The organism is Pseudomonas sp. GW823-FHT02E01, from assembly GCF_058797535.1.
On sequence record NZ_JBXAJS010000015.1, the window covers coordinates 1 to 57,671 of the forward strand.

The 57,671-nt window shown below is 60.8% G+C and carries 47 protein-coding genes, 1 other RNA gene and 1 pseudogene (1 of these 49 running past the window's edge); 29 read left to right on the plus strand and 20 right to left on the minus strand.

Going from position 1 to position 57,671, the window contains the following annotated elements; translation table 11 throughout:
• Positions 1–245: 245 nt before the first annotated feature.
• The 3 genes from recC to recD are packed head-to-tail and all read left to right on the plus strand — an operon-like array spanning position 246 to position 9,474.
• Positions 246–3,695 carry an exodeoxyribonuclease V subunit gamma gene (gene recC / locus AC1RDQ_RS26600; protein ID WP_492588574.1) on the plus strand — a complete coding sequence of 1,150 codons (3,450 nt, stop codon included), beginning with the start codon at positions 246–248 and terminating at the stop codon, positions 3,693–3,695.
• Entirely contained in the window at positions 3,695–7,384 is a 3,690-nt protein-coding gene (recB, locus tag AC1RDQ_RS26605; RefSeq protein WP_492588575.1) for an exodeoxyribonuclease V subunit beta, read from the plus strand. The genes recC and recB overlap by 1 nt, the downstream gene beginning before the upstream one ends.
• Entirely contained in the window at positions 7,381–9,474 is a 2,094-nt protein-coding gene (gene recD / locus AC1RDQ_RS26610; RefSeq protein ID WP_492588576.1) for an exodeoxyribonuclease V subunit alpha, read from the plus strand. Before recB ends, recD begins: the two co-directional genes overlap by 4 nt.
• On the opposite strand, the gene AC1RDQ_RS26615 is transcribed toward recD, so the two are convergent.
• Positions 9,471–10,418, minus strand: coding sequence for a LysR family transcriptional regulator (locus tag AC1RDQ_RS26615; protein ID WP_057716520.1), 948 nt, complete (start codon positions 10,416–10,418; stop codon positions 9,471–9,473). The two genes, recD and AC1RDQ_RS26615, sit on opposite strands and share 4 nt — an antisense overlap.
• A gap of 150 nt (positions 10,419–10,568) precedes the next feature.
• Between AC1RDQ_RS26615 and AC1RDQ_RS26620 the strand changes: the two genes are divergently transcribed.
• Positions 10,569–12,095 carry a CoA-acylating methylmalonate-semialdehyde dehydrogenase gene (locus tag AC1RDQ_RS26620; RefSeq protein WP_057716519.1) on the plus strand — a complete coding sequence of 509 codons (1,527 nt, stop codon included), beginning with the start codon at positions 10,569–10,571 and terminating at the stop codon, positions 12,093–12,095.
• Positions 12,096–12,105: 10 nt separating this feature from the next.
• Complete coding sequence (gene mmsB / locus AC1RDQ_RS26625; RefSeq protein WP_008047570.1) at positions 12,106–12,993, plus strand: 3-hydroxyisobutyrate dehydrogenase; 888 nt, start codon at positions 12,106–12,108, stop codon at positions 12,991–12,993.
• A 172-nt stretch (positions 12,994–13,165) separates the two neighbouring features.
• Here mmsB and AC1RDQ_RS26630 read toward each other — a convergent pair whose 3' ends face one another.
• The 4 genes from AC1RDQ_RS26630 to AC1RDQ_RS26645 form a co-directional block, all read right to left on the minus strand.
• The gene (locus AC1RDQ_RS26630; protein WP_007988984.1) at positions 13,166–13,510 is read right to left on the minus strand and encodes a cupin domain-containing protein; all 345 of its coding nucleotides are present in this window, start codon (positions 13,508–13,510) and stop codon (positions 13,166–13,168) included.
• Between the two features lie 106 nt (positions 13,511–13,616).
• Entirely contained in the window at positions 13,617–13,988 is a 372-nt protein-coding gene (locus tag AC1RDQ_RS26635) for a MerR family transcriptional regulator (protein ID WP_057716517.1), read from the minus strand.
• A gap of 49 nt (positions 13,989–14,037) precedes the next feature.
• On the minus strand, positions 14,038–14,616 hold the full coding sequence (locus tag AC1RDQ_RS26640) for an NAD(P)H-dependent oxidoreductase (RefSeq protein WP_102672788.1): 579 nt from the start codon (positions 14,614–14,616) through the stop codon (positions 14,038–14,040).
• A gap of 42 nt (positions 14,617–14,658) precedes the next feature.
• Positions 14,659–15,543, minus strand: coding sequence for a LysR family transcriptional regulator (locus AC1RDQ_RS26645; protein ID WP_150812861.1), 885 nt, complete (start codon positions 15,541–15,543; stop codon positions 14,659–14,661).
• A gap of 217 nt (positions 15,544–15,760) precedes the next feature.
• Here AC1RDQ_RS26645 and AC1RDQ_RS26650 point away from each other — a divergent pair, with 217 nt between their 5' ends.
• Positions 15,761–16,525, plus strand: a complete 765-nt coding sequence (locus AC1RDQ_RS26650; protein ID WP_057716514.1) for a sulfite exporter TauE/SafE family protein — start codon at positions 15,761–15,763, stop codon at positions 16,523–16,525.
• Here the strand turns inward: AC1RDQ_RS26650 and AC1RDQ_RS26655 are convergent.
• Positions 16,515–16,829: a putative quinol monooxygenase gene (locus AC1RDQ_RS26655; RefSeq protein WP_057716513.1), complete on the minus strand. Its 315-nt coding sequence runs from the start codon at positions 16,827–16,829 to the stop codon at positions 16,515–16,517. The two genes, AC1RDQ_RS26650 and AC1RDQ_RS26655, sit on opposite strands and share 11 nt — an antisense overlap.
• A gap of 162 nt (positions 16,830–16,991) precedes the next feature.
• Here AC1RDQ_RS26655 and mdaB point away from each other — a divergent pair, with 162 nt between their 5' ends.
• From mdaB to AC1RDQ_RS26690, 7 genes are all read left to right on the plus strand, one after another.
• Positions 16,992–17,582, plus strand: coding sequence for an NADPH:quinone oxidoreductase MdaB (mdaB, locus tag AC1RDQ_RS26660; RefSeq protein WP_492588577.1), 591 nt, complete (start codon positions 16,992–16,994; stop codon positions 17,580–17,582).
• Between the two features lie 229 nt (positions 17,583–17,811).
• Entirely contained in the window at positions 17,812–18,723 is a 912-nt protein-coding gene (locus AC1RDQ_RS26665; protein WP_150812857.1) for a LysR family transcriptional regulator, read from the plus strand.
• A gap of 242 nt (positions 18,724–18,965) precedes the next feature.
• Complete coding sequence (locus AC1RDQ_RS26670; RefSeq protein ID WP_492588578.1) at positions 18,966–20,411, plus strand: SulP family inorganic anion transporter; 1,446 nt, start codon at positions 18,966–18,968, stop codon at positions 20,409–20,411.
• Positions 20,412–20,596: 185 nt separating this feature from the next.
• Positions 20,597–21,946 (plus strand): GntT/GntP/DsdX family permease, encoded by a 1,350-nt coding sequence (locus tag AC1RDQ_RS26675; protein ID WP_008047545.1) that lies wholly within the window; start codon positions 20,597–20,599, stop codon positions 21,944–21,946.
• Positions 21,947–21,960: 14 nt separating this feature from the next.
• Entirely contained in the window at positions 21,961–22,821 is an 861-nt protein-coding gene (locus tag AC1RDQ_RS26680) for a MurR/RpiR family transcriptional regulator (protein WP_218494849.1), read from the plus strand.
• 1 nt (position 22,822) lies between these two features.
• Positions 22,823–24,280 carry a D-aminoacylase gene (locus tag AC1RDQ_RS26685; protein WP_492588580.1) on the plus strand — a complete coding sequence of 486 codons (1,458 nt, stop codon included), beginning with the start codon at positions 22,823–22,825 and terminating at the stop codon, positions 24,278–24,280.
• 236 nt (positions 24,281–24,516) lie between these two features.
• Positions 24,517–24,885 (plus strand): glyoxalase superfamily protein, encoded by a 369-nt coding sequence (locus AC1RDQ_RS26690; protein WP_154910464.1) that lies wholly within the window; start codon positions 24,517–24,519, stop codon positions 24,883–24,885.
• 26 nt (positions 24,886–24,911) lie between these two features.
• Here the strand turns inward: AC1RDQ_RS26690 and gliR are convergent, their stop codons facing one another.
• Positions 24,912–25,940, minus strand: a complete 1,029-nt coding sequence (gene gliR, locus AC1RDQ_RS26695; protein ID WP_492588582.1) for an AraC family transcriptional regulator GliR — start codon at positions 25,938–25,940, stop codon at positions 24,912–24,914.
• Between the two features lie 210 nt (positions 25,941–26,150).
• On the opposite strand from gliR, the gene AC1RDQ_RS26700 reads away from it, so the two are divergent.
• From AC1RDQ_RS26700 to AC1RDQ_RS26725, 6 genes are all read left to right on the plus strand, one after another.
• Positions 26,151–27,746, plus strand: a complete 1,596-nt coding sequence (locus tag AC1RDQ_RS26700; RefSeq protein ID WP_492588583.1) for an FAD-binding oxidoreductase — start codon at positions 26,151–26,153, stop codon at positions 27,744–27,746.
• A 5-nt stretch (positions 27,747–27,751) separates the two neighbouring features.
• Positions 27,752–29,347, plus strand: a complete 1,596-nt coding sequence (locus AC1RDQ_RS26705) for a glycerol-3-phosphate dehydrogenase/oxidase (protein ID WP_492588584.1) — start codon at positions 27,752–27,754, stop codon at positions 29,345–29,347.
• Positions 29,348–29,367: 20 nt separating this feature from the next.
• Positions 29,368–30,936: an FGGY-family carbohydrate kinase gene (locus tag AC1RDQ_RS26710; RefSeq protein ID WP_492588585.1), complete on the plus strand. Its 1,569-nt coding sequence runs from the start codon at positions 29,368–29,370 to the stop codon at positions 30,934–30,936.
• A gap of 239 nt (positions 30,937–31,175) precedes the next feature.
• The gene (locus tag AC1RDQ_RS26715) at positions 31,176–32,465 is read left to right on the plus strand and encodes a phospholipase (protein WP_492588587.1); all 1,290 of its coding nucleotides are present in this window, start codon (positions 31,176–31,178) and stop codon (positions 32,463–32,465) included.
• Between the two features lie 60 nt (positions 32,466–32,525).
• Positions 32,526–34,481 (plus strand): DUF1302 domain-containing protein, encoded by a 1,956-nt coding sequence (locus AC1RDQ_RS26720; RefSeq protein WP_492588589.1) that lies wholly within the window; start codon positions 32,526–32,528, stop codon positions 34,479–34,481.
• A gap of 134 nt (positions 34,482–34,615) precedes the next feature.
• The gene (locus AC1RDQ_RS26725; protein WP_090453004.1) at positions 34,616–35,989 is read left to right on the plus strand and encodes a DUF1329 domain-containing protein; all 1,374 of its coding nucleotides are present in this window, start codon (positions 34,616–34,618) and stop codon (positions 35,987–35,989) included.
• A 161-nt stretch (positions 35,990–36,150) separates the two neighbouring features.
• Here the strand turns inward: AC1RDQ_RS26725 and AC1RDQ_RS26730 are convergent, their stop codons facing one another.
• Together AC1RDQ_RS26730 and AC1RDQ_RS26735 are read right to left on the minus strand one after the other, a co-directional pair.
• Positions 36,151–37,014: a methyl-accepting chemotaxis protein gene (locus tag AC1RDQ_RS26730; protein WP_408003798.1), complete on the minus strand. Its 864-nt coding sequence runs from the start codon at positions 37,012–37,014 to the stop codon at positions 36,151–36,153.
• A gap of 42 nt (positions 37,015–37,056) precedes the next feature.
• Positions 37,057–38,070, minus strand: a pseudogene (locus AC1RDQ_RS26735) (methyl-accepting chemotaxis protein); the annotation flags it as partial.
• Between the two features lie 259 nt (positions 38,071–38,329).
• Between AC1RDQ_RS26735 and pmrG the strand changes: the two are divergent.
• The 3 genes from pmrG (at position 38,330) to AC1RDQ_RS26750 (ending at position 40,635) form a co-directional block, all read left to right on the plus strand.
• The gene (gene pmrG / locus AC1RDQ_RS26740) at positions 38,330–39,001 is read left to right on the plus strand and encodes a lipopolysaccharide core heptose(II)-phosphate phosphatase PmrG (protein WP_492588590.1); all 672 of its coding nucleotides are present in this window, start codon (positions 38,330–38,332) and stop codon (positions 38,999–39,001) included.
• A 31-nt stretch (positions 39,002–39,032) separates the two neighbouring features.
• On the plus strand, positions 39,033–39,860 hold the full coding sequence (locus AC1RDQ_RS26745; protein WP_492588592.1) for a phosphatase PAP2 family protein: 828 nt from the start codon (positions 39,033–39,035) through the stop codon (positions 39,858–39,860).
• A gap of 511 nt (positions 39,861–40,371) precedes the next feature.
• Positions 40,372–40,635 carry a hypothetical protein gene (locus AC1RDQ_RS26750; RefSeq protein WP_492588593.1) on the plus strand — a complete coding sequence of 88 codons (264 nt, stop codon included), beginning with the start codon at positions 40,372–40,374 and terminating at the stop codon, positions 40,633–40,635.
• A 96-nt stretch (positions 40,636–40,731) separates the two neighbouring features.
• Here AC1RDQ_RS26750 and ssrA read toward each other — a convergent pair.
• The 8 genes from ssrA to AC1RDQ_RS26790 all read right to left on the minus strand — a co-directional run bounded on the left by ssrA (position 40,732) and on the right by AC1RDQ_RS26790 (position 49,899).
• Positions 40,732–41,128: a transfer-messenger RNA gene (gene ssrA / locus AC1RDQ_RS26755) on the minus strand.
• A gap of 94 nt (positions 41,129–41,222) precedes the next feature.
• Positions 41,223–41,501 carry a PA2433 domain-containing protein gene (locus AC1RDQ_RS26760; RefSeq protein WP_057716496.1) on the minus strand — a complete coding sequence of 93 codons (279 nt, stop codon included), beginning with the start codon at positions 41,499–41,501 and terminating at the stop codon, positions 41,223–41,225.
• A gap of 334 nt (positions 41,502–41,835) precedes the next feature.
• Positions 41,836–42,108 carry a PA2433 domain-containing protein gene (locus AC1RDQ_RS26765; RefSeq protein ID WP_090453013.1) on the minus strand — a complete coding sequence of 91 codons (273 nt, stop codon included), beginning with the start codon at positions 42,106–42,108 and terminating at the stop codon, positions 41,836–41,838.
• A 192-nt stretch (positions 42,109–42,300) separates the two neighbouring features.
• The gene (locus tag AC1RDQ_RS26770; protein ID WP_492588595.1) at positions 42,301–45,111 is read right to left on the minus strand and encodes an FAD-binding and (Fe-S)-binding domain-containing protein; all 2,811 of its coding nucleotides are present in this window, start codon (positions 45,109–45,111) and stop codon (positions 42,301–42,303) included.
• Positions 45,108–45,779 (minus strand): LutC/YkgG family protein, encoded by a 672-nt coding sequence (locus tag AC1RDQ_RS26775; protein ID WP_102669031.1) that lies wholly within the window; start codon positions 45,777–45,779, stop codon positions 45,108–45,110. Before AC1RDQ_RS26775 ends, AC1RDQ_RS26770 begins: the two co-directional genes overlap by 4 nt.
• The gene (locus AC1RDQ_RS26780; protein WP_090453019.1) at positions 45,776–47,233 is read right to left on the minus strand and encodes a LutB/LldF family L-lactate oxidation iron-sulfur protein; all 1,458 of its coding nucleotides are present in this window, start codon (positions 47,231–47,233) and stop codon (positions 45,776–45,778) included. Before AC1RDQ_RS26780 ends, AC1RDQ_RS26775 begins: the two co-directional genes overlap by 4 nt.
• On the minus strand, positions 47,230–48,054 hold the full coding sequence (locus AC1RDQ_RS26785; protein ID WP_492588596.1) for a (Fe-S)-binding protein: 825 nt from the start codon (positions 48,052–48,054) through the stop codon (positions 47,230–47,232). The genes AC1RDQ_RS26780 and AC1RDQ_RS26785 overlap by 4 nt, the downstream gene beginning before the upstream one ends.
• A 150-nt stretch (positions 48,055–48,204) precedes the next feature.
• On the minus strand, positions 48,205–49,899 hold the full coding sequence (locus tag AC1RDQ_RS26790; protein WP_057716490.1) for a lactate permease LctP family transporter: 1,695 nt from the start codon (positions 49,897–49,899) through the stop codon (positions 48,205–48,207).
• Between the two features lie 261 nt (positions 49,900–50,160).
• Here AC1RDQ_RS26790 and AC1RDQ_RS26795 point away from each other — a divergent pair, with 261 nt between their 5' ends.
• Positions 50,161–50,928, plus strand: a complete 768-nt coding sequence (locus tag AC1RDQ_RS26795) for a GntR family transcriptional regulator (protein ID WP_102669034.1) — start codon at positions 50,161–50,163, stop codon at positions 50,926–50,928.
• Between the two features lie 115 nt (positions 50,929–51,043).
• Here AC1RDQ_RS26795 and smpB read toward each other — a convergent pair whose 3' ends face one another.
• Positions 51,044–51,526 (minus strand): SsrA-binding protein SmpB, encoded by a 483-nt coding sequence (gene smpB / locus AC1RDQ_RS26800; RefSeq protein ID WP_008057382.1) that lies wholly within the window; start codon positions 51,524–51,526, stop codon positions 51,044–51,046.
• 118 nt (positions 51,527–51,644) lie between these two features.
• Between smpB and AC1RDQ_RS26805 the strand changes: the two genes are divergently transcribed.
• The 3 genes from AC1RDQ_RS26805 to AC1RDQ_RS26815 are packed head-to-tail and all read left to right on the plus strand — an operon-like array spanning position 51,645 to position 53,797.
• Entirely contained in the window at positions 51,645–53,048 is a 1,404-nt protein-coding gene (locus AC1RDQ_RS26805) for a sodium-dependent transporter (protein WP_492588597.1), read from the plus strand.
• A 7-nt stretch (positions 53,049–53,055) separates the two neighbouring features.
• Positions 53,056–53,490 (plus strand): type II toxin-antitoxin system RatA family toxin, encoded by a 435-nt coding sequence (locus tag AC1RDQ_RS26810; protein ID WP_057716487.1) that lies wholly within the window; start codon positions 53,056–53,058, stop codon positions 53,488–53,490.
• On the plus strand, positions 53,483–53,797 hold the full coding sequence (locus AC1RDQ_RS26815; RefSeq protein WP_492588599.1) for an RnfH family protein: 315 nt from the start codon (positions 53,483–53,485) through the stop codon (positions 53,795–53,797). Before AC1RDQ_RS26810 ends, AC1RDQ_RS26815 begins: the two co-directional genes overlap by 8 nt.
• 61 nt (positions 53,798–53,858) lie before the next feature.
• On the opposite strand, the gene AC1RDQ_RS26820 is transcribed toward AC1RDQ_RS26815, so the two are convergent.
• A complete protein-coding gene (locus AC1RDQ_RS26820) occupies positions 53,859–54,386 on the minus strand; it encodes an outer membrane protein assembly factor BamE (protein ID WP_057716485.1) in 528 nt (175 codons plus the stop codon).
• A gap of 97 nt (positions 54,387–54,483) precedes the next feature.
• Here AC1RDQ_RS26820 and fur point away from each other — a divergent pair, with 97 nt between their 5' ends.
• The gene (gene fur, locus AC1RDQ_RS26825) at positions 54,484–54,888 is read left to right on the plus strand and encodes a ferric iron uptake transcriptional regulator (protein ID WP_003197684.1); all 405 of its coding nucleotides are present in this window, start codon (positions 54,484–54,486) and stop codon (positions 54,886–54,888) included.
• A gap of 76 nt (positions 54,889–54,964) precedes the next feature.
• Here fur and recN read toward each other — a convergent pair whose 3' ends face one another.
• Entirely contained in the window at positions 54,965–56,638 is a 1,674-nt protein-coding gene (gene recN, locus AC1RDQ_RS26830) for a DNA repair protein RecN (protein WP_492588600.1), read from the minus strand.
• Positions 56,639–56,878: 240 nt separating this feature from the next.
• On the opposite strand from recN, the gene grpE reads away from it, so the two are divergent.
• Together grpE and dnaK are read left to right on the plus strand one after the other, a co-directional pair.
• The gene (gene grpE / locus AC1RDQ_RS26835) at positions 56,879–57,445 is read left to right on the plus strand and encodes a nucleotide exchange factor GrpE (RefSeq protein WP_007988694.1); all 567 of its coding nucleotides are present in this window, start codon (positions 56,879–56,881) and stop codon (positions 57,443–57,445) included.
• A gap of 102 nt (positions 57,446–57,547) precedes the next feature.
• Positions 57,548–57,671: the start of a molecular chaperone DnaK gene (dnaK, locus tag AC1RDQ_RS26840; RefSeq protein WP_057716483.1), read on the plus strand. It continues 1,793 nt past the right edge of the window; 124 of the gene's 1,917 nt are visible here — the first part of the coding sequence; its start codon is at positions 57,548–57,550; its stop codon lies off the right edge, out of view.

The following is a 57,671-nucleotide window of genomic DNA, read 5'->3' on the forward strand; positions in this document are numbered from 1 at the left end:
TGTGAGAGTAGGTCATCGTCAAGATTAAATTCCGAAACCCCTATCTGCGTATGCAGGTAGGGGTTTTGTTTTTGGCGTCCCTGTAGGAGCGAGCCCGCTCGCGAAAAACCCGAGAGAGCTGCGGGGTGTCAGGTTTCCCGCGTCATCATTGGCGTTCTTCGCGAGCGAGCTCGCTCCTACAATGAAGCCAATCGCCTTCAATGCTAAAGTCGTCCCTCGAATTTGTATTATCCAAGGAAGCCTTTATGCCGGACGCGACGTCCCTCAGTGCTGGTTTTATGGTGGTTCACGGCAACCGCCTGGACGAGTTGCGCAGCCTGGTGGTCAGCTGGATGCGACGCTACCCGCTGGCTCCCCTGGAGAACGAAATCGCGTTGGTGCAAAGCAATGGCATTGCCCAATGGCTGAAGCTGGCACTGGCGGAAGACTCTGAAGAAGACGACATGGGAGGCTGCGGCATCGCTGCCGCCATCGACGTGCAGTTGCCCGGCAGCTTCATGTGGCAGCTCTATCGCATGGTCCTTGGCCGTGACGAAATTCCGGTCAAGTCCCTGCTCGATAAAGCCCCACTGACCTGGCGTCTGATGCGCCTGCTGCCGCAGTTGATCAATCAGCCGCACTTCGAGCCGCTGCAGCGTTTCCTGACCCATGACACCGATCTGCGCAAGCGCTATCAATTGGCTGAGCGTCTGGCGGATCTGTTCGACCAATACCAGGTGTACCGAGCCGACTGGCTCGAAGACTGGGCGGAAGGTCGCCATCAAACAAGAAACGCCAGGGGTGAAGCCAAACCCCTGACCCCGGCCAATTGCTGGCAGGCAGAGCTATGGCGCGCACTCTTGCTGGATGTGGGAGAAGAAGGCATGGCGCAAAGCCGTGCCGGTGTCCATCAGCGATTTGTCGAGCGTATCAACCATCTCGAAGCAGCCCCCAAGGGGTTACCCTCGCGAGTGATCGTTTTCGGGATTTCTTCGCTGCCTGCACAAGCCCTGGAAGCACTGGCGGGACTGGCACGATTCAGTCAGGTTTTGCTGTGCGTGCATAACCCGTGTCGTCACCATTGGGCGGACATCGTCGCCGATAAAGACCTGTTGCGGCATCAATACAAGCGTCAGGCCCGCAAAAGCGGCATGCCGGTAGTGATCGATCCGCAAACCCTGCATCAGCATGCTCACCCGTTGCTGGCCGCATGGGGCAAGCAGGGGCGGGACTATATCAACCTGCTCGACAGTTATGACGATCCCAACAGCTATCGTTCGGCATTCCGCGACGGGCGCATCGACCTGTTCAGTGACGGTCAGCCGCTGAATGTGCTCAACCAGTTGCAGGATGACATCCTCGAGTTGCGCCCCCTCAACGAGACTCGGGAGCGTTGGCCGGCTATCGATCTGCAGCAGGACGAATCGATCCGTTTTCACATCGCCCATAGCGCCCAGCGAGAAGTCGAGATCCTCCACGATCAACTGCTCGCGCGCTTCAGCGCCGACCCGACATTGCGGCCCCGAGACATCATCGTGATGGTCCCGGACATCGACAGCTACGCACCGCATATTCGTGCCGTGTTTGGTCAGCTTGACCGCCAGGATCCTCGCTTCATTCCGTTTACCCTGGCTGACCAGGGCCAGCGTGGTCGCGATCCATTGCTGATTGCTGTCGAGCACCTGCTCAAGCTGCCTGACAGCAGATTCCCCGTCAGTGAGATTCTCGATCTGCTGGACGTCCCGGCACTGCGTGCTCGCTTTGGTGTCGAGGAGCGTGACCTGCCGACGCTGCACCGTTGGATCGAAGGTGCCGGTATTCGCTGGGGCATGAATGCCGAGCAACGTGCCGGGCTCGGGCTGCCCAACGAACTGGAGCAAAACAGCTGGCGCTTCGGCTTGCGACGGATGTTGCTCGGTTATGCCGTTGGCAGCGCCGATGCTTATGAGGGTATCGAGCCCTACGACGAGATCGGTGGTCTGGACGCTGCGCTCATTGGTCCGCTGGTTGCGTTGCTGGACGCGCTGGAAGTGGCTCACCACGAGCTCTCTCAACCGGCATCGCCAGGGCAATGGGGCTTGCGCTTGCAGGCGTTGGTGCAGTTGTTCTTCCTTGCCGGTAACGAACACGATGACTACTTGCTGGCCCAGCTCGAAGAGCTGCGTGAGACCTGGCTCGAAACCTGCGAATCCGTCGGGTTGCAGGATGAATTGCCGCTGACCGTCGTCCGTGAAGCCTGGCTTGCAGGTCTGGATCAGGGCCGTTTGTCCCAACGTTTTCTGGCCGGTGCGGTCAACTTCTGCACCTTGATGCCCATGCGCGCTATCCCGTTCAAACTGGTGTGCCTGCTGGGCATGAATGACGGCGATTATCCGCGCGCGCAACCGCCGCTGGATTTCGATCTGATGGGCAGTGATTACCGTCCGGGTGACCGCTCCCGGCGCGAAGATGACCGCTACCTGCTACTGGAAGCCTTGTTGTCGGCACGGGACCAGCTCTACATCAGTTGGGTGGGTCGCAGCATCCGCGATAACAGCGAGCGGCCTGCCTCGGTGCTGATCGGCCAGTTGCGTGACCACTTGGCCAGCGGTTGGCGAATGCTGCAAAGCGACGAGGATCTGCTGGAAGCCATGACCCGGGAACACCCGTTGCAACCCTTCAGTGCTCGCTACTTTCACGAAGGCGATGACTCGTTCAGCTACGCCACCGAATGGCAGGTCCTTCATCAAGCGGCAGAGCAGCAGCCAAGCGCCGAAGTGCTCGGGCCCCACGTTCAGGACGAACCACTGAGTCTCGGTCAACTGCAGGATTTCCTGCGCAATCCGGTACGGCACTTTTTCAGCCAGCGACTGAAGGTCTTCTTCGAGGCAGCAGAAGTGCCGTTGGCCGATGAAGAGCCCTTTGTCCTGGATGCGTTGCAGCGTTACAGCCTCAGCGACCGTTTGCTCGAAGCGGCGCTGGCAGATCCTGGAAATACCGGGCAGGCACTGGAGGATCAGGCGAAACGTTTGCAGAACAGCGGGCTGCTGCCGATGGCCGGATTCGGTGAGTGCCTGCAACGTGAGTTGATCGAGCCATTGCCTGACTTGCTGCAACGCCACCAACAGCTCCTGGCGTTGTGGCCAACACCGCTGAGCAGCGCGTTGCCTGTCAGTCTTGAGCTGCAAGGACTGCACATCGAGGGCTGGCTCGGCGGCCTGCATCAGCGTGCTGATGGTGGTTTGTTGTCTGTTACAACGATCCCCAACAGCATCGGCTCGATCAAGTCGCGCAAATGGCATCGACTGACACGCCCTTGGGTCAATCATCTGATGGCTTGTGCCAGTGGCATGGCGTTGACCACCGCATTGGTGGCCAGTGACGACAGCCTGTTGCTCGGTCCGCTGGACGAGTCCACGGCGCGGAAAATTCTCGGTGACCTGTTGATGGCCTGGCAGTCGGGGATGCGCCAGCCTCTGCCGATCGCTGTCAAGACCGCATTCGCGTGGCTGGGGCAAACCGACCCGGTCAAAGCCGAAGCCGCTGCGCGCAAGGCCTATGAAGGTGATGGGCAGACGACGGACGGAGAGCGCCGCGAAAGCCCGGCGCTCGCTCGCCAGTTCGCCGATTACGATGCCTTGGTCGCCGACGAGACGTTCCCCCAGTGGTGTGACGCGCTCTATCGTCCGCTTCTTGAAGCGCCCTGGTGTTCCCTGTCCAGCGAGGAGTCGCGTTGATGAGCACGAAGACACCTTTGGCCCTGGCATTCCCGCTCCGTGGCAGCCAGTTGATCGAAGCCAGCGCCGGGACCGGCAAGACGTTCACCATTTCCGCGTTGTACCTGCGTCTGGTGCTTGGCAACGGCGGGGAGGACAGTGGTTTCGGGCGTGAGCTGTTGCCGCCGCAGATCCTCGTCGTGACGTTCACCGACGCCGCTACCAAAGAGCTGCGCGAACGCATTCGCACGCGGCTCGCCGAGGCTGCACGCTTTTTTCGCGATGAAACACCAGCCCCCGACAGCCTGATTGCCGAGTTGCGTGATCAGTACTTGCCCGAGCAATGGCCCGGATGCGCAAACCGCCTGGATATCGCCGCCCAGTGGATGGACGAGGCGGCGGTGTCGACCATCCACAGTTGGTGCCAGCGCATGTTGCGCGAGCACGCATTCGACAGCGGCAGCCTGTTTACCCAGACCCTGGAAACCGACCACAGCGACTTGCTGGGGGAAGTCCTGCGCGATTACTGGCGGCTGTTCTGCTACCCGATGCAAGGTGACGCCTTGAATTGGGTGCGCAGCAATTGGAGCGGACCGGCGGCGCTGCTGCCGCGGATTCGTGCACTGTTCGCCAGCGAGCGGGATACCCTTGAAGGGAAAGAACCCGCCGAAGTGATTTCGCAATGCTTGCAAGAGCGAAGGGCGGCCCTGATCGAACTCAAGAAGCCCTGGCTGCAGTGGGCGGACGAGTTGCTTGCGATCTGTCAGCAAGGCGTTGCCAGCAAGGCTGTCGACGGTCGCAAGATGCAGGCACGCTATTTCGAGCCCTGGTTTGAAAAGATCAAAGCCTGGGCCGAAGATGAATCCCTCGAGCAACTGGATATCGGCACCGGTTTCACGCGCCTGACCCCTGATGGCATGGCGGAAGCCTGGAAGGGCGAAGCGCCTCGACATCCGGGGCTCGATGCGATGGCCGGCCTCAAGACCTGTCTCGATGGGTTGCCGACACCTGATGCCGCCGTACTGCAACATGCGGCTCGCTGGGTCGGGGCACGATTCGAGGAAGAGAAGCGCCGCCGTGCGGAAATGGGCTTCGACGACATGTTGCTGCGCCTCGATGCGGCCTTGCAGTCCGATGGCGGCGAGCGACTGGCAACCCTGATTCGCGAGCAGTTTCCGGTGGCACTGATCGATGAGTTCCAGGACACCGACCCGGTGCAATACCGGATCTTCGAGAGCATCTACCGCATTGAAGAGAACAGCCCCGAGTGCGGTCTGTTCCTGATCGGTGACCCGAAACAGGCGATCTACGCTTTTCGCGGCGCCGACATCCATACCTACTTGCGCGCCCGGCAGGCCACCACTGGCCGCCTGCACACCCTGGGCACCAACTTCCGCTCAAGCCATGGCATGGTCAACGCGGTGAACCATGTGTTCGCGCGCGCCGAAGCCCGTGAGTCAGGACGCGGCGCGTTCCTCTTTCGGGAGAAGAATGGCGACAACCCGGTTCCGTTCACGCCGGTTGCCTCCCAGGGCCGCAAAGAAGTCTTGCGCATCAATGACCAGGCAATCCCTGCCTTGAACATCTGGCACTTGTCGGCCGAACAACCGTTGTCCGGTGCGGTGTACCGGCAACATCTGGCGGCTGCCTGCGCCAGTGAAATCACGGCATTGCTCAATGGCGGGCAGCAGGGGCAAGCGGGATTCACCCAGGACGGCAAAGCCTTCAGGGGCCTGCTACCGGCGGACATCGCCATCCTGGTGCGCGATGGCAAGGAGGCGCAGGCGGTTCGTGCGCAATTGGCCGCCCGTGGTGTGCGCAGTGTTTACCTGTCGGACAAGGACTCGGTGTTCGCCGCCCAGGAGGCGCATGACGTGCTGACCTGGCTCAAGGCCTGCGCCGAGCCGGATGTCGAGCGACCGCTGCGGGCTGCGTTGGCCAGCATCACGTTGAACCTGTCGTTGACGGAACTCGAGCGTCTGAATCAGGACGAGTTGGCCTGGGAGTCCCGGGTCATGCAGTTCCGTGGCTATCGCGAAGTCTGGCGCAAGCAGGGCGTACTGCCGATGCTGCGACGCTTGCTGCACGACTTCCGTTTGCCCCAGGCTTTGATCGCCCGCAGTGACGGCGAACGCGTTTTGACCAACCTTCTGCACCTTTTCGAACTGCTGCAACAAGCCGCCGCTGAACTCGATGGCGAGCAAGCCTTGATCCGGCATTTGTCCGAGCATCTGGCGTTGTCCGGGCAGGCTGGCGAAGAGCAGATCCTGCGTCTGGAAAGTGATGAGCAATTGGTCAAGGTCGTGACCATTCACAAGTCCAAAGGCCTTGAATACCCCTTGGTGTTCCTGCCGTTCATTTGCTCGGCGAAACCAGTGGATGGCAGTCGCCTGCCGCTGCACTACCACGATGAATCCGGCAACGCCCAAGTCACCTTGAAGCCGACGGCAGAATTGATTGCCCTGGCTGACGATGAGCGTCTGGCCGAGGATCTGCGCTTGCTCTATGTCGCCCTGACCCGGGCGCAACACGCCTGCTGGCTGGGGGTGGCCGACCTCAAGCGCGGCAACAACAATGGCTCGGTGCTGCATCTGTCGGCATTGGGTTATCTGTTGGGCGGCGGTGCGCCATTGGCCGAGTCCCCGGCGTTGCAGCGTTGGCTGCAGGATCTGCAACAGGACTGCCCGGCGCTGGCGTATGCCGAGATGCCTGAAGCAACTGCAGAGCATTATCAGCCACCGCAAAACGATGCGGCGCTGCTGGTTCCGCGGGTTCCGAAACGCAAGGCCAGTGAAAACTGGTGGATCGCTTCCTACAGCGCGCTGCGCATTGGCGACACCCTGAGTGTCGGCACAGACGAGGCGCCGGAGAGCCCGCAGGCGCAAAAACTGTTCGATGACGAACGCCTCGATCCGCAGGCCCCCAGGGAGGTGGTTGCCGGTGGTGGTGATATCCATCGCTTCCCGCGCGGCCCGAATCCCGGCACCTTCCTCCATGGCTTGCTCGAATGGGCGGGGGGCGAGGGTTTTGATGCGGCACCACACGAGGTGATCGACGCCATTGCCCGTCGCTGCAACCGTCGAGGCTGGGAGGGTTGGATCAGCACCTTGAGTGACTGGCTGCAGCATCTGCTCAAGTCGCCGTTGCAACTGGGCGCTGGTCAGGCACCGGTGGTATTCGGCCAGTTGACGCAGTATCAGGTCGAGATGGAGTTCTGGTTCGCCAGCCATAAGGTCGATGTGCTCAAGCTCGATGCGCTGGTGTGCCAATACACCCATAACGGCGTGGCCCGGGTGGCCGCGGAACCGGTGTTGCTCAACGGTATGTTCAAGGGCTTCATCGACCTGACGTTCGAACATGACGGCCGTTATTACGTTGCCGACTACAAATCCAACTGGCTCGGCGTCGATGATGCGGCCTACACCGCGCAGGCCATGGAACAATCGATTCTCGACAACCGTTATGACCTGCAATACGTGTTGTACCTGTTGGCCCTGCACCGCCAGCTCAAGGCGCGGCTCGCCGATTACGACTACGACCGGCATGTCGGCGGTGCGTTGTACCTGTTTTTGCGCGGTACGCGCGCGGCCAGCCAGGGTGTGTTTTTCGCCCGCCCGCCAAGAGAGCTGATCGAGCGTCTGGACAGGTTGTTCCAGGGCAAGCCAGAGCCCAAGGCCGAACCCGCTTGGGAACAGGGAGTACTGTTATGAGTCGCACATTCGCCGATTTGTTGCCCACATCGCTGGCAGCCGAAAGCCTGGTCGATCTGGCGCCGCTGAGTCGTGCCGACGACTTGCTGTTGTTGCTCACGCGTTGGGTCGAGCGTGGCTGGTTGCGCGCGCTGGACAAAGCCTTTGTGGCGTTTCTACATGAACTGGCGCCGGAGGATGACCCGTTGGTGTTGCTGGCAGCCGCGCTGACCAGCCACCAGTTGGGTCACGGGCATGTCTGTCTCGACCTGTTCGAGACGCTGAAAGAACCGGACTTCGCCCTGTCGCTGCCACCCGAAGGTGACGTGCAAGGCGGCGCGATGTTGTTGCCCTCGCAATTGCTGGGATCGCTGGACGGTGCTCATTGGTGCAAGGTGCTGGCCGCCAGCAACCTGGTCGCACTGGCTGCTGACAGTCGTGACAACGTGCGTGACCGGCCTTTGGTGTTATCGGGCAAACGCTTGTACCTGCGCCGCTATTGGGCCTACGAGCGGCGGATCGACCTTTCGTTGCGCGAGCGTTTGACGGAACACGAATCCACGCCGATCGACTTGCTCCAGCGTCTCACCGGGTTGTTTGGTCCTGCCCGGCCTGGTGACGTGATCGACTGGCAGAAGCTGGCCTGCGCCCTGGCGACGCGCAGCGCCTTCAGCATCGTGACGGGGGGGCCGGGAACCGGCAAGACCACCACCGTCGTGCGCTTGCTGGCGTTGCTCCAGGCGCCGGCGGTCGAGGCCGGCATGCCCCTGCGCATTCGTCTCGCCGCACCGACCGGCAAGGCCGCGGCGCGTCTGACAGAATCCATCAGCCAGCAAGTCCGGACCTTGAAGGTTACGGAGGACGTCCGGGAAAAGATTCCGTCCGACGTCACCACCGTTCACCGCCTGCTCGGCAGCCGGCCCGGGACTCGTCATTTCCGGCACCACGCGGGCAATCGCCTGCCGCTGGATGTGTTGGTGGTGGACGAGGCCTCGATGATCGACCTGGAAATGATGGCCAACCTGCTCGACGCCTTGCCCGCCCATGCGCGCCTGGTGCTGTTGGGGGACAAGGATCAACTGGCTTCGGTAGAAGCCGGTGCGGTACTGGGGGATCTGTGTCGCGACGCCGAGGCTGGCTGGTACAGCCCGCAGACGCGCCAGTGGCTGGAAGCCGTCAGCGGCGAGAGTTTGCAGGCCAGTGGATTGCAGGAGGACACGCAGGGCGCTCATCCACTGGCCCAACAGGTCGTGATGTTGCGCCATTCCCGGCGATTCGGTGAAGGTAGCGGTATTGGCCAACTGGCTCGTTGGGTCAACCAGCAGCAACCCGAAGAAGCACGCAAGTTGTTGTCTGCGCGAAGCCATGACGATGTGTATGCCTTGTCCCTCAAGGGGGAGCAGGACCGGGCCCTGGAGCGCTTGCTGCTCGAAGGCCACGGTGAAGGGCCGCAGGGTTATCGGCACTACCTGAGCCTGCTGCGCAATCAGCGCCCGGCGCTCGATTGTCCGTTGGAAGATTCACGCTGGACCGACTGGGCCCGGGAGGTGTTGCAAGCCTTCGACGCGTTCCAGTTGTTATGTGCCGTGCGCAAGGGGCCGTGGGGTGTGGAGGGCTTGAACCAGCGAGTCACGGACGCCTTGCTAAGGGCACGCCTGATCGACAGTGACCAGCAGTGGTACGAAGGCCGTCCGGTTCTGATGACCCGCAATGACTACGGCCTGGGTTTGATGAACGGCGATATCGGCATCGCCCTCAAGCTTCCGGAGCGTGAGGGCCCCGAGGCCGGCAAGCAGGTTCTGCGTGTCGCCTTTCCGCGCAATGACGGCCAGGGTGGCGTGCGCTTTGTCCTGCCGAGCCGGCTCAATGATGTCGAAACCGTGTACGCCATGACCGTGCATAAATCCCAGGGCTCGGAATTTGCCCACACCGCGTTGATTTTGCCTGACGCCTTGAACCCCGTGTTGACCAAGGAACTGATCTACACCGGGATCACCCGGGCCAAGAACTGGTTCACCTTGATCGAGCCCCGCACAGGGGTGTTCGAAGATGCGGTGAGGCGCAAGGTCAAGCGCTTGAGCGGGTTGATGCTGGGGCTCGGCGCCGACTAGTCGGCGAACAGCATCTCCCGGCTTTCACCCATCAGCAGTCCCTGATTGCGCTCGGTCACCTCGCGGATGTAATCCCACAACAGGGTGATCCGCTTGAGCTTCCTCAAATCCTCCCGGCAGTACATCCAGAACTGTCGGGTGATATTGATTTCCTGCGGCAACACCGGCAGCAGGCGAGGGTCCTGAGTGGCGAGGAAGCACGGCAGGATCGCCAGTGAGCGTCCCTGCTGCGCGGCCACAAATTGCGCGATCACGCTGGTGCTGCGCAGGTTGGCGCTGGCGCCGGGCAATACGTTGGCCAGGTACAACAGCTCCGAGCTGAACGCCAGGTCGTCGACGTAACTGATAAACGAATGTTTGGCCAAGTCTGCCGGTCGGCGGATCGGTGGGTGGTTGTCCAGATAGTCCTGGGTCGCGTACAGCTGCAAACGGTAGTCGCACAGTTTGCAGCAGACGTACGGTCCATGTTCCGGGCGCTCCAGGGCGATGACGATGTCGGCCTCGCGCTTGGACAGGCTGATGAAATGCGGCAGCGGCAGGATATCCACCGAGATCGCCGGGTAGGTGTCGACGAAGTGGCTCAGCTGCGGCGTGATGAAAAAGCTGCCGAAGCCTTCGGTGCAGCCCATGCGCACATGACCGGACAGCGCCACGCCGGACCCGGAAACCTGCTCGCACGCCATGTGCAAGGTACTTTCGATCGACTCGGCATACCCCATCAACCGCTGGCCTTCGGCGGTCAGGACAAAGCCGCTGGTCCGGGATTTTTCGAACAGCAAAGTGCCCAGTGCGGTTTCCAGGGAACTGATGCGCCGCGACACCGTGGTGTAGTCCACCGCCAGGCGCTTGGCCGCGGTGCTGGCCTTGCGGGTGCGGGAGACTTCCAGGAAAAACTTTAGGTCGTCCCAGTTCAACGAGCCGAGGGAGGTGATGTTTTTTTGCATGTTGGACCGGTTTTTATGTGCGTTCTTATCAGAAGTTTGCACATCTATACTCCAAAAACAGCCCGTTAACCAATTCGCGGCGCATGCCTCTTCTCAAGGCGACTATTTCGCCTTGGCTCCCAAGATAACAACAAAGATCTGGAGACCCACATGAACGTATCGCTCACGCCCAATGACACCACCGTGCAGAAGGTCAAACTGTTGATCGACGGCCAGTGGGTCGAATCCAAGACCACCGAATGGCACGACATCATCAACCCGGCGACCCAGCAGGTGCTGGCCAAGGTGCCGTTTGCCACCGCTGAAGAAGTCGACGCGGCCATCAGCGCCGCTCATCGTGCATTCCAGACCTGGAAACTGACACCCATCGGCGCGCGGATGCGCATCATGCTCAAGCTCCAGGCGCTGATTCGCGAACATTCCAAGCGCATCGCCGCCGTCCTCAGCGCCGAGCAGGGCAAGACCATTGCCGACGCCGAAGGCGATATTTTCCGTGGCCTGGAAGTGGTCGAGCACGCCTGTTCCATCGGCAGCCTGCAAATGGGCGAGTTCGCTGAAAACGTCGCCGGTGGCGTCGACACCTACACCCTGCGCCAGCCGATCGGCGTGTGCGCCGGCATTACCCCGTTCAACTTCCCGGCGATGATTCCGCTGTGGATGTTCCCGATGGCCATCGCCTGCGGCAACACCTTCGTGCTCAAGCCGTCCGAACAGGACCCGATGTCGACCATGCTCCTGGTGGAGCTGGCGATCGAGGCGGGCATTCCGGCCGGTGTGCTCAACGTCGTGCATGGCGGCAAGGATGTGGTCGACGGGCTCTGCACCCATAAAGATATCAAGGCGGTTTCCTTCGTCGGTTCAACCGCCGTCGGTACGCATGTCTACGACCTGGCCGGTAAACACGGCAAGCGCGTGCAATCGATGATGGGCGCCAAGAACCACGCCGTGGTGCTGCCGGATGCCAATCGCGAACAAGCGCTGAATGCGCTGGTGGGTGCCGGTTTCGGTGCCGCCGGTCAACGCTGCATGGCCACCTCGGTGGTGGTACTGGTGGGCGCGGCCAAGCAATGGCTGCCGGATCTCAAGGCGCTGGCACAAAAACTCAAGGTCAATGCCGGCAGCGAGCCGGGCACTGATGTTGGCCCTGTCATTTCGAAAAAGGCCAAGGCGCGGATTCTCGACCTGATCGAGAGCGGCATCAAGGAAGGCGCGAAACTGGAGCTGGACGGTCGTGAGATCTCGGTTCCAGGTTACGAGAAAGGCAACTTTGTCGGCCCGACACTGTTCTCCGGCGTGACCACCGACATGCAGATCTACACCCAGGAAATCTTCGGCCCGGTGCTGGTGGTGCTGGAGGTTAATACGCTCGACGAGGCCATCGCCCTGGTCAACGCCAACCCGTTCGGTAACGGCACGGGCCTGTTCACCCAGAGCGGCGCGGCGGCGCGTAAATTCCAGAACGAAATCGACGTCGGCCAGGTCGGTATCAACATCCCGATTCCGGTGCCGGTCCCGTTCTTCAGCTTCACCGGTTCGCGCGGTTCCAAGCTCGGCGACCTCGGCCCGTACGGCAAGCAAGTGGTGCAGTTCTACACTCAGACCAAGACCGTCACCAGTCGCTGGTTCGATGACGACAGCGTCAACGACGGTGTGAACACCACCATCAACCTGCGTTAAGGAGCCGGACATGAAAATCGCTTTTATCGGTCTGGGCAACATGGGCGCGCCGATGGCGCGCAACCTGATCAAGGCCGGCCATGCACTGCGCCTGGTGGACCTGAACAAAGCCGTGCTGGCGGAACTGGAGCAGCTGGGTGGCAGTATCAGTGCATCGGCCCGTGAAGCCGCAGAGGGCGCCGAACTGGTCATCACCATGCTGCCCGCCGCGGTGCATGTGCGCAGTGTGTGGCTGGGTGAAGACGGCGTGCTCGCCGGTATCGGCAAAGGTGTGCCGGCCGTGGATTGCAGCACCATCGATCCGCAGACCGCGCGGGACGTGGCCACCGCCGCTGCCAAACAGGGCGTGGCCATGGCCGATGCACCGGTCTCTGGCGGCACCGGTGGCGCAGCCGCCGGGACACTGACCTTTATGGTCGGCGCCACCCCCGAACTGTTCGCCACCCTGCAACCGGTACTGGCGCAAATGGGCCGCAACATCGTCCATTGTGGTGAGGTCGGTACTGGGCAAATCGCTAAAATCTGCAACAACCTGCTGCTGGGGATTTCCATGGTCGGCGTCAGCGAAGCCATGGCGTTGGGCGATGCCCTGGGCATCGACACCAAGGTGCTGGCGGGCATCATCAACAGTTCCACCGGGCGTTGCTGGAGTTCGGAGATGTACAACCCGTGGCCGGGCATCGTTGAAACAGCGCCGGCGTCGCGCGGTTATACCGGTGGTTTCGGTGCCGAACTGATGCTCAAGGATCTGGGGCTGGCCACTGAAGCGGCGCGTCAGGCGCACCAGCCGGTGGTACTCGGCGCGGTGGCCCAGCAGTTGTATCAGGCGATGAGTTTGCGTGGGGAGGGTGGTCAGGACTTCTCGGCGATCATCAATGGCTATCGCAAACCGCAATAGAAGGGCGGTGAAAAAACTATGGGAGCGAGCTTGCTCGCGATGAGGTCGTTACAGTCGACATTGATGGTGATTGACCCACCGCAATCGCGAGCAAGCTCGCTCCCACAGGGACTGCATATACCCAAAGATATTTACCGGGAGATCACGTCGGGTGATCCCCCGGTTTTTTGTATCAGGCAAACACGAAATATTTGCGCACGGTTTCCACCACTTCCCAGGTGCCTTTCATTCCCGGTTCGATGACGAAAATGTCGCCGGCGCGCAGGTGGATCGGTGCCATGCCTTCCGGGGTGATGACGCAGTAGCCTTCCTGGAAATGGCAGTACTCCCACTTCACATATTCGACGTACCACTTGCCCGGCGTGCAGATCCAGGTGCCCATGATCTTGCTGCCGTCTTCACTCGTGTAGGCGTTGAGGTTGACGGTGTGCGGGTCGCCTTCGAGTTTTTCCCATTTGCAGGCGTCGAGCACGGGCAGCGGGTGGGTATCGCGAAGAACGGTAATCGGTGCGGTCATGATGACTCCGGGCAGTGGGCTCAAGAACTGAAGTCGCACCCTATAGCGCCTGCCCATCGTTCAGTTGTCTGTGCTCGACACTGAGCTGTCCAGAAACGCACAACCCTCAAGGACGGGTCAGCGGGCAGTCGAGCCTGGATTGTTCGAGGCTGTTCTCGAACTCGACCAATTGTGAGTGCTGTTGCGACAGCGCCGCTATCCGCTCGGCGATTTCCTGTTTTTTGCTGGCGATGATCTGGTGTGCCCGTTCCCATGGTAACTGCGGACCCTGATGTCCGGCGAAGACCGACTGCAGTTCCTTGAGCCTGAAACCCAACTGCTGGGCACATTTGATGAACATCAGTAGGTCGACGCTGTGCTGGTCATAGATGCGGTACTTGCCCAGGCGGCGAGCAGCAGGCAGCAGGCCAATCGACTCGTAATGACGGATGCTTTTGACCGTGGTTCCGGAACGTTGCGCGGCTTGGCCGATGTACATGGGAAGGTCCTTTTCTCCGAGGATAAAGCTCGGCGCATTATCGACCGACTCAAGCGCTGGCGATAGCTTCGGCTTGCCGCAACCAGGCTGCATGCCGGTCTGCGCTGGCGCCGAGAATTGGCCCGAAGGTGAGGGTTCGGGTTGGCTTGATGCCACAGAATTCCAGCGTGGTTTTACGGACCTGATGCAAACCGGGCATGCGGTAGATCCATCGGTAGTACCAGGGCGGTGTGTCCATGGTCACCAGCAGGTGGGCGGTTCGGCCGCGCAGAAGTTTGTCGGGGAAGGCTTTGCCCTGGCGATACTTGAAGGCAAAACCCGGCAAGAACACCCGGTCGAAAAAGCCCTTGAGCAAGGCCGGTACGCCACCCCACCAGATCGGATAAACCAGCGTCAGTTGTTCGGCCCACAGGATATCGGCCTGGGCGTTACGCAAGTCGGCTTCCAGCGGCTGGACCTGTTGATAGCCTTCGCGCAGCACCGGGTCAAAATCCATGCTGCCCAGAAACAATTGACGCACTTCATGCCCGGCGCGCACTGCCGACAGTGTGTAGCGCTCCGCAAGGGCGGCGCAGAAGCTGTTGCCGGACGGATGCCCGAGTATCACCAGTATTCGTTTACCCATCATCGATGTCCTTGAAGATCAAACCTCAAGGATAAAGTCTGCCCCTCAGGGGAGAGTCAAGGCGTGCAGCAGGGCCTTGGCATAACCGGGTAATGCGGCGAAGTCCCGGGCACAGAGCAACAGTTTGCGTTGGCCCCAGGGTTCTTGCAGGGCGAGGCTTTTGAAGGGTAGTCCGGCGGACCCGCGTTCGACCGCGGCCAACGGTACGATTGCCAGTCCCGCCCCTCGGGCGACCATGCGCATCACGCCATCGAAACCGTCGGCGCGGATGCGAATCTGCATGCGCAGGCCGGCGTGCAGTGCCTGCTCTTCCAGGTACACCGCCAGCGCGCTGTTGGCATTCAGGCCAACGTAGTCGTGATGCAACGTGTCGGTGAAGCTCACTGAGGTCGCATGAGACAAGGGATGTTCCCGGGGCATGATCAGCACCAGCGGATCATCGCGAAACGCTCGGGTCTGCAGGTCATCGGTGTCCACCGCGTCGGAAACGATGCCCAGGTCCGCCGCACCCTGGCGCAAGGCGTGGGTGATGCGGGTGCTGGGCAGTTCCTGCAAATCGATGTCGAGGTTGGGATGGCTATGCAGGAAATCCGCGAGCAGCTCTGGCAGGTACTCGGTGATCGCCGTGGTGTTGCACAGCAGCCGCACCTGGCCTTTGACGCCTTGGGCGTATTCGGCCAGTTCCTGTTGCAGGCGTTCGGCCTGTTGCAGCAGAACCCGGGCGTGTCGGGCCAGGGCATTGCCGGCCGGCGTCGGGCTGACCCCACGACGATTGCGCTGAAGAAATTCGACGCCCAGCGACGCCTCCATGGCACGGATGCGCGCGCTGGCCGCTGCCAGGGACAAATGACTGCGCGCGGCACCGGCGGTGATGTTGCCGGTGTCGAGGATGTTCAGGTACAGGCGCAGGTCGGTCAGGTCGAAGTGCATTGCGGCAACCTCTGGATGTGTGTTGTCTGGGAGGGCGCCATCGCGAGCAAGCTCGCTCCCACAGGAGATTTGTGAACAACACATAACCACTGTGGGAGCGAGCTTGCTCGCGATGGCGTCAGATACCGCACCCGATTATTCAGCCTCTTGTTTGAAGAGAGGCAGCCTCAGTATATGGCAGATTTTCAATCAACCCCAGCGGGCTCACCATGGCCCCATGAATACACTCTCGGCGTTTTATCAGCATCTCGGCTTGGCCCTTTCGCTGCTGGTTATCGGCACCTTTGTGCTGGCCGGCATGATCAAGGGGGTGATCGGCCTCGGCCTGCCGACCGTTGCCATGGGCCTGCTCGGTCTGGCTATGGCGCCGACGCAGGCTGCGGCGCTGCTGATCATTCCGGCGACCCTGACCAACATTTGGCAACTGGCATTCGGCGGGCATCTGTCGGGGCTGGCCAAGCGATTGTGGCCGATGTTGCTGGCGATTTTCATCGGCACCGGAGCAGGCACGCTGTGGGTCGGCATGAGCGGTGGCCATTGGGTGGTGCGGGGGTTGGGCGCGGCATTGTTGCTGTATGCGCTCAGCGGTTTGTTCCTGCCGACTGTGCGCGTGGGGCGGCGCAGCGAACGCTGGCTCGGTCCACTGTGCGGCGTGCTGACCGGCGTCATCACGTCAGCCACCGGTGTGTTCGTGATTCCGGCGGTGCCCTATCTGCAAGCGCTGGGTTTGAGCAAGGACCAGCTGGTGCAGGCGCTGGGCCTGTCGTTCACCGTCTCGACCCTGGCCCTGGCCGGTGGCTTGCTATGGCGCGGCGCGCTCGGCGGGGGCGAGTTGAGCGCGTCGCTGTTGGCGCTGATCCCGGCCATGCTCGGCATGTGGCTGGGACAATCGCTGCGCCAGCGGATCAGCGCCCTGTGGTTCAAGCGCGTGTTCTTCGTTGGCCTGGGGGGGCTAGGCGGCCATTTGCTGATCAGCGGCTAGCGGACGACGGACTGATCATGTCGATGGCGCGGATCTCGAAATCCCGTTCCAGGTATTCATCGCGCTGCTCGAGGAACTGCTTCATGTGCGGCAGGTTCGAGTGCACATCGAGGTGGGCCTGGGATTGCCAGATCTCGTAGAAGATGAACAGGGTCGGGTCCTGTTTGTCGCGCAGCATGTGGTATTCGATGCAACCGGGTTCGGCTCGGCTCGCTTGCACGTAGCCGCTGAAAAACGCTTCAAAGGCGTCGGATTTTTCCGGACGGGTCTTGGCGTGCAGGATGAATCCCTGGATTTCACTCATCTACATCTCTCCTCAAGTCAGAACTGGTGCCAGTTTAAGGCAACAATCGCCTGATGATTCGTGCTTGTAGGTCAAATGAATTTTGCCAAATCGACGCTTACTCCGCGTGAGGTCGATCGGTACTCTGCCGCCATCCGATTCCCGACCTTCCCGAGACCTCCCATGAAAAAAGTCCTGTTGCTCAATGGCGGCAAAAAATTTGCACACTCCGACGGCCGCTACAACGCCACCCTGCATGAAGCCGCGTTGAGCGTGCTGGATCGCGGCGGTATGGATGTCAAAACCACTTTCATCGACGAGGGCTACGACGTCGCCGAAGAAGTGGCCAAGTTCCTCTGGGCCGACGTGATCATTTACCAGATGCCCGGCTGGTGGATGGGCGCGCCGTGGACCGTGAAAAAGTACATTGATGAAGTCTTCACCGAAGGCCATGGCAGCCTCTATGCCAGCGACGGTCGCACCCGTTCGGACGCGTCGCAGAAGTACGGCAGCGGCGGCCTGATTCACGGCAAGCAATACATGTTGTCGCTGACCTGGAACGCCCCGCAGCAGGCCTTCGACGACCCGACCGATTTCTTCGAAGCCAAAGGCGTGGACGCGGTGTACTTCCCGTTCCACAAGGCCAACGAGTTCCTGGGCATGACCGGTTTGCCGACGTTCCTGTGTGTGGACGTGATGAAGCGCCCGAACATCGACGGCGACGTGGCGCGCTATGAGCAGCATTTGGCAGAGGTGTTTGGTCTCAAGGCGTAACTGTCAGCTAGTATCGAAAGCTTGAGTTTGTGTGCGGGCTTTTGTGGCGAGGGGGCTTGCCCCCGTTCGGCGGCGAAGCCGTCGTAAAGTCGGTTGACGCGCGACTTCCTGAGCCACCGCGTTTGTGGGTTTTGGGTCCGCTTCGCGCACCAACGGGGGCAAGCCCCCTCGCCACAATGGATTTTCTCTGCACAATAGGGCGGCGCAGGACTATCGATAAGGGACACACGTGAAAGCCAGATCCGATGAGTTGCAGATTTTCGTCTGCGTGATTGAATGCGGGTCGATTTCTGCGGCGGCCGAGCAGGTCGGGCAAACGCCTTCGGCGGTCAGTCGTACGCTGTCGCGGCTGGAGGCCAAGCTCGACACCACGTTGATCAACCGCACCACGCGGCGCATGGACCTGACCGAAGAGGGCAAGTACTTCTTCGAACATGCCAAGCGGATTCTCGATCAGATGGATGAGCTCGAGGAGCGCCTGTCCTCACGCCAGCAAACACCGTCCGGGCGGCTGCGGATCAACGCGGCATCACCGTTCATGCTGCACGCCATCGTGCCCTACATCGATGAATTCCGCAGGCTTTACCCCGACATCCAGCTCGAACTCAACAGCAACGATTTGATCATCGATCTGCTGGAGCAGAGTACCGACATTGCCATTCGCATTGGCACCCTGACCGACTCGACGCTGCATGCCCGCTCCCTGGGTTGCAGCCCGCTGCACATCGTCGCCAGCCCGGCGTACCTGGAAAAGCATGGCACACCGCAAGCCGTGGCTGACCTGGCCCACCATACGCTGCTGGGGTTCACCCAGAACGAAGGCCTCAACCAATGGCCGCTGCGTTATGTGCATGGCGATCGCTGGCCGATCCAGGCGTCGATCAGTGCTTCCAGCGGCGAAACCATCCGCCATCTCGCACTGGACGGCCAGGGCATCGCCAGCCTGTCGCATTTCATGACCATCGAAGACATTCGTGCCGGACGCTTGAAGGTGTTGCTGGCCGAGTTCAACAGCGGTTATCGCCAGCCGATCAACGCGGTGTACTACCGCAACTCGCAACTGGCCCTGCGCATTCAGTGCTTCCTGGACTTTATCCAGGGCAAGTTGGCCGATTATGCGAGCGCAGACTTCAAGGGTTGATTCGTGATTGCTGCGCAATGACGAGAGGGGCTGAGCTCGCTTTAGACCGCGTCATCGTTCTTCGCGGGCAAGCCGCGCTCCCACAGGTACTGTGTTGTTCGCCCATTTCGTGAATGACACAAAACCTGTGGGAGCGAGCTTGCTCGCGATGGCGTTTGCGCAGGCACAACAACTGGTCGGTCTGACTGCATTTCCGTAACATCCGCACACTCTTTTTCGTCTCTCCCTGTGTGCGGTTCCCAATGAAAGCAAAACGTCTACGTGCCGATGTCCTGGCCGGACTTACCACTTCCTTCGCCCTGTTGCCCGAGTGCATCGCTTTCGCGCTGGTAGCCCATCTCAATCCGTTGATGGGGCTCTATGGCGCGTTCATCATCTGCACCCTGACCGCGCTGTTCGGTGGGCGACCGGGCATGGTGTCCGGCGCGGCGGGCTCGATGGCCGTGGTGATCGTCGCGCTGGTGGTGCAACACGGTGTGCAGTATCTGCTGGCCACGGTGTTGCTGGGCGGGTTGATCATGATCGCGTTCGGGCTGCTCAAGCTCGGCAAGCTGGTGCGTATGGTGCCGTACCCGGTGATGCTCGGTTTCGTCAACGGCCTGGCGATCGTCATTGCCCTGGCGCAACTGGAGCACTTCAAGAACGGTGAGGCCTGGTTGAGCGGTACGCCGCTGTACATGATGCTCGGGCTGGTCGCGGTGACCATGGCCGTTGTCTATGTGATGCCGCGCCTGACCTGTACGGTGCCACCGGCGCTGGTGGCGATTCTCGGCGTGGGCCTGGCGGTGTATCTGCTTGGCCTGCCGACCCGCACCCTGGGCGACATGGCGCACATTGCCGGTGGCTTGCCGACGCTGGCGCTGCCGGACATTGCGTGGAACCTGGACACCCTGCGCATCATCGCGCCCTACGCGATCGTGATGGCGCTGGTCGGGTTGCTGGAAACCCTGTTGACCCTGAACCTCACCGACGAATTCACCGAGAGCCGTGGTTACCCGGATCGCGAGTGCGTGGCGCTGGGGGCGGCGAATCTGGTGTCCGGTGCGTTCGGTGGCATGGGCGGGTGCGCCATGATCGGCCAGACCGTGATCAACCTCAGTTCCGGCGGTCGCGGGCGTTTGTCCGGGGTGGTGGCGGGGGTGTCGATCCTGTTGTTCATCCTGTTTCTGTCGCCGCTGATAGAGCGCATTCCGCTGGCCGCGTTGGTGGGGGTGATGTTCGTGGTGTCGCAACAGACCTTCGCCTGGGCTTCGTTGCGGGTGCTGAACAAGGTGCCGTTGAACGACGTGCTGGTGATCATCGCGGTGACGGTGATTACCGTTTTCACCGATCTGGCAATGGCGGTGCTCTGCGGGATCATCATCGCGGCGCTCAATTTCGCCTGGCAGCAGGCCCGGCAGCTGTACGCCGACAGTCATCTGGAAACCGACGGCAGCAAGCTGTACCGGGTGCATGGCACGCTGTTCTTCGCCTCGACCACACCCTTCCTCAATCAGTTCGATCCGGCCAATGACCCGGCGCAAGTGACACTTGATTGCCAGCACCTGAGCTTTGTCGACTACTCGGCCATCGCTGCACTGGGCACCTTGCGCGAGCGCTACACCAAGGCCGGCAAGCACCTGCGGGTGCTGCATTTGTCCGAGCGTTGCAAGAAATTGCTCAAGCGTGCCCGGATGCAGCACGACTGAAATCAAACAGGCGGGCGCGATGAAAATCCGCCTGCCTGATTTTCATTATTTGCGACAACTCATACCTCTGCGCGACACGCCTTACCTCTGCACGAAAATTACTTTCACCTCGTTTGAAAATCACCTTCCGAAATGTTTTAAGAGTTTCACAAATATTTCGACGTGACCCTCTCGAGGAGTACCGCATGACCCTGTCCTTCGGCTATTGGCTGCTGGTGTATGCCGCCATCGCCATCATTGCACTGATCGTTCTGATCGCCCGTTACCGGCTCAACCCGTTCATTGTCATCACCCTGATTTCCATTGGCCTGGCGCTGGTGGCGGGCATGCCGCCGTCCGGTGTGGTGGGGGCGTACGAGGCCGGGGTCGGCAAGACCCTGGGACACATCGCGCTGGTAGTGGCGCTGGGCACCATGCTCGGGAAGATGATGGCCGAGTCCGGTGGCGCCGAGCAGGTGGCGCGGACCTTGATCGACCGCTTTGGCGAGAAGAACGCGCATTGGGCGATGGTGACCATCGCGTTTCTGGTGGGGTTGCCGCTGTTCTTCGAAGTCGGTTTCGTCTTGCTGGTACCGATTGCCTTTACCGTGGCGCGGCGGGTTGGCGTCTCGATCCTGATGGTCGGCTTGCCGATGGTCGCCGGGCTTTCGGTGGTGCATGCGCTGGTACCGCCGCACCCGGCGGCGATGCTGGCGGTGCAGGTGTATCAGGCGTCGGTGGGGCAGACGTTGATGTACGCGATCCTGATCGGCATTCCGACGGCGATCATCGCAGGTCCCCTGTACGCCAAATTCATCGTGCCGCGCATTCAGTTACCGGCGGAAAACCCGCTGGAACGCCAGTTCCTGGAGCGTGAACCGCGCGACAGCCTGCCGGGTTTCGGCATCACCATGGCGACCATCCTGTTGCCGGTGGTGCTGATGCTGATCGGTGGCTGGGCCAATCTGATTTCTACGCCGGGCAGTGGTTTCAATCAGTTCCTGCTGTTCATCGGCAACTCGGTGATCGCGCTGTTGCTGGCCACCTTGTTGAGTTTCTGGACCCTCGGCCTGGCCCAGGGCTTCAACCGTGAATCGATCCTCAAGTTCACCAACGAATGCCTGGCACCGACCGCGAGCATCACCTTGCTGGTAGGCGCCGGCGGTGGTTTGAACCGGATTCTGGTGGACGCCGGCGTCACCGACCAGATCGTCGGCCTGGCCCACGAATTTCATTTGTCGCCGCTGTTGATGGGCTGGCTGTTTGCCGCGCTGATGCGCATCGCCACCGGTTCTGCCACTGTGGCCATGACCACCGCTTCAGGCGTGGTAGCGCCAGTGGCCATTGGTCTGGGTTATCCCCATCCGGAGTTGCTGGTGCTGGCGACTGGCGCCGGGTCGGTTATCTTTTCCCACGTCAACGACGGTGGTTTCTGGTTGATCAAGGAATACTTCAACATGACAGTGACCCAGACCTTCAAGACCTGGACCGTGCTCGAGACGTTGATCTCGGTCGTCGCCTTCGGCCTGACCGTTGGCCTTTCTTACCTGATTTAGCCGGAGCCACTTGCATGGACATCCTCTACCAGATCCGCGCCCGTCAGGACTCCTTCAGCGCCGGTGAAGGGCGTATCGCCCGCCTGATGCTTGACGACGTAGGATTTGCCGCCTCCGCCAGCCTCGATGAGCTGGCGCTGCGGGCGGAGGTCAGCAGCGCCACGCTGTCGCGGTTCGCCCGTACGGTCGGCTGCAAGGACCTGCGTGACTTGCGCTTGCAACTGGCCCAGGCCAGCGGCGTCGGCAGCCGGTTTCTCGACCCGGCGGGCACGCCCGAGCAGTCGGCGTTCTACGGGCAGATCGTGGGCGACATCGAGTCGACCTTGCGCCAGCACCTGGCCGCGTTCGATGAGTCGCGTTTCGCCGATGCGGTGAAACTGCTGGGCAAGGCGCGCATGATCCACGCTTTCGGCATGGGCGGCTGCTCGACCCTGTGCAGCGATGAACTGCAAGTGCGCCTGGTACGCCTCGGCTATCCGATTGCGGTGTGCCACGATGCGGTGATGATGCGCGTCACCGCCGCCAGCCTCAGCGCTGAACACGTGGTGATTGTCTGCTCGCTGACCGGGATCACCCCGGAGCTGATTGAAACGGTGGAGCTGGCGCGCAACTATGGCGCAGGCATTCTGGCCATCACCCGGGCAGATTCGCCCCTGGCGCAACTGGCCGACATCGTCCTGCCCCTGCAAAGCGCCGAAACCTCGTTCATCTACAAACCCACGGCAGCGCGCTACGGCATGTTGCTGGCCATCGATGTGCTCGCCACCGAGCTGGCCCTGGCCAATCCTGAAGACAATCAAGAACGTCTGCGGCGGATCAAACTCGCCCTCGACGAATACCGCGGCGGCGACGATCACTTGCCGCTGGGAGACTGACATGCAGTACGACACGCTGATTCGCAACGCCCTGATCATCGACGGCAGCAACAGCCCTGGATACCCCGCCGACGTGGCCATTCTCAACGGGCGCATCGAGCGTATCGGCGTCTTGCGCGATGCCCGTGCCAGCGAGGAAATCGACGCGCAGGGCCATGTGCTGGCGCCGGGTTTCATCGACGTGCACACCCATGACGACACCGTGGTGATTCGTCAGCCGCAGATGCTGCCCAAGCTCAGCCAGGGCGTGACCACGGTCATCGTCGGCAACTGCGGGATCAGTGCGTCGCCAGTGAGCTTGCGCGGCGATCCGCCGGACCCGATGAACCTGCTGGGCACGGCCGCTGCGTTCGTTTATCCGACCTTCCGCGACTACCGCGTGGCCGTCGAAGCGGCGAACACCACGCTGAACGTTGCCGCGTTGGTCGGTCATACGGCGTTGCGCAGCAATCATCTGGACGACCTGTTTCGCACCGCCACGGCAGACGAAATCAGCGCGATGCGCGAGCAACTGCGCGAAAGCCTTGAGGCCGGCGCCCTGGGCCTTTCCAGCGGCCTTGCCTATGCCAGCGCCTTCTCGGCATCGACCGATGAGGTGATGCAACTGACCGAAGAATTGACCGCGTTCGGGGCGGTCTATACCACCCATTTGCGCAGCGAATTCGAACCGGTGCTGGAGGCCATGGACGAGGCGTACCGGATCGGTCGCCATGCGCAAAGCCCGGTGATCATCTCTCACCTCAAATGCGCCGGCGCCGGTAACTGGGGGCGTAGTCCGCAGCTGCTGGCGTCTCTCGAAGAGGCAGCGAAGACCCACCCGGTGGGTTGCGACTGTTATCCCTACGCCGCGAGCTCTTCGACCCTGGACCTCAAGCAGGTGACCGATGCCCACCGCATCACCATCACCTGGTCGACCCCGCATCCGCAGATGGGCGGCCGCGACCTGATGGACATCGCCGCCGAATGGAATCTGCCGTTGCTGGAGGCCGCTCGCCAACTGCAACCGGCCGGTGCGGTGTACTACGGAATGGATGAGGCGGATGTCCGTCGGATCCTCGCGCATCCGCTGTCGATGGTCGGCTCCGACGGCTTGCCGGAAGATCCGTTTCCGCACCCACGCTTGTGGGGCGCATTCCCTCGGGTGCTCGGACATTTCAGCCGCGACGTGGGACTGTTCCCGCTGCACACCGCCGTGCACAAAATGACCGGGCTGTCGGCGGCGCGCTTCGGCTTGAAGGCGCGCGGTGAAATACGCGAAGGCCATTGGGCGGACCTGGTGTTGTTCGACCCGGCGACCATTCGTGATGTCGCCGACTTCAACGACCCACAGCGGGCTGCGGAGGGCATTGAAGGGGTATGGATCAACGGTGTGTTGAGTTACCGTGATGGCCAGGCCAACGGGCGCAGGGAAGGACGGTTTCTGGCCCGGGAAGGGGATTTGCGCACGGGTTTTCAGTGAGTTTCGAGGACTGTGTCACAGTGATGGCACTTTGAAACTAAAGAATGGCATTTCCGCGCCGAATTGCTGACAACAGGCCCGGCTATCATTGCGGTTCGGTTACGTATTTTGTAGGAGCGAGCTTGCTCGCGATGGACGATAGGGCGCAGCGTTTACCCAGTAGACACGCGTCATCGTTAACGACCATCGCGAGCAAACTCGCTCCTGCAGGTCTTTCATTGTCTGGGAGCAACCCGATGAGCTTCGGCAAAACAACTCCGATCCTGCGTATTTTCGACGAAGCCAAGGCAGTGGAGTTCTACGTCGATTTCCTGGGGTTCAAGATCGACTGGCAACATCGATTCGAAGCGAATTACCCGCTGTACCTGCAAATCTCCCGTGGCGAATGTGTGCTGCACTTGTCCGAACACCATGGCGACAGCACACCGGGGTCTGCGCTGCGGATCGAGACGGATGAGCTGGAGAAGTTTCAGCAGCAACTGCTGGCCAAGCAATACAGGTTTTCCCATCCGCAGATTCAGGCCATGCCCTGGGGCAGCCAGGACATGACCATCGCCGACCCGTTCGGCAATCGGTTGGTGTTCACCAACGCGATCAGCCTCTGAGCCTTCAGCCCCTCAGGTTTAAGCCTTCAGCCTTCGTTCGGCACCCGGTGGGTTTGGCGAAACTCGCCGGGCGGCATCCCGCGCCGGCTTTTGAACGTGCGGTGAAACGAGCGGGGCTCGGAGAAGCCCAGGTACTGGGCGATGTCCTGGATCGGCAGGGTGCTGTTGAGCAGGTAATGCTCGGCCAGCTCCTGGCGCAGGTCATCGAGGATCTGCTGGTACGACGTACCGGCCTGATGCAGCTGGCGTTGCAGCGTGCGCACTGACACCGCGAGATGCTCGGCCACCTGCTCCTTGCGCGGCAGACCTTCCTTGAGCAATTTTCGCAGGATGCTTTTGACCCGCTGTTCCAGCGAAGCGTCCTCCAGTGTGGCCATCAACCCCTGGGCATGTTCTTCCAGGGTGCGCAGCAATTGCGCATCGGCCTGGCGCAATGGCAACTGCAAATACGGCAAAGGGACAATCAGCGCCGAATATGGTTGGTCGAACAGTACCGGACAGTCGAAGAACTGCTCGTACTGTGCCAGCGTCGTGTCGGCCGGACAGGCATGTTCCAGCCAGACGGCAGCCGGTGACATTTGCGTGTCGGCGATCCAGCGTGCGTATTGCAGCCAGGAGCCGAGCACGTTTTCCACCAGGTGTCGGCGAATTCGCGGGCGTTGATGGCGGCATGACCAGATCAGGTGCACGTCGCTGCCCTGCACCTCGGCGCGGCTGACGCCCATGTCTCCCACCAGCTTCTCGAACGGCATGATGCGGCTCATGGCGTCGCCCAGTGTCGCGCAGTTCATGGTGATGTAGCCCAGCACGCTCCAGGAGTTGGGCAACACAAAACGCGCGGCGTTGAGACCGAACAACGCATCGCCCGAGTGTTCGCAGAAATAATCGAGCAGCCGTTCATGGGCCTCACCCGGCAACCGCAGGCTGTTGTCACTCAACTGCTGTGCCTGCAACCCGGCAGCCGCCAACGCAGGCTCGATGGCCATGCCCAGTTGTTCGGCATGACGCAGGTATTTGAGCAGCGGCGGAACTGAAGTGAAGCCCAGGGATTGCATGATCGTATTCCTTTGATCAAGGCCCGCGTGCGCGGATGAATGCCCTGAAAGGTAATTTGAAACCACGGCTAAAGTAAATGGCTGACGCCTGCGCGACGTTTGACTCAATTGGCTACTCGAACTGGCCGGATGCGACCGTGACACTTTTCGGCGGCTGACTAGTATGGGGGCCTGAAATATCACTGATCAGAACCGCAAAAGGACACACGCATGCGACGCTGGAACGGCTGGGGAGATGCAACCACGGTGGTCGAACTGCCGGCCCAGGGCGCGAGTTTTCTCGCCCAGCGGGTGGGAGACGGTCGAGCGCTGCCCGATGCGACGCTTGAGACAGCATTGGCCCGCGTGCCCCCGTCGCGGTTGCAGCAACACTTCCTGTACAGCGTGGATGCCCAAGATCGTTTGCTGCATGCGCGAGGGCAGAGCCTGCCGGACTGGCTGGCGTTGCGTGAAGGCGCGCTGGGGAATTATCCCGACGCCGTGGCCTATCCCGTGAACGCTGAACAGATTCGCCGGTTACTGTTGCTCGCCCATGAACAGGATCTGTGCCTGATTCCTTATGGCGGTGGCACCTCGGTGGCCGGTCACATCAACCCGCCGAGTTCCGCGCGGCCGGTGGTGACGGTTTCCCTGGCCCGCATGAATCGCCTGCTGGACCTCGACGAACAGAGCCTGATGGCCACGTTCGGCCCTGGCACCAGCGGACCGCAGGTGGAAAGTCAGTTGCGCGCCCGTGGTTACACCCTGGGGCATTTCCCGCAATCGTGGGAGCTGTCGACCCTGGGTGGTTGGGTCGCCAGCCGCTCCAGTGGTCAGCAGTCGCTGCGCTATGGGCGGATCGAGCAACTGTTCGCCGGCGGGACCCTGGAAACCTTTGCCGGTCCATTGGAAATTCCATCTTTTCCGGCTTCGGCGGCCGGTCCTGATTTGCGCGAAGTGGTGCTGGGCTGTGAAGGCCGTTTCGGGATCATTTCCGAGGTGAAGGTACGGGTCAGCGCTCTGCCCGCCGATGAGCGTTTCTATGGTGTGTTTCTGCCCGATTGGCCCAAGGCGCTGCAAGCCATCCGCCAGTTGGCCCAGGCGCGGGTACCGCTGTCGATGCTGCGTCTGTCCAACGCGGTGGAAACCGAAACCCAGCTGGCGCTGGCCGGTCACCCGCAGCAGATCGCCTGGCTGGAAAAGTACCTGGCCCTGCGCGGCGTCGGTGCGGGCAAATGCCTGCTGACGTTCGGTGTTACCGGCAATCGTCGACAAAATGCGCTGTCCCTGCGCCAGGCCCGGCAGCACCTCAAGGCGTTCGGCGGGGTGTTTACCGGCACCTTGCTCGGCAAGAAGTGGGCGCAGAACCGTTTTCGTTTTCCCTACCTGCGGGAAAACCTGTGGAACGCCGGTTACGTGGTGGACACCCTGGAAACCGCCACTGACTGGAGCAACGTCGATAACCTGCTCACGCTGATCGAAAACAGCCTGCGCGACGCCTTGGCTGCCGAAGGCGAGCGGGTGCATGTCTTCACCCACCTTTCCCATGTCTATGGCGAAGGATCGAGCATCTACACCACCTATGTGTTTCGCCCGGCGGCCGACTACCCCGCCACCCTGGCGCGCTGGCAGGCGCTCAAGCAGGCGGCCAGCCAGACCATCGTCGACAACCACGGCACCATCAGTCACCAGCATGGCGTGGGCAAGGACCACGCGCCGTACCTGCGGCGGGAGAAGGGCGCGCTGGCGATGGACACCCTGCAGGCACTGAGTCGGCACTTTGATCCGGCCGGGCGACTGAACCCTGGCACGCTGTTGCAGGAGTGACGGCCATGAGCCTGGACTGGAACGCGGCGTGGCGACAGCGAGTGCTGCCGACGCTGGCGGATGAAACCTGGGACCTGATCGTCATCGGTGGCGGCATCAGCGGCGCCGGCATCCTGCGCGAAGCCGCGCGCCGAGGGTGGCGTTGCCTGCTGTTGGAGCAGCGCGATTTCGCCTGGGGCACCTCCAGCCGCTCCTCGAAAATGGTCCATGGCGGCTTGCGTTACATCGCCAAGGGCCAGTGGCGCCTGACCCGCGACTCAGTCCGCGAACGCCAGCGCCTGCTCGACGAGGCGCCGGGGCTGGTGGAGCCGATGAGTTTCATGATGCCGCATTACCGTGGCGGTTTTCCCGGACCGCGGGTGCTGGGTGGTTTGCTGTCCATCTATGACGCATTGGCCGGGCGGCGCAGCCATCACTTCCATGACGCGCAACAACTGCGTTATCTGGCGCCCGGGGTGAAGGAAGATGACCTGCTGGGCGGCACCTGTTTTGTCGATGCGCTGACCGATGATGCCCGTCTGGTGATGCGTGTATTGGGCGAGGCCCGGGCCGATGGCGCCGTGGTGCTCAACGGCGTGCGCGTACAGCAATTGCTGCGTGAAGAGGGGCGCGTTTGCGGGGTTCAGGTCGAAGACTGCGAAGGGGGCGGGTTACTGACATTGCGTTGCGGTGCGCTGGCCGTGGCCACCGGCGCGTGGGCCGAGCGCTTGCGCCTGCCCGATGCCCCTCGCCAGTTGCGGCCGTTGCGTGGCAGTCATCTGTTGTTGCCGGGCTGGCGCTTGCCCGTGGCGCAAGCCTTCACCTTCCTGCACGAGCGCGACCGTCGACCGGTGTTCGTTTTCCCTTGGGAGGGTGCCACGGTGGTCGGCACCACGGACCTCGATCATCACGGCGATCTGGATCAGAGTGCGAGCATCAGCTTTGATGAGCTCGACTATCTGCTGGCGGCCTGCAGCCAACAGTTCCCCCAGGCCGAGGTGGTCGCCGCCGATGTGCTGTCGACCTGGTCGGGCGTGCGCCCGGTGGTGGGCAGTGCGGCGGGTGAGCATCAAGACAAGCCGTCGAATGAAACCCGTGAGCATGTGCTGTGGCAGGAGCCTGGTTGCGTGACCCTGGCCGGCGGCAAGCTGACCACCTTTCGCCCGCAGGCGATTGAAGTGCTCAAGGCCTGCGCAGCCATGCTCAATCGTCCGTTCGTTGATGACGCCGCGCCGGTGTTTGCCGTCGTGCCGCCGCTGGCGATCCCTGGGCTCAGCGTCAGCCAGTGGCGACGCCTGGCCGGGCGGCATGGCCGTGACCTGCCGAGGCTGGCGCAACTGATCGCCGAACTCGGCCACGACACCGTCGGCGGCACTGACACCTTGTGGGCGGAGCTGGCCGTTGCCTGCGGTGGGGAAATGGTCCTGCACCTGGATGACTTGCTGCTGCGCCGAACCCGCCTGGGCCTGTTGCTGCCGCGCGGTGGCGAGGATTATTTCGCTGCCATTCGCCAACTCTGCCAACCGCGACTGGGTTGGGACGATGAGCATTGGCAGCAGGAATTACAGCGTTATCGGGCGTTGTGGCAACGCCATCATGGTTTGCCGGATGCCGCGCATTGATGCCCATTGAAGAGAGCTCCATGGATAACCACCCGAACAAGCGTTACCTGTTGGCCATCGACAATGGCACCCAGAGCGTGCGCGCGCTGCTCTTCGACCTGCAGGGCAATCTGCTGGGCAAAGGCAAGGTCGAGTTGCAGGCCTATTACTCGACTCAACCCGGCTGGGCCGAACAGGACCCGGAGTATTACTGGGCAAAACTGGGTGAGGCCTGCCAGCAGTTGTGGCAGCAAACCGGCATCGATCGTTCACAGATCGCCGGTGTTTCCCTGACCACCCAGCGCGGCACAGTGATCAACGTCGATGCTCAGGGCAAGGCGCTGCGCCCGGCGATCCTGTGGCTCGATCAACGCCAGGCCGAAGTCAAAGGCGGCATCAAGGGACCGTGGGGCTGGCTGTTCAAACTGGTCGGCGCGCAAGCCACAGTGGACTACTTTCGCACCCAGGCCGAGGCCAACTGGATCGCCCGCCACCAGCCTGAGGTCTGGGCGGCGACCGACAAGTTTTTGCTGCTCTCGGGGTTTCTCACCCATCGCCTGTGTGGGCGCTTTGTCGATTCGGTGGGCTGTTGCGTCGGTTACCTGCCGTTCGACTTCAAGCGCTTGCGCTGGGCCGCCCCCGCCGACTGGAAATGGCAGGCGCTGGCGGTGCGTCCCGAACAACTTCCGAGCCTGCACAAGCCCGGTGAAACCCTCGGCTACATCAGCGCCGAGGCCAGCCGCCACACCGGCATTCCCGAGGGGCTGCCGCTGATCGCCGCAGGTGCCGACAAGGCCTGCGAAGTCGTGGGTTCCGGCGTCGTCGACCCAGGCACCGTGTGCCTTTCCTACGGCACCACGGCGACGATCACCAGCACCCGGTCGCGCTACCTGGAAATCGTTCCGTTGATTCCGCCTTACCCGTCTGCGGTACCGGATCAATACAACTGCGAGGTGATGATTTATCGCGGCTACTGGATGGTCAGCTGGTTCAAGAACGAGTTCGGTCTGCGGGAAATGCAGCAGGCCAAAGCCCAGGGTGTGGAGCCCGAGCAACTCTTCGATGCGCTGGTCGACGCCGTGCCGCCGGGCTCCATGGGGTTGATGCTGCAACCCTACTGGTCGCCCGGTATCCGCGAGCCGGGTGTCGAAGCCAAGGGCGCGATGATCGGCTTCGGCGACGTGCATACCCGCGCACACATTTACCGGGCGATCCTCGAAGGTCTGGCGTATGCCTTGCGTCAGGGCATGGAGAAGATCGAGAAACGTTCGAGGGTCTCCATCACGCGCTTGCGCGTCGCCGGAGGTGGCTCCCAGAGTGATGCCGCGATGCAACTCACGGCGAACATTTTCGGCCTGCCGGCCGAGCGTCCGCATGTCTACGAAGCGTCCGGCCTGGGCGCGGCCATTTGCTGCGCGGTGGGGCTGGGACTGCACGCGGATTTCCCCACGGCGATGGCCGCCATGACCCGGGTCGGTGCGGTATTCATGCCGCAACCCGAAGCGCAGCAGATCTATGAGCGACTGTACAAAGAGGTCTACCTGCGCATGTATCGACAGCTCAAGCCGCTGTACCAGAGCATCCGCAAAATTACCGGTTACCCCGCTTAGGAAAACACCCGGGAACCCTGTGGGAGCGAGCTTGCTCGCGATAGCGGTGTGTCAGTCAAAGTAACTGTTGGCTGACCCACCGCTATCGCGAGCAGGCTCACTCCTACAATGTCCGGGGGTGATTTCATGTCACCTCATGTGGCGCTATCGGAGACCTTTTCTGGTGAGATTGGACAGTGTCAGGGGCAGGGTCGGTTGTTAGGCTCAACCCCCACAGCACATCCAATAAGAACCAAGCAATGAAGCTGACATTCCTCCTGTTGCTGCTTTGTGCAACGGCCCCCACAGCCTGGGGCTGGTCGAACCATACGGTGGGCAGCTACCTGGCGTTGCAGGATTTGCCGGCCTTGCGTGATGCGCCACAGGTCGAAGTCGAGCCGCTGGAACAGTTTCTTTCGCAGCAATACCAGGCCGTGAGTGCGCTGCTCGATGAGCAGGAGCGCTTCGCCCGCGAGCACTTCGCCCAATACCCGCCGCGCCCCGACAACCTGCGATTGCCAGTCGTGCCTGGGGGCAATCTGCGCCATGACTTCCTCAGCGCACTGCGCATCAACCCCGGGATTCATCTGGCGATGGTCATCCAGCCGATGCCGGGCAAGGATCTGCCCGAGTGTGAACACCTCAAGGCCGAACAAGTCATGGTGCAACAGACGCTTTCACCGTGGAATCGCCAGCGCTTCATCGTTGTCGCTGACCACGAACAAGTCGCGCCCCTGGCCGTGTTGGCCAGCGCTGCCGATGAGCCGGATTACGGCCACGACATCAACCTGTTCAGTGACAACCCCGGCGAAGTCGGCGCGTTGTACGGCTTCGGCCCGCAGCCTTTCGGCGACGCCCGGTTTCAGTACAGCTCCCAGGCACCGTTCCATATGGGCTTCTTCCATGAAAGCCCGGTGGTGTACGCCGCTGCCGGGTTTCTTCAGCGCAGCTGGCCGGACTGGCGCGCCTACCAGTACATGGGCTTGGCGCGACTGGCGTTTGCCACTGGCCATCCTTATTGGGGCTATCGATTTCTCGGTTGGGGCCTGCACCACGTTCAGGACCTGACCCAGCCTTATCACGCCAAGCCGCTGCCCGGTGTCGAACTGGCGAGCCTGCTGGTGCTGGAAGGCAAGGCTCTGGCCGGCTTCGATGCGGACAAACATACCGCCATCGAACGGGTCGCCACCCGACACATGGAAGTGGAGAAGTATCAGTCGACCTGGCTTCGTCGCCTGCTGCGCGCCGGCCATGCACACCCGATGCTCGACGCTTATACCGACTCTGCACAGGACGGCCGTTATCCGCCGTACTCAGTGAACTACCTGCGCGAAGTGGTGAGTGCCGAGTCCGTCGACGAATCCGCGGCGTTTGATGAAGCCATCGGCCAGTGGTTGGACACGGCACCGACCACCAGCGATTTCAGCAGCGGTAATCAGCTGCAGCGCGAAGACTTCGACCATCCGGCACTCAACCGGCAGCTGTTCAAACTGCTGGGAAATTTCGGCGCCCACAGCCGGATTTACGCCCGTGCGGGATTGGCGCCATAGCCATCGCAGCCACAGTTTCAGAACACAAAAACAATAAAACCAGGGAAAGAGGAAAGGATCATGAGCACTCGATTTCGCCTGTCTGGCGCGGCGCTTCCCGGCGTGGGCCTGGCAGGGCTGCTGCAACTGTGCGCGGTCGACGGCGTGCAGGCCAAGGAGTTCAGCGTGCTGGACAACCAGATCACCGGTTCATTCGACAGTACCTTGTCCTATGGCCGCTTGTGGCGGGTCCAGGGGCGGGACAAAAACAACGACGACGTCAACACCAACGACGGCAATCGCAACTTCGACACCGGGCTGGTTTCCGAGGTGTACAAGATCACCTCGGAGCTCGAGGCCAACTATCAGAACTACGGGATGTTCGTGCGCGGCACCGCGTTCTATGACACCCAATTGATGGACAAGCGCAACGATTACTACCGTAACAACAACCCGTCGCAACCCAGTCAGAGTTTCCCGCAGGACGACCACTTTACTGACCAGACCCGCGATATCGCCGGCAGCCGGGTGGAGATGCTCGATGCCTACCTCTATGGCAACTGGGACGTTGCGCAGATACCAGTCACGGCCCGTGTCGGGCGCCAGGTGTTCAACTGGGGTGAGGGGATTTTCTACCGTGGCGGGGTCAACACCACCAACCCGGTGGACGCGGCCAAATACCGTTTGCCCGGGGCTGAAGTCAAGGAAGTGCTGGTGCCGGTGGAAGCGCTGAGCTTCAACATCGGCCTGACCGACAGCCTGACCATGGAAAGCTTTTACCAGACGAACTGGAAGGAAACCCGCATCGACCCGGTCGGCACGTTCTACTCGCAGACGGACCTGTTCGCCGACGGCGGCAACACCGCCTACAACAACTTTACCGGTACCGCCCTGGACACCCCGGTGCCTGGCTTCGGCAACGTGATCGATCTGTACAGCGCGCTGGGCAACAACCCGCTGCTCAGCCAGGCCCTGAGCACCACCGGCTTGTACGCCAACGGGGTCACCCCGGCCTTTGGCAACACCGTCAAAGTGGCCTCGGTTGGCAAGGATTACAACGCGCGCAACGACGGCCAATTCGGTTTCGCTTTTCGCTACATCGTAGAAGAGCTCAACAGCACCGAGTTCGGGTTGTACATGGTCAACTACCACGCCAAGGAACCGACCATTTCCGCCGATCTGGGTGGGTACAAGGGCATCGACATGAACGCCCTGACCAACCTGTTGGCCGGTGTTGCCGGCAGCCAGGCGGGGCAACTGGCCAACGGCCTGGCGACCATGGATGTGCTGGGCAATATTCAGGCGCATCGGCGCTACGCCGAAGACATCCGCATGTACGGCTTCAGTTTCAACACCACCCTGGGCCAGGCGTCGGTTTTCGGCGAAGTGGCCTATCGGCCGAACCTGCCCATCGGGGTCGCCGCCACCAACGACCTGATCGGCGACCTGGCCAACGGCGCCGCCGCAGCGGCAGGCGGCCAGACCATCAACATCGGCGGGCAGCAGGTCACGCTCGACAGCCAGATCAATAACGCCGAGCGGGTGGAAGCGTTCAACACATCCGTGGGCACCATCTACAACTTTGGCCCGAGCCTGTCATTCGACTCGATGTTCGGCGTGTTCGAGCTGGCGTCCGAGCACCTGCGCGGCAGCAGCCTGCAATACACCGCGTATGACGGCAGTACCCGTTACTACGCTGGCACCGGTAACTTTTCCTATGTGTCCGGCGGCGAACGCAGCGATCAGGTCAACCGCAACTCCTACAGCTACACCGCGATGCTCAACGGCACCTGGAACGACGTGTATGCCGGGGTCAACGTCTCGCCTTATGTCGTCTACAAGGATGACTTCAAGGGCAACAGCTACCAGGCGGGCAACATCATCGAGGGCCGCAAGGCCTACACCCTGGGGATCAAGGCCAACTACCAGAACAAGCTGGAGGCCGAGCTGCAATACACCGAGTTCTACGGCGGTGGGCAGGACAACGGCCTGCGTGACCGCGACAACGTCGGCTTCAACCTCAAGTACTTCCTTTGATTGCTACATGCAGACCCATTGTGGGAGCGGGCTTGCTCGCGAAAGCGGTGAATCAGGCGACATCTGTGCTGGATGTGCCGCCCTCTTCGCGAGCAAGCCCGCTCCCACAGGTTTTTGTACTTCGGAGAACGATCATGTTTCACACTTCACGACTGACCAAGACCACGCTGGCGCTGCTCCTGAGCCTGGCCGCCGGCAGCGCGCTGGCCGCGATCTCGCCCCAGCAGGCCGAGCAATTGAAGACCACGCTGACACCGCTGGGGGCCGAGCGTGCCGGCAATGCGGCCGGGACCATTCCGGCCTGGAACGGCGGCATCACTCAGGCACCGGCGGGCTACAAGCCGGGCCAGCATCACCTGGACCCGTATGCGGCGGACAAGCCCCTGTTCACCATCACCAAGGCCAACCTTGAACAGTACAAGGCCCACCTCAGCCCGGGTCAGATCGCACTGTTCAACAGCTACCCCGACACCTTCCAGATGCCGGTCTATCCCTCTCGCCGCTCGGGCGCGGCGCCGCAGTGGCTGTATGACAACACCTTGAAAAACGCGACCTCGGCCAAGCTGCTCGATGGCGGCACCGGTTTTGACGATGCCTATGGCGGTGTGCCGTTCCCGGTGCCCAAGGATGGCATCGAGGTGCTGTGGAACCACATCACCCGTTATCGCGGCATCTATGTGGTCCGTCGTGCCTCCGAAGCGCCGGTACAACGCAACGGCAGCTTCGCGCTCGTGACCTCGCAGCAGGAGGGGCTCTTCAACTATTACCGCCCGAGCGGGCAGTTTGCCGACCTGAAAAACATCCTGTTCTACTACCTGGCGTTCGTGAAGAGCCCGGCCCGTCTGGCGGGCGGTGCGGCATTGGTTCACGAGACCCTGGACCAGCTCAAGGACCCGCGTCAGGCCTGGGTCTACGACGCGGGCCAGCGCCGTGTGCGCCGGGCGCCGAACCTCGCGTATGACACCCCGATCGCCTCATCCGACGGCCTGCGCACGGCGGACGATACGGACCTGTTCAACGGCTCGCCAGACCGCTACGACTGGAAGCTCAAGGGCAAGCAAGAGGTCTACATTCCCTATAACAATTACAAAGTCGGCAGCCCTGAGGTGAAGTACGAGCAGTTGCTCACGCCGGGCCACCTCAACCCGCAATTCACCCGTTATGAGCTGCATCGGGTCTGGGTGGTCGAAGGCACGCTCAAGCCGGGCGCGCGGCATATCTATTCCAAGCGCGTGCTGTTTCTTGACGAGGACAGTTGGGGCGCCGCATTGGTGGATCAATATGACGGGCGAGGGGAGTTGTGGCGGGTGTCGATGGCCTACCTGAAAAACTTCTACGACCTGCCCACCACCTGGAGTGCGCTGGACGTATTCCATGACTTGCAGGCGCGTCGTTACTACGTGCAGAACCTGGATAACGAAGAGCCGGGCACAGTGGACTTTGCCCAACCGGTGCCCGAAGACGCGTACTTCATGCCGTCGGCATTGCGCCAGCGCGGGACGCGGTAAGCCGCGCAGCACACCCTTTCAGATGCGGTCTGTGAGAACGCAATCGCGAGCAAGCTCGCTCCCACAGGGTTTTGGGTCGTTCACAGAGTCTGTGTTCGACTCTCTACCTGTGGGAGCGGGCTTGCCCGCGAATGGGCCTTTCAATTACCGACGGTGTACGGTCAGACGCGGAAGTGGCTCACCATCTGCTGCAATTGACCACCCAACCGCGCCAGTTCAATGCTGGACTTGGCGGTTTCATCGCTCGCCGCAGCGGTCTGCTCGGACACATCGCGCACGTTGATGATGCTGCGGCTGATCTCTTCCGCCACGGCACTTTGCTGTTCGGCAGCGGCGGCGATCTGCTGGTTCATCGACTGGATGTTGGACACCGTGCGGGTGATGTTCTCCAGTGACTCGCCGGCCTTGCGGGTGAGGGCCACGCTGCTGTCGGTGAGGACGCGGCTGTTGTTCATCACGGCGGACACTTGTTGCGTGCCGTTCTGCAGGCCGGCCACCAAGCCTTCGATTTCCTCGGTGGATTTCTGCGTGCGCTGGGCCAGGCCGCGGACCTCGTCGGCCACCACCGCAAAACCACGACCGGCTTCACCGGCACGGGCTGCTTCGATGGCGGCATTGAGTGCCAGCAGGTTGGTCTGTTCGGCGACGGCCTTGATCACGTCCATGACGCTGCCGATCTTGTCGCTTTCCTGTTGCAGCACGCTCATGGCTTCGGTGGAGCGCACCACTTCGCTGGCCAGGCGCTCGATCTGGGCGATGGCTTCGTTGACCACTTTGTCACCTTCACGGGCTTCGCCGTCCGCCGCTGCAGCAGCTTGCGAGGCTTCTTCGGCGTTGCGCGCGACTTCCTGCACGGTGGCGGTCATCTCGTGCATGGCGGTAGCGACCTGATCGGTCTCGACTTTCTGGCTGTTGACCCCGGCACTGGTCTGCTCGGTCACGGCCGACAGCTCTTCGGCGGCGCTGGCGATCTGGGTCACGCCGTCGCGGATGCCGCTGATCAAGTCGCGCAGGGTCACGCCCATGCGCGCGATGCCTTGCTGCAACACGCCGAGTTCATCACGGCGAGTGACCAGCACATTGTGGGACAGGTCACCGCTGGCGATGCGATCGACCACCGCCAGGGTGTCGCGCAATGGACGGGTGATCTGGCGAGTGATGATCACGGCGGCAATGACGCCCACCAGCAGTGCCAGCAACGTGCTGATCAGTTGCAGGGTACGGGCCTGGGCACTTTCGGCGTCACGGCGGTCGAGCTGGATCTGGTACAGCTGATCGCTCTGGGACACGATGGCGGCGCCCTGTTCGGTCATTTCCTTACGCGCCTGCACCGCGTCATTGCTGGCGGCCTTGTAGGTCTGCAAGGCGCTGCGGTAGTTGCCCAGCGCGGTTTCCAGCTGACGCAAGGCGTCTTGTTGGGAATCGGCGAAATGCACGTTCAGCGGTTTCAGGCTGGCGATGGCGGCGTCCAGTTGACCGACGGCTTTTTGCTCGGTCTCGGCATTGGTACTGGCGGTGTAGCCGCGCACTTCGTAGCGGGCTAGCAGGAACGCTTCCTTGGCAGCCGTTATGGCCTGGAACTGTTCGAAACGCTGGTCGCTCAACGGCATTTGCTGCACGCGGGTATTGATGTCATTGATCAGCGTGTTGGCGGTTTCGGCGTTGGCACTCATGGCGTCGCGGGCGCTGTTGCCGGCGCGATAGGCGCTGCGCATCTTGCCCAGGGACGTCCTGTAGGCGTCGATGACGGCGCCTTGCTCGCGCAGCAGCTTGAGGTTTTCCGGGCTTTTGAACTTCGCCAGCAGGGCTTGCTGCTGGGCCGAGAAGGCGTCGAGGGTGGTCTGCACGTTCTGCGCGGCGGTTTCGTCGCCGTTGGTCAGCATGTATTGCAGGCGAACCACGCGCAGCTTGGTCAGGCCGGCGTTGAGCTGGGTGATGTCGCTCATCCAGTTGCTGCGGTCGATCAACCCGCCCAGGCTGGTCCAGCCGGTCAGGGCCAGGACGCAGGTCAGTGCCAGGACCAGGCCAAACCCCAGGCCCAGTTTCAAGTTCACGCTGATGTTGCCGAACCAGCTATTCATCTCATTCCTCCAGGAACTTGGTACTTCTTTATCGTCGGTTGGCTGGAAGATTGTTTTTTTTGGAAGCCGCCAAGCGGTGTAAGCAGGATGTATCGGCAGCAATCCCGGGAGCTGAAAGGTTTTTTCCGCATGGTTCTGTAACAAGACTTTTACAGCGGCTTTAAGCTTTTTTTCACATGGGTTTCACCAGCCACCGACGCGCGTTTCCTTAACCTGCCGGTATCTGATGAGGTAGTGCGTGCCGGCGAGGCGGCTTGATGTGGAATTAAGACTGAGTCTTTTTGGGGTAAAACGCTCGATCGATCTGAACCGCTTCGCCCGTTATCGCAACGCTGCGGTGGTGTTGGTCTCGGCGTTGCTGGTGATCCCGTTGGTGCTGTTCTTGCTGCGACCTGCCGCCGTTGCGGACCTGGCTCACGGCAATGTGACCGGTGCACAGGCGTTGATGACCGGGTGGGCCAAGGGCGACCTGATCGTTCTGGTGCGCCACGTCGAGCGCTGCGATCACTCCTCGGCGCCTTGCCTGGTTGGCAACGATGGCATTACCGAGCGCTCGCGCAGTGTCGCCATGGGTGTCGGTGCGCATTTCCAGAACCTGGGCCTGGACAAGGCCGATATCTACAACAGCCCGATCCTGCGTACGGCGCAGACCGCCAACTTCATGTTCAACAAGGTCGGCACGGGCGAAGACTGGCTGATCGGTTGCCGGGGCACCATGCTGCGCGACGCATTGGCGCACAAAGTGGCCGGACGTAACCTGATTCTGGTGACCCACAGCGAATGCATGGACCAAATGGAAAAAGACCTCCATTTGCCGACTTCGACCCTGGGTTACGGGGCTTCTTTGTTTATCTCCGCCGAAACGCCGCAGACTCCGCGCATGCTTGGCTTTATCGAAGCATCGGATTGGCCGACGGTGACGACCCGTTGAATTTCACCATCCCTTTGAATCAGGACTGAGCATGCAGACCGCTTCCCGCTTTTACTGGGTGAATTTTGGTATTCCGCTGGCCTGCGCGGTCGCGGTGTTCCTGATGTTCGACATGACCAGCATCGACATCGCCTTCAACAATTACTTTTTTGATCCGGTGACGCAGACGTACCCGTTGGACCAGGTCCATCTGTTCGAAAAAATCACCCACAAATGGGCGCGGATCATTCCGAACTGGACCGGAGAAATGGCGATTATCGGTGCCTTGCTGTCGTTTCTCTGGCCGCGCCTGAAGACTGAAAAGCACTCGAAAATCATCGCCTTCCTGGAAAAAATCAAAGTCGCACCGGTGCTGCGCTTTGCCAATCGCCATCGACGCGACTTTCTCTACGTGGTGTTCGCGTTCTCCATCAGCACCGGGGTCATTCACTACCTCAAGGGCCACACCAGCGTGTATTGCCCGATCGAGACGACCCTGTACGGCGGCAAAATGGAGCACATCGAGTGGTATGAAAATTTCGACCTGTTGAAAGTCGCCGGTGAGGGGCGCTGCTGGCCGGGCGGACATGCATCGGGCGGTTTCACCATGCTGGCGTTGTACTTCGTGGCTCGCCGTTATCGCTGGCGTTATTCGAAAGCGATCATGTACGGCTCGCTGACCCTCGGTTTCATCTATGGCACCACGCGGGTATTGCAAGGTTGGCACTACATGTCCCACACCTTCTGGGCCGGGATCTTCGTATGGCTGGCGTGTTTACTGACGGCGCTGGCATTCTACGGGCGAGCGAGGCTGGAACAGCCCGTGCTCTCCAAAGCGCAACAACCGGTGGCGGCGACTCAGATCCAGGCAGCGAATTGAATTGGTGTTGAACCGCAAAACCCGCATCTCGAAAGGGGGCGGGTTTTTTGTTGCTCGAGGAAACCTTCAGTGAGTCTCGAATTGCGAATTCGCAGACAAAAAAAAGCCCGCGGGAGGGCGGGCAAACCGTAGTTTCTTGAATGAGCGAGTGCAATGTACAGGCAGTAACGCAACCGTGGGGTGAAGAAAAATTCATCTGGATCAAAGCCTTGTACCAGAGCTTGCGGCATAGCTACGGCAAATGATCCGCGGCAAAGTCTGCTTCCGACCGGTTTGTCTGTCAGGCATCGACTCGACGCCACTACCTGGAAACAAGGAGGTTCGGGCCGGTGCCCATATTGCAACCATGCACATAGCGGCATTGCGCGACTGTCCATGTGACCCTATCGTCAGATTTTACCTGCCACAAAGTGCTTTTGTGAGTTGTGGGCGTACGATGTAACTCACGTTTTCGCTGAAATCCTGGGGGAGCGAACGAAGCGACCGAGCGATGTTGAATTGGAGAAAAGTCATGATTCGCAAGCACTACTTGAAAGCCCTGGCGACGCTGCTCATCGCCGCTGGCGTGCAGTGGGTGACGCTACCCGTCTTCGCGACCGAGCAGGGTGAACAGCGGCGTGAAGCTCGCGATACCAGGCAGGAAGGGCGATCCACTGCCCGGCAAACCAAGGATGAGTGCAGAAAGGGCAATGACAAGAGCAACGTGGAATGTCGCCAGGACAAGCGCAGCACCAAGCAGGATACCCGTCGCACAGCCCGGGATATCAAGTACTGATCGTTGGCGTGGGTCCTGTTTCAGACGGTTGCAGGGCTAGCGATACAGCCAGAAACAAGAAAGCCCGCACGGGGCGGGCTTCGTTGGTGTCTCAATTGGTGGAGCCGGGGGGATTTGAACCCCCGTCCGCCAGTACTCCGCTGTCGGTACTACATGCGTAGCCGTGTCTATTAAGTTAACCCTCAGCGACCCGACGGGCAGGGTGCTTTGGGCGAGTTGTGTAAGTTTTAGCCGCTTCGTCCACAACGTACTGCACGGCGATTCTGTTCTATATGACAATCACTTTGGGTTTACAGACATCCCCTGGTGATTGCTGGACCCGAAGGTACCAGAAGCTCAGGGCTAAGGCTGCTTACGCAGCGAGAGCGAATTCCTGGCCGTAGTTATCGTCATTGGCAACTATAAGTAGTTGCAACAGTGGATTTACGAGTTCTGTTACCAACTCGGCATGCACCTAAAGTTTCGCAACCGGCGTCGAATCCTAAACGGCCCCGAGCCTGATGCTCTGTGAATCAAGTGAGCAGCAGGCATATACAGTGTACGTCATCACGCCCCGGAAGGCCAACCCGTAGGTTGGCCACCACAGATCATGGGTTTGGTTGGGTGCTCTGTCTGTCAGCGAGCGCCAATGCCTGGGTGGCCTCGGTGACGCATTTTTTGTCGTCTCCGGAGGCTTGTGAGGCTTCGGCGCTGGACATCAGTCTTTTGATCTCCATCGTGGTGTTTGCGGAGTTCGCCGGCAGCGCATTCACTTTGCCTTTGAGCTCTTGCAGCTTGCTCGTACAGAGGTTGTTGTCCGCAGCAAATACAGGAGAGGCCAGCATGGCAGCAGCAATGAACAGGCCAGCGAGTGTGGTGCGTTTCATGGGTATCTCCTTGAGCTGATGGTCTCGGTGCTGTCGTATGAGTAGACGGCCAAGCCGAGCCCGAAAAGTCCGCCCGATCTGATGGGGCCTACCTCAAAGACTACGATTCAACGCAAGAATTCGGTTTTCTCAGAAAATGTGTCGAGCTTCTGCAGCGATGCGGGCGGTTACACGTATCCAGCCCCCCAGATGCAACAAAACCCGCAACTGGCAGGTTTTGGTTTGCTTCGTATCGGGCACGGCCGGGCTTTGAGCTCCCGGCTGCCAGTACTCCGTTGTTGATGTACGCCAACGCGGCCCGGAAGGCCAACCCGAAGGTTGGCCTTGAGCCGAGTTACTTGGCGCCTTTTTTCGAGTCGGTGACGGCCTTGATAATGTCGTTGGTCTCGGCGATGCAATCATCAATGCCTTCCTTGGTGCCTTTTGCCTGGTCGGCTTTGGCTTGCTCGACGGAGGCTTTTACCTGGTCAGTCATTTCCGGAGGAATCTGTGCCTTGCCGTTTTCGATGGTTTTCAGGTTGACCGCGCAAAGGTCTTCAGCGGCAAATGAAGTGGAAGCCAGCATGGAAGCAGTAACGAACAGACCTAACAGCACAGAACGATTCATGTGTTTCTCCTTGAACTGATGGCCAGGCATTGCTGGCCATCAAATCGGTCTACCGAGTGTTGGGAAAGTCCCGCATTGGCGGGACTTGATCGGTGGACTGCGGCGACACGTCAGGGTTCTGTTTTTCTGTGTTGATGCCCACAAGAAACGACTAGACAGGCGCCTGAATGCGCCTTTCTTGAGGCCTCGTCATCAGGTCACCCTGGCCTGGGTAACGCGGTCCACCAGATAGACTAGTCCGTGGTAGTCGATTCCGCCGTGTTGTGTCAGGCCAATCTCGCAGGTACGGCTGGTGGAAATCCCCTCGCTGCACTGCTGCACCGCATCCTTGAGCGTGCGCAGCGAATGGGCGTTCAGCTCTGGCGTGGTGAAGCCCTTGTCGCCGGCGAAGCCGCAGCAGTGAATACCTTCGGGAATGACCACGTTTTTGCTGCACTTGCGCGCCAGGTCGATCAACGCCTGGCTTTCCCCGAGGTGTTGGGTGCTGCAGGTTACGTGTACGGCGATCGGCGCCTCCTGAGGCGTGAAGTCCAGGCGATCCATCAGGTGTGTGCGGATGAAGCGCACCGGGTCGTACAGGTCCAAACGGACTTCCCCGAGGTCTTGAACCAGGCGCAAGGTGCATGGGCTGGTGTCGCAGTAGATCGGGTCGAGCCCGCCACGGCTGGCGTGGAGCAGGGCGCCGATCAGTTCCTGTCGTTTGTGCTCGGCTTGCTCGGCGTAGCCTTTGGAGGCGAATGGCTGGCCGCAGCACAGGTTGTCGAGGTTGTCCGGGAACACTACCTGGTAGCCGGCCTTTTCCAGCAGGCCTCGGGTCTTGTCGTGCAGCGACATTTGCTCCGTATCGCCCGCTGCCGGGCCCATGGCGCGGGATACGCAGGCCGCCAGATAGACCACGCGCGGGCGCGCGTCCGTCACCGTCGGGCTGAAGCGAATCGGCCGTTCAGGCTGGGGCATGGCGTTGGTCCATTGCGGGACCTGGCCCTTGGACAGGCGCGTCAACGTCGCCGACAACTTCGCCAATCTCGGTGCCCCCAGCAACATCCGCGCACCATTGGCCACGTGCAGGGTGAAGCGTGCACCTTGCAGTGCCGTGGCGAAATGTCCTTCAAGCCAGTTCGCGGTTTTCGTATGCGTCGCCTTCCGGCTGCGCAGCTTTTTCACCAGCTCGCCGGTATTGATGCCTACAGGGCAACGTTGTGCACACAGGCCGGTGGCGGCGCAGGTATCGATGCCTTGATAGTCGTAGGCGGCTTCGAGTTCGGACGTATCGATGCCCGCGCGTTTCTTCGCCTGAATGTCGCGCCAGATCACGATGCGCTGACGCGGGCTCAGGGTCAGGCCTTTTGACGGGCAGACCGGTTCGCAGAAGCCGCATTCGATGCACTTGTCCACAATCTCGTCAGCAGCGGGCAAGGGCTTGAGGTGCTTGAGGTGGATCTGTGGATCTTCGCTGAGCACCACGTCCGGGTTGAGAATGCCATTGGGGTCGAGCAGTCGTTTGAGCTGCCACATCAACTGGTAGGCATCGCTGCCCCATTCCAGTTCAACGAACGGCGCCATGTTGCGTCCGGTGCCGTGTTCAGCCTTCAGCGAACCGCCGAACTCCACCGCCACCAGTTGCGCCACGTCGTCCATGAACGCCTGATAGCGTGCGACTTCTTCCGGGCTGTTGAAGCCTTGGGTGAAGACGAAGTGCAGATTGCCTTCCAGGGCGTGTCCGAAAAGGATCGCTTCGTCGTAGTGATGTTTGTCGAACAGTTCGATCAGGCGGTTGACGCCGATGGCCAGTTGTTCGACCGGGAAGGTGACGTCTTCGATGATCACCGTGGTGCCGGTCTTGCGCACGGCGCCGACGGCGGGGAAGGTGTCCTTGCGGATGGCCCAGAGACGGGCGTTTTCCTGCGGGTCTTCGGTGAAGTCGACCTGCTTTTCCACCGGGAACGCCTTGAGCGACGCCATGATCTGCGCCAGTTGCTCGTGCAGCAAAGTGGACGACGCGGCGCGGGATTCGATCAATAGTGCACAGGCATTGTTCGACAGGTGCTGTACGAAAGCGGGCATGCCGGGTTTGTTCTGTACCGAGCGCAGGCTGCGCCGGTCCAGCAGTTCCACGGCCGACACTGGTTGGCTTTTCAGCACAGACACTGCATTGCAGCAGGTCTCGACATCTGGGAACACAATCAGGGCCGAGGCCTTGTTCGGGTGGTCGATCACGGTGTCGTAGGTCACGGCACTGATGAACCCGAGTGTGCCTTCGGAGCCCACTAGCAAGTGGCTCAAGATATCCACAGGCTCGTCGAAATCCACCAGGGCATTGAGCGACAGGCCGGTGGTATTTTTCAGGCGGTATTTGTGGCGAATTTTCGCAGCCAGCTCGGTATTTGCGCGGGTCTCGCGGCCCAGGATCGCCAAGCGTTCCAGCAGCGCGGCGTGGCTTTGGCGAAACGCCGTGACGCTGGCGGCATCCTCGGTGTCGAGACGACTGCCATCGGCCAGCACCAGACGAATGCCGGCCAGGGTGTGATAGGTGTTTTGCGCGGTGCCGCAGCACATGCCGCTGGCATTGTTGGCGACGATCCCGCCGATCTTGCAGGCATTGATCGAGGCCGGGTCCGGACCGATCTTGCGTCCGAACGGTGCCAGCCAGGCGTTGGCCTGGGCGCCGATCACCCCCGGTTGCAGGCGGATTTGCGTGCCTTGGCCGCGGATCTCACGACCGTTCCAGTTATCCCCCAGCACGATCAGTACCGAGTCGCTGATGGCTTGGCCGGACAGACTGGTACCGGCGGCGCGGAAAGTCACCGGCACCTGATCCCGTTGCGCCAGTTGCAGCAGTGCCACCACTTCGTCTTCGGACTCGACGCGGATCACCAGTTGCGGAATCAAACGATAGAAGCTGGCGTCGGTGCCGAAGGCCAGGGTCGACAGCGGGTCGTCGAAACGTCGCTCTTGGGGAATCAGTTGCTGTGCATCACGCAGGAAAGCGGCCGGTAGACTCATTGGTCCTCCAGGATCAGCACCACCAGGTCTTTCGGACCGTGGGCGCCGTACGCCAGCACTTGCTCGATGTCGGCGGTCTTCGACGGGCCGGACACCAGCAGTGCGTTAGTCGGCATGCCCTGGGCCCATTCGAATTCCTGTTGCACCTGATAGAAGTTGTCGCGAATTTCACTGGCCTTGAGCAGGGCGAAATGCACCGGTGGCGCCAGGCTCATCAGGCGCGGTTCTTCCCGGGTCGGCCAGAGAATAAGGCTACCCGTGGCAGCGATGGCGCCGAGGGTTCCAGTGATGCTCGCCGGGGTGTCGTTGAACAGCTCGGCTTTCCATTCTTCAACCGGGCGGTCGTAGGCTTTCAGCATTGGCAGGCCGGGATTATTCGCCCAGTGCTGCGTGATCCGTTGACCGTGGGGCGTTGTCGGTGCGATCAGCAGGCTTGGCAACTGGCGGTCCTGCAGCAACTGCGCGAGTAGCGTCGGCCACTCTTGGCCGGACGTCAGATGAATTTCCGTGTGCACCGCTTCCATCAATTTGCGCAGTTGCGCAATGCGCTGCTCTGGCGCGTAGGTGTAAGGCTGGGTCACCAGATCGACATCAAAGTTGTCGGCCACCGGCGTGGTACCTGTCAGGCTTTTACGCAGTTTGGCGAGGATATTTTGTTTGGCGCTCATCGGCGGTCTCCCTGTTTGGCCAAGTGCTCGCGGGCCATGTCATGCAATGAGCGGGCAGCGGGTTTCGGTGCGCTGTGGTTTTGCGTCCACGGGCCGACATTGCTCGGCGTAAGGGCGCGCAAACGGGTGGCAAAGAAACCGAACAGGCGATAGAGCGTCGGCGAACTGTTGAGCTTGGCCCAGGCGTTCCAGATGAACCGCTCCTTGCGCGAATACTTGCTGCCCTGGCCGCGCATCACTTGATGGGGGCTGTCCGGGGCCTTGACGTTTTCTTCCCGCAGGCGCCGCAGCAAAGCAGGGATCGGGATTTTCACCGGACACACTTCACCGCAGGCACCGCACAGCGACGAGGCGCTCGGGTGATCCGGGACTTTTGCCAGGCCGACCATGTGCGGGGTGATGATTTTTCCGATAGGCCCGGGGTAAACCTCCCCATAGGCATGGCCGCCGATTCGGGTGTACACCGGGCAATGATTCATACAGGCGCCACAGCGAATGCAGTTCAGGGTCTGGCGCAACTCGCTGTCGGCAAAGGCCTGGCTGCGGCCGTTATCGAGCAGTACGAGGTGCACTTCCTGCGGGCCGTCGAGTTCATGTTCCTTGCGCGGACCGGAGATCATGTTGACGTAGGTGGTGATCGGAATGCCCAAGGCTGAACGGGTCAGCAGCGACAGCAACGGCACCACATCACGCAGGTTTTCCACGACTTTTTCGATACCGGTGACGGCGATGTGCACGGGTGGCACCGTGGTGGTCATGCGACCGTTGCCTTCGTTTTCCACCAGCAGCAGAGTGCCGGTTTCGGCCACGGCGAAGTTGACACCGGAGACGCCGATGTCCGCTTCGAAGAATTTCTGCCGCAGGACTCTGCGGCCGATCTGAATGAGTTGGTCTACGTCCTTGGTGTATTCCACGCCAAGTTTGTCGTGGAACAAGGACGCGACCTGACCGGCGTTCTTGTGGATTGCCGGCATGATTATGTGTGAAGGCTTCTCGTGGTCGAGCTGGACGATGTACTCGCCCATGTCCGATTCCAGGCATTCAATGCCCTGTTCAGCGAGGACATGGTTCATCTCCATCTCTTCGCTGACCATCGATTTGCCCTTGATCACTTGCCGCCCCTCGTGAGCGCGGATGATCGAGAGGACGATGCCATTGGCCTCGTCCACCGTTTCCGCCCAGTGCACTGTCACACCGTTGCGGGTCAGGTTCTGTTCCAGTTGCTCGAGCAGGTCGGGCAACTTGGAGAGCGCGCGGGCACGGATTGCATTGCCCAGTGCGCGCAAGTGTTCTCTTTCATGGGCATCGCTGAAAGCGGCTGCCCGTTTGGTCATCAGTGAATCCATCGCCTTGCGAAAGTTGCTTCGCAATTGCGGGTCACCCAGTGCGTTGTGGGCGCGGGTGCGGAAATCTTCTTCTACGGCAACCGTAGGAATAATCGTCGAGGTGCTCATTTCACACCTCCGGTTCGCTGCCAGAGGAAGCTGGCCAGATGCTGACCGCGCAACGCTTCCTGCTGTTTTTCCAGCGAGCCGTTGATGTTCATCAAACAGCCGCAGTCGGCACTCAATACCTTGTGCGCGCCGGACTCCTTCAGCGCCCGGGTCTTGTCAGCCACCATCGCGCCGGAAATGTCTGGCATACGGACGCTGAATGTCCCACCAAAGCCACAGCATTCACTTTCGTGATCGTGGTTGACCCGCTCCACATTGCTCAACTGCGCCAACAACTCGCGGCCGTGCAGGTGGGTGTTCATTTCACGGCGTGCCGAGCACGAGGTGTGCAGCGCCACTTTCACGGGCTCGCCGCCGTCCTTGAGCTGCACCTTGCAGACAAACAACAGGAACTCGGCCAGCTCGTAGGTTCTGGCCGCCAGGGCCTGGACCTGTTTCAACGTTTCCGGCTCGTCCTTGAACAAGTCGGCGTAATGTTCGCGCAGCATGCCTGCACAAGAGCCTGACGGCACCACCACCGGATAGTCGCCGGCAAACAGCGCCAGTTGCGAGCGCGCCACGGTCCGAGCCTGTTCGGTGTAACCCGAGGTGTAGGCCGGTTGGCCGCAGCAGCTTTGCCCTTGCGGGTACTCGACACGAATGCCTTCGCGCTCCAGCAGGTGGATCGCATCCATCCCGGCTTCCGGGTAGAACAAATCGACCACGCAGGTCCCGAACAGGTAGACCCGTGACGGTTTCTCGCTGGGGTATTGCCGAGGCTCGGGCAGTGGCGGGGCGACACGGGTCGCATTCGGCACGGCGTTGTAAAAAAGCTCGCTCATCAGGCGGTCTCCGGGTGGTCCCGGTTATTCGTCTGTTGAGGCTGCTGAATATAGAGCCGGTAGCTTTCAGCAGCCTTACAGACCGGGGTGTGAATAGCGGACGCCGGGGGCGTGGCCCGGCGTCGGTTTTTATCGTGTTGCTTGTAGCCCTTAGTGCACCAGCATGCCGGTGAACCAGTAGGCCTGGGCCAACGTGATCAAGCCGACAATCGTTGCAAAGAATAGGCTGTGCTTGAGGGTGAAGCGGAACAGATCCGATTCTTTGCCCACCAGGCCGGTCGCGGCACAAGCCACGGCGATCGATTGTGGCGAGATCATCTTGCCGGTCACGCCACCACTGGTGTTCGCCGCCACCAGCAAGGTGTCGTTGACACCGATCTGATGCGCAGTGGTCGCTTGCAGCGAACTGAACAGCGCGTTGGACGAGGTATCGGAACCGGTGAGGAATACGCCCAGCCAGCCGAGGAACGGCGAGAAGAACGGGAACGCTGCACCGGTGCCTGCCAACACCAGGGCCATGGTCGAAGACATGCCCGAGTAGTTGGTGACGAAGGCAAACGCCAGCACCATGCCGATGGACAGGATCGGCCAGCGCAGTTCGTAGAAGGTCTCTTTAAAAGTGGTCAGACCAGTTTTGATATTGATCTTCAGCACCAGCATCGAGATCAGCGCCGAGAAGAAAATCGCCGTGCCGGTGGCGGAAATCGGGTCCAGTTTGAACACTGCCGGAAGGGCGGTTGGCGCGACTACGATCGGTGCGACCTTGATCACCATCTGGTCCAGGTGCGGGATGGCGAAGTTGAATACGAAGCTGTACATCGAACCGCCGGCGGCGAACATCGCCTTGAACGGCTTCAGGGTCCAGATGGTGACCAGTACGGTCAGGATCAGGAACGGCGACCATGCCTTGAAGATTTCCCCAAGGCTGTAGGGCGAAGCCACAGTGGTGCGCTTCTGGCCGAAACCACCGACGCTGGCGCTCACCACGGAGGCCGAGACAGCGCCGACGATGTGTTGGCCGGCGGCGCGTTTTGGTTGCCAGACTTTCAGGAACAGGGTCAGGGAAATCAGGCTGGCCAGGGCCGAGGTGATGTCCGGCAGTTCCGGGCCGATGAAGTTCGAGGTGAAGTACTGGGTGACGGCAAAGCTCAAGCCGGCCACCAGCGCTGCCGGCCACGTTTCCCGTACGCCGCGCAGGCCGTCCATCATGAACACCAGCCAGAACGGCACGAACAGCGACAGCAGCGGCAGTTGGCGGCCGGTCATGGCGCCGATCTTGAACGCGTCGATACCGGTCACTTGCCCGGCAACAATGATCGGAATGCCCAGGGCGCCGAAGGCCACCGGCGCGGTGTTGGCGATCAGGCACAGGCCGGCGGCGTACAGCGGGTTGAAGCCAAGTCCTACCAGCAGCGCAGCGGTAATCGCCACGGGTGCGCCAAAACCGGCTGCACCTTCGAGGAAGGCGCCGAAGCAGAAACCGATCAGCAGAACCTGCAGGCGCTGGTCATCGGTGATCGACAGAACCGAACTGCGGATGACTTCAAACTGCCCGCTCTTGACCGTCAGTTTGTAGAGGAACACCGCTGCCACGATGATCCAGGCGATCGGCCACAGGCCATAAGCGAAGCCATACCCGGCGGCGGCGAACGCCATATCGACCGGCATCTGGAAGGCGAAGATCGCCACCAGGATCGACAAGGCCAGGGTGATGCTGCCGGCCACATGTCCTTTGAGGCGGAACACGGCCAAAGCCAGGAAGAAAAATACGATGGGGATGACGGCGGCGAGTGCGGACAAGCCGAGGCTGCCAAGCGGGGTATAGAGCTGTTGCCAGGTTTGCATATGGGGTGGCCCCTAATTGTTGTTGGTCAGGCACTGATCAGCGTTCTTGGATAATTGGTAAGACCAATTTACAATCGCTGTTGGCTAGGGTAAAAGCCTTGTAGGCGGTGTGTCAATTTGCCGCCCTAAAACTTTTGTCGAATGCAAAGTCCGCAGGTCGCCTGCCTGGTAAGACCAAATTCGTTGTGGCAGGTGCTGGCGCGGCGCCGATAGGCCAGAATAGAGCCCCGGCGAGCCGTCGGATCGTGGAGTAATCGAGTTATGGGGTTTGATCAGATTCGTCAGCGCCGTTTGTCTGACGATATTGTCGAGCAGCTTGAGGGCATGATCCTCGAGGGCACGCTGAAAGCGGGTGAGCGCTTGCCGGCCGAACGTGCGTTGGCCGAACAATTTGGCGTGTCACGCCCTTCATTGCGCGAAGCCATTCAGAAGCTGACCGCCAAAGGCCTGCTGGTCAGTCGCCAGGGCGGCGGCAACTATGTGGTGGAGTCGCTGGGTAGCACCTTCAGTGATCCCTTGTTGCAGCTGCTGGAAAGCAACCCCGAGGCACAGCGCGATCTGCTGGAGTTTCGGCATACGCTGGAAGCGTCTTGCGCCTACTACGCCGCGTTGCGTGCCACCGATGTGGATCGCGAGCGACTGACCGCGGCATTCAACGAATTACAGGACTGCTATTCGCGTCACGAAGAGGTGAGTCGTGCCGAAGAGGGTGCGGCGGACGCAAGCTTTCACCTGGCGATCGCCGAGGCCAGCCACAATGCTGTGCTGCTTCACACCATTCGCGGGCTGTTCGACCTGCTCAAGCGCAACGTGGTGACCAACATCGGTGGCATGTACAAGCAGCGCACTGAAACCCGCGACATGCTGATCACGCAGCATCGGGAGTTGTATCAGGCGATTATCGAAGGGCGGGCGGAGCAGGCGCGGGAAGTGTCCAGTCGGCACATTCTGTATGTGCAGGAGGTACTGGAGGAGGTGCGTCAGGAAGTGCAGCGCGTGGCCCGGGCGGAACGGCGCAAGGGGATGTAGCCAGTCGGTTCCATATCGTTTGTGAGATTGCTTTCGCGGGCAAGCCCGCTCCCACAGGTACACCGAAACCCTGTGGGAGCGGGCTTGCCCGCGAAGGGGCCTCAAGGCGAAAGAGTCAGTCTTCCTTGCCCTTGTTGCGCACCGCACGCTGCAACTCGCGACCGGCGTCGCGTTCGCGCTCGGTATCGCGCTTGTCGTATTCCTTCTTGCCCTTGCCCAGAGCGATCTCGCACTTGACCATGTGCTTGCTCCAGTACCAGGACAGGCACACGCAGGCGTAACCCTTTTGCTGCACGGCCGCGGCCAGCTTTTCCAGCTCGCGCCGGTTGAGCAGCAATTTACGGGTGCGCACCGGATCGGCAATGACGTGGGTACTGGCGGTCGTCAGGGGCGTAATGTGGCTGCCGAGCAGCCAGGCTTCGCCATCCTTGAGCAGTACGTAGCTGTCAACCAGCTGCAGTTTGCTTGCCCGCAGACTTTTTACTTCCCAGCCGGCCAGGACCAGACCAGCCTCGAAACGATGTTCGATGAAGTAATCGTGTCGCGCCTTTTTGTTTTGCGCGATGGTCCCTGTTGGGTGTTTCTTCTGTTTAGCCATAGGGGCGGCATTATAGGGAGTTGCACGCGAGTCGGCTACGGTGTTGCTACGTGCTTGAGCAGGTTGATTGAATCCCGGACAATGCGGCCTCTTTTTTGAACGCTTGGGCGTGATAACGATGTCGACAGACAAGGTTTCTGTCCACGGCAGTTGGGCTAGCCGCTGGGTCTTCATACTCGCCGCGACCGGTTCGGCCGTGGGGCTGGGTAGTATCTGGAAATTCCCGTACATGGTCGGCGTCTATGGCGGCGGCGCCTTCGTGCTGATGTTCCTGGCCTGTATCGCATTGATCGGCGTGCCGGTCATGCTGGCGGAAACCCTGATCGGCCGGCGTGCCCGGCAGAGTCCGGCCAATGCCTTGAAGATGCTGGCGGTCGAGGCGGGGCACTCGGCCAAATGGTCCTGGGGCGCGTTTGCCGGGATGATCACGGCATTGCTGATCCTGTCGTTCTACAGTGTGGTTGGCGGCTGGTCGCTGGACTACATCATCGACATGGGGCGTGGCGACTTCCAGGGCGCGACGCCTGATCAAGTGGGGGCTTACTTCGGCAATGTGATCGCCGATCCCTGGCGCCTGACACTTTGGCACTCGATTTTCATGCTGTTGTCAGCGGTGGTGATCGCCAAGGGCGTGGTTGCCGGGCTTGAACGCAGTTTGCGCATCATGATGCCGTTGTTGTTCGTGATGATCCTCGTGCTGCTGGGCTACAGCATGACCACCGGTCATTTCATGGAAGGCGTGCATTTCATGTTCGACTTCCACCCGGAAAAGGTCATGGACGGCTTGTTGCCCGCGATGGGGCATGCGTTCTTTTCCCTGAGCGTGGGCGTTGGCTCGATCATGATCTACGGTGCGTACATGCCGAAGAACTCATCGATTTCAGGGACGGTTGTCGGCGTGGCGCTGCTCGACACCTTCGTTTCCCTGGTGGCCGGCCTGGCGTTGTTTCCGATTGTTTTCGCGGCGGGCCTGAATCCGAGCGAAGGGCCGGGGCTGATGTTCGTCAGCCTGCCGTTTGCCTTCGGTAACGTAGCGTTCGGGCAATTGATGGGTGTTGTGTTCTTCGTGCTGGTGGCGGTCGCTGCCTGGAGTTCGGCGATTTCCCTGCTGGAACCGATGGTGGCCTACCTGGTCGAGCGCACTAAAGTGAGTCGTGCCTGGGTCACCTTCTGGCTGGCGTTCAGCTGCTGGTTTGTTGGCCTGGGTACGGTGTTCTCCTTCAATATCTGGAAGGAGGCCAAATTCTTCGTGAACGAAGGCGGGATGTTCCACCTCTACCAATGGGGAGCGACCGGTGGCCTCGACTTCTTTGGCGTGATCGATTTCTTCACCTCGCGACTCATGCTGCCGCTTGGCGGTTTGTGTTTCGTGGTGTTTGCGGGCTGGATCATGGGGCGTGAAGCGGTGCGCGACGAGTTGTCGATCCGTAACCCTGCGCTGTTTGGCCTGTCCTTGTTCTTGATGCGCTATGTGGCGCCCATCGGCATTCTCGTAGTGTTTGCCGCCCAGCTGTGGAAGTGACGCTGACATGACGACACACATTTCACGTTCGGCCTTGCTGCCGTACCCGGCGCAAGCGCTGTATGACCTGGTCAACGACGTGGCGCGCTATCCGGAGTTTCTGCCGTGGTGCTCGTCCGCCGAAGTCCTGGAGAGCTCACCTGAGCATATGCGGGCGAGTGTCGGCGTGGCGAAGGGTGGCCTCAGTCAGCATTTCGTAACGCGCAACACGTTGATTCCGGGGCAGTCGATCGAAATGAACCTCGAAGAGGGCCCTTTCACCCAATTGCATGGCATCTGGGTATTCAAGGCGCTGACCGACAAAGCCTGCAAGATCAGCCTCGATCTGTCGTTCGATTATGCCGGGCCGCTGGTTCGCGCCACCTTGGGGCCGCTGTTCAATCAGGCGGCCAACACTTTGGTGGATGCGTTCTGCCAGCGCGCCAAGCAGATACATGGTTGAGGTCATGATTGAAGTCGAGGTGGTCTACGCGGCCGTAGACCGTCAGGTGCTGCTGACAGTGGCCGTACCTGTCGGAACGACCGTGCGGGCGGCCTTGCTCAGGTCGGCCGTGGCTGAAGAGTTTCCGGAGCTGGATCTGACCCGTTGCCCTGTGGGGATCTTCGGCAAGGTGGTCGCTGACCCGGAGAGTCGGGTAGTCCAGGCCGGGGATCGCATCGAGATTTACCGCCCGTTGCTGGCCGATCCGAAAGAGGTGCGCCGACTGCGCGCGGCGAAAGCTGCCGAGGCCAAAGCGCGGAATCAGTGAGTGGCTTGAACGCCAGACAATAAAAAGCCCGGGCATGCCGGGCTTTTTATTGCGTCGCAAATTATTGCGGCGAGGTGTCCAGTGGCTCCGGCGTCGGGACCGGAACGGTTTCTACGCCGTCGACGTCCTTCTGGATCTGATCCAGCAGCGAACCTGGCTTGACCGGTTTTTCCGGTTTTGGCTTCTCGACGTTTTCTGCCGGGGCAGCCACTGTCGTGCCGCTGTCCTTGCCGAGAATGGCTTCGTCCCGGCTCACGCCTGGCATGAAATCACCGGAGAGGCTGACAAGCTGATCATTTGGGTTGAAGATAACGCTAATGCGTTCCTGTTGGCGTTCACCGCCACCCGGTTGCAGGCTGTACAGATAATCCCAGCGATCGGCATGGAACGTGTCAGTCAGCAGAGGGTTGCCCATGATAAACCGTACTTGCTTGCGGGTCATTCCCGGGCGTAACTGGTCTATCATGTCCTGCGTGACGACATTGCCCTGCTGGATGTCGATTTTGTAAACCCCGGGGAATGAACAACCGGCGAGTGCGAGCAGTCCCACAAAGGTGAAACTGGTTAGCAAGAGCTTGGTGTTTTGCATCGGTGGGCGACTTCCACTATCTTGGCTGGGACAACGTAAACGCCGATCATACCCGCATTAAGAGAAGCTGCGAAGCAGCATCGCGAGAAAGCTGACCATGGTTGAAAATAGCGAACTACGCAAAGCCGGCCTCAAAGTGACCCTGCCACGGGTCAAAATTCTGCAAATGCTCGATTCCGCCGAGCAGCGCCACATGAGTGCCGAGGATGTCTACAAGGCCCTTATGGAGGCTGGTGAGGACGTCGGTCTGGCCACGGTTTACCGTGTTCTGACCCAGTTCGAGGCAGCTGGCCTTGTGGTGCGGCACAACTTCGACGGAGGCCATGCGGTCTTCGAACTGGACGACGGAAAGCATCACGACCATATGGTCAACGTCGAAACCAGCGAAGTGATCGAATTCTTCGATGAAGAAATCGAGCGGCTTCAGAAAGCAATCGTCGACAAGTATGGCTTCGAGATGGTTGATCACAATCTGGTGCTGTACGTGCGCAAGAAAAAGTAAGCATGTCGCGCGAACATTCAGTTCGCGAAACGAACGAAGGCGACCCCAGGGTCGCCTTCGTGCTTTCTGCCTTTATTCAGGCTTTTGCGGCCACCACCATTTTTTTGGCATGCGCCAGGGATTCCTTGGTGAGGTCGATGCCGCCCAGCATCCGTGCGACTTCTTCGATGCGGTCGTTTTTGCTCAATCTGGAAACGGCCGTGCGGGTGGCATCTTCGCCGCGCACTTTATGCACAAATAGATGTTGATGGCCTTGCGCTGCCACTTGCGGCAAGTGGGTCACGGTCAGTACCTGCCCGCGCTCGCCGAGGCGACGCAACAGCTGGCCGACGATTTCTGCAGTCGGACCACCGATACCAACGTCCACTTCGTCGAACACTAGAGTGGGAACGCGAGATGTCTGCGCGGTGATCACCTGGATCGCCAGGCTGATCCGTGACAGCTCGCCTCCGGATGCAACTTTTGCCAAGGCTTTCAATGGTTGGCCCGGGTTGGCGCTGACCAGTAGTTCAACCTGTTCAAGTCCGTTAGGGAGTAGCTCGTCGCTACTGTTTGGGCGTAACTCGATGGTGAAGCGCCCGCCAGGCATGCCCAGGCGCTGGATCTCCTGTTCCACGGCGCTGGCCAGGCTGTTCGAGGCTTGATGACGCAGATCGCTCAGTTCGCGAGCCTTTTCCTGATAATGGCGAGCGTATGAAGACAGTTCGTCGCTCAGTCTCTCGATGGATTCGTCGTTGGCGTTGAGGGTTTCGATTTCATCCAGCAGTTTCTGCTGCATCTCGGCAACTTCGGTCGGCTGGATGCGGTGTTTGCGCGCCAGGGTATAGATCGCGTCGAGGCGCTCTTCAAGGTATTGAAGGCGCGACGGATCGGCGTCGAAGTTGTCGAGGAAGCGGTTCAGTTCGCCCACGGCCTCTTCAACCTGGATCTGTGCACTGGTCAACAAGCTGCTGGCTTCGCCCAGCGCACCGATCGAGCTGTTCACGCTCGACAGGCGGTTGAGGCTGGCGGTCAGGGCGTTCAGTACATTCCCGGAATCACTTTCACTGCATTGCTCGACGACTTGCCGGCAGATCCCGAGCAAGGTCTCGGCGTTGGTCAGGTTCTTGTGTTCCTGCTCGAGCTGCTCCAGCTCGTTGTCGCCAAGGCCAAGGTTTTCCAGTTCTTCGAGTTGATAGCTGAGCAACTGATGGCGGGCGCGTTGCTCATCGCCGGAGTTGGAGAGTCGCTCCAGTTCCTGGCGGGTCTGGCGCCAACGCTGGGCGGCGAGCTGAACCTGGCGGGCAAGGTCGGTCGCGCCGGCATATTCATCGAGCAGGCGGCGGTGAGTATCGGTCTTGAGCAGGGATTGGTGTTCGTGCTGGCTGTGAATGTCGATCAGCAGCTCGCCCAGCGCCTTGAGGTCGCCAAGCGGGCAGGGCGTGCCGTTGATGTAGCCACGCGAGCGTCCTTCGGATGTGATTACCCGGCGCAGGATGCACGGGCCGTCGTTTTCGAGGTCACGCTCGGCCAGCCAGGCGCTGGCTTCCGGAATGTCGGCCAGATCAAAGGTGGCCAGGATATCGGCCTTGTCCGCGCCGGGGCGGACCACGCCGCTGTCGGCGCGATCACCCAGGGTAAGGCCCAGCGCGTCGAGCATGATCGACTTGCCCGCGCCGGTTTCCCCGGTGATCACGCTCATCCCGCGATCGAGTTCGAGATCGAGATGTTCAACGATGGCGTAGTTGTGTACGGACAGGTGCACCAGCATATGGGCCGCTCCCAGGTGTTAGGTCTGGTTATTTATACAGTGTTTTGTTTCTGGCTGACAATGCCCCTCGTTAGCTCGATTGGCTTGGTCCGACGAAACCCTTATCGCGGGCGGGAATGAAAATGCAGTTGTTTTTTGTAGGGTTAATGATCGGGCCCCCTTGAAGCCGGATTTTGCGGCCCCATATAGCTGGGCAGAAGCGCGAGTCGAGCTCGCGGACGATATTGAAAGGAGAAATCTATGGCTGACGAACAGACAGTGGATACGCAAAACCCAGACGCCAACCAGGCGCCCGAGGCTTCGGGTGAAGACCTGGCGGCTCGTGTACAAGTGCTCGAAGAGCAACTGGCAGGCGCTCAGGATCAGGCTTTGCGTGTAGCCGCCGATCTGCAGAACGTCCGCCGTCGCGCCGAGCAGGATGTGGAGAAGGCTCACAAGTTCGCGCTGGAAAAATTCGCCGGCGACCTGCTGCCGATCGTCGACAGCCTGGAGCGTGGCCTGGAACTGTCCAGCCCGGACGACGAAAGCATTCGTCCGATGCGTGAAGGCATCGAGCTGACCCTGAAAATGTTCCACGACACTCTCAAGCGTTATCAGCTTGAAGCGATCGATCCGCATGGCGAACCGTTCAACGCCGTTCAGCATCAGGCAATGGCCATGCAGGAAAGCGCCGATGTCGAGCCTAACAGCGTTCTGAAGGTGTTCCAGAAGGGCTATCAGCTCAATGGTCGCCTGTTGCGCCCGGCGATGGTCGTGGTCAGCAAGGCGCCTGCGCCGGTTTCGCCTTCGATTGACGAGCAGGCTTGAAATCCGCCGCAAGGCCCCCATTTATAAGTCAAGCGTTTAAGTGCTACCGCAGTTAGCCACCACTGCTGCGGCAACCAAATCCAAAGTTTCGGGAGAGTGAACATGGGCAAAATTATCGGTATCGACCTGGGGACTACCAACTCCTGCGTCTCCGTGCTGGAAAACGGCAAGGCAAAAGTTATTGAAAACGCTGAAGGCGCGCGTACCACGCCGTCGATCATCGCCT

Coding starts and splice junctions, on each gene's coding strand:
- AC1RDQ_RS26675 (WP_008047545.1), top strand. CDS start 20,597: ATGACCCTGTCCTTCGGCTATTGGCTGCTGGTGTATGCCGCCATCGCC.
- recC (WP_492588574.1), top strand. CDS start 246: ATGCCGGACGCGACGTCCCTCAGTGCTGGTTTTATGGTGGTTCACGGC.
- AC1RDQ_RS26690 (WP_154910464.1), top strand. CDS start 24,517: ATGAGCTTCGGCAAAACAACTCCGATCCTGCGTATTTTCGACGAAGCC.
- AC1RDQ_RS26685 (WP_492588580.1), top strand. CDS start 22,823: ATGCAGTACGACACGCTGATTCGCAACGCCCTGATCATCGACGGCAGC.
- AC1RDQ_RS26645 (WP_150812861.1), bottom strand. CDS start 15,543: ATGCACTTCGACCTGACCGACCTGCGCCTGTACCTGAACATCCTCGAC.
- mmsB (WP_008047570.1), top strand. CDS start 12,106: ATGAAAATCGCTTTTATCGGTCTGGGCAACATGGGCGCGCCGATGGCG.
- AC1RDQ_RS26655 (WP_057716513.1), bottom strand. CDS start 16,829: ATGAGTGAAATCCAGGGATTCATCCTGCACGCCAAGACCCGTCCGGAA.
- grpE (WP_007988694.1), top strand. CDS start 56,879: ATGGCTGACGAACAGACAGTGGATACGCAAAACCCAGACGCCAACCAG.
- AC1RDQ_RS26725 (WP_090453004.1), top strand. CDS start 34,616: ATGTTTCACACTTCACGACTGACCAAGACCACGCTGGCGCTGCTCCTG.
- mdaB (WP_492588577.1), top strand. CDS start 16,992: ATGAAAAAAGTCCTGTTGCTCAATGGCGGCAAAAAATTTGCACACTCC.
- AC1RDQ_RS26815 (WP_492588599.1), top strand. CDS start 53,483: ATGGTTGAGGTCATGATTGAAGTCGAGGTGGTCTACGCGGCCGTAGAC.
- AC1RDQ_RS26745 (WP_492588592.1), top strand. CDS start 39,033: ATGCAGACCGCTTCCCGCTTTTACTGGGTGAATTTTGGTATTCCGCTG.
- AC1RDQ_RS26630 (WP_007988984.1), bottom strand. CDS start 13,510: ATGACCGCACCGATTACCGTTCTTCGCGATACCCACCCGCTGCCCGTG.
- AC1RDQ_RS26810 (WP_057716487.1), top strand. CDS start 53,056: ATGACGACACACATTTCACGTTCGGCCTTGCTGCCGTACCCGGCGCAA.
- AC1RDQ_RS26760 (WP_057716496.1), bottom strand. CDS start 41,501: ATGAAACGCACCACACTCGCTGGCCTGTTCATTGCTGCTGCCATGCTG.
- fur (WP_003197684.1), top strand. CDS start 54,484: ATGGTTGAAAATAGCGAACTACGCAAAGCCGGCCTCAAAGTGACCCTG.
- AC1RDQ_RS26795 (WP_102669034.1), top strand. CDS start 50,161: ATGGGGTTTGATCAGATTCGTCAGCGCCGTTTGTCTGACGATATTGTC.
- AC1RDQ_RS26730 (WP_408003798.1), bottom strand. CDS start 37,014: ATGGGCGTGACCCTGCGCGACTTGATCAGCGGCATCCGCGACGGCGTG.
- recB (WP_492588575.1), top strand. CDS start 3,695: ATGAGCACGAAGACACCTTTGGCCCTGGCATTCCCGCTCCGTGGCAGC.
- AC1RDQ_RS26650 (WP_057716514.1), top strand. CDS start 15,761: ATGAATACACTCTCGGCGTTTTATCAGCATCTCGGCTTGGCCCTTTCG.
- gliR (WP_492588582.1), bottom strand. CDS start 25,940: ATGCAATCCCTGGGCTTCACTTCAGTTCCGCCGCTGCTCAAATACCTG.
- AC1RDQ_RS26805 (WP_492588597.1), top strand. CDS start 51,645: ATGTCGACAGACAAGGTTTCTGTCCACGGCAGTTGGGCTAGCCGCTGG.
- AC1RDQ_RS26640 (WP_102672788.1), bottom strand. CDS start 14,616: ATGATGGGTAAACGAATACTGGTGATACTCGGGCATCCGTCCGGCAAC.
- AC1RDQ_RS26785 (WP_492588596.1), bottom strand. CDS start 48,054: ATGAGCGAGCTTTTTTACAACGCCGTGCCGAATGCGACCCGTGTCGCC.
- AC1RDQ_RS26715 (WP_492588587.1), top strand. CDS start 31,176: ATGAAGCTGACATTCCTCCTGTTGCTGCTTTGTGCAACGGCCCCCACA.
- recD (WP_492588576.1), top strand. CDS start 7,381: ATGAGTCGCACATTCGCCGATTTGTTGCCCACATCGCTGGCAGCCGAA.
- AC1RDQ_RS26670 (WP_492588578.1), top strand. CDS start 18,966: ATGAAAGCAAAACGTCTACGTGCCGATGTCCTGGCCGGACTTACCACT.
- AC1RDQ_RS26615 (WP_057716520.1), bottom strand. CDS start 10,418: ATGCAAAAAAACATCACCTCCCTCGGCTCGTTGAACTGGGACGACCTA.
- AC1RDQ_RS26775 (WP_102669031.1), bottom strand. CDS start 45,779: ATGAGCGCCAAACAAAATATCCTCGCCAAACTGCGTAAAAGCCTGACA.
- AC1RDQ_RS26705 (WP_492588584.1), top strand. CDS start 27,752: ATGAGCCTGGACTGGAACGCGGCGTGGCGACAGCGAGTGCTGCCGACG.
- AC1RDQ_RS26620 (WP_057716519.1), top strand. CDS start 10,569: ATGAACGTATCGCTCACGCCCAATGACACCACCGTGCAGAAGGTCAAA.
- smpB (WP_008057382.1), bottom strand. CDS start 51,526: ATGGCTAAACAGAAGAAACACCCAACAGGGACCATCGCGCAAAACAAA.
- AC1RDQ_RS26790 (WP_057716490.1), bottom strand. CDS start 49,899: ATGCAAACCTGGCAACAGCTCTATACCCCGCTTGGCAGCCTCGGCTTG.
- recN (WP_492588600.1), bottom strand. CDS start 56,638: ATGCTGGTGCACCTGTCCGTACACAACTACGCCATCGTTGAACATCTC.
- AC1RDQ_RS26720 (WP_492588589.1), top strand. CDS start 32,526: ATGAGCACTCGATTTCGCCTGTCTGGCGCGGCGCTTCCCGGCGTGGGC.
- AC1RDQ_RS26710 (WP_492588585.1), top strand. CDS start 29,368: ATGGATAACCACCCGAACAAGCGTTACCTGTTGGCCATCGACAATGGC.
- AC1RDQ_RS26700 (WP_492588583.1), top strand. CDS start 26,151: ATGCGACGCTGGAACGGCTGGGGAGATGCAACCACGGTGGTCGAACTG.
- AC1RDQ_RS26635 (WP_057716517.1), bottom strand. CDS start 13,988: ATGTACATCGGCCAAGCCGCGCAACGTTCCGGAACCACGGTCAAAAGC.
- AC1RDQ_RS26780 (WP_090453019.1), bottom strand. CDS start 47,233: ATGAGCACCTCGACGATTATTCCTACGGTTGCCGTAGAAGAAGATTTC.
- AC1RDQ_RS26750 (WP_492588593.1), top strand. CDS start 40,372: ATGATTCGCAAGCACTACTTGAAAGCCCTGGCGACGCTGCTCATCGCC.
- AC1RDQ_RS26770 (WP_492588595.1), bottom strand. CDS start 45,111: ATGAGTCTACCGGCCGCTTTCCTGCGTGATGCACAGCAACTGATTCCC.
- AC1RDQ_RS26820 (WP_057716485.1), bottom strand. CDS start 54,386: ATGCAAAACACCAAGCTCTTGCTAACCAGTTTCACCTTTGTGGGACTG.
- AC1RDQ_RS26765 (WP_090453013.1), bottom strand. CDS start 42,108: ATGAATCGTTCTGTGCTGTTAGGTCTGTTCGTTACTGCTTCCATGCTG.
- AC1RDQ_RS26680 (WP_218494849.1), top strand. CDS start 21,961: ATGGACATCCTCTACCAGATCCGCGCCCGTCAGGACTCCTTCAGCGCC.